63 protein-coding genes and 1 tRNA gene (2 of these 64 running past the window's edge) are annotated in these 56,529 nt (G+C 39.7%); 21 read left to right on the top strand and 43 right to left on the bottom strand.

Annotated elements, in window-relative coordinates; all coding sequences use genetic code 11:
• A protein-coding gene (locus tag ACZ5GY_RS01940) for a DMT family transporter (protein ID WP_213691236.1) crosses the window boundary here: on the top strand, positions 1-46 show its end. 860 nt of this gene lie to the left of the window's left edge; the window shows 46 of its 906 coding nt (coding positions 861-906); its start codon lies beyond the left edge, outside the window; its stop codon occupies positions 44-46.
• A 27-nt stretch (positions 47-73) separates the two neighbouring features.
• On the opposite strand, the gene ACZ5GY_RS01935 is transcribed toward ACZ5GY_RS01940, so the two are convergent.
• Positions 74-733, bottom strand: a complete 660-nt coding sequence (locus ACZ5GY_RS01935) for a helix-turn-helix transcriptional regulator (protein WP_213691235.1) — start codon at positions 731-733, stop codon at positions 74-76.
• Positions 734-1,089: 356 nt separating this feature from the next.
• Between ACZ5GY_RS01935 and ACZ5GY_RS01930 the strand changes: the two genes are divergently transcribed.
• Positions 1,090-2,391, top strand: coding sequence for a GGDEF domain-containing phosphodiesterase (locus tag ACZ5GY_RS01930; protein ID WP_213695568.1), 1,302 nt, complete (start codon positions 1,090-1,092; stop codon positions 2,389-2,391).
• Here the strand turns inward: ACZ5GY_RS01930 and ACZ5GY_RS01925 are convergent.
• The 3 genes from ACZ5GY_RS01925 to ACZ5GY_RS01915 form a co-directional block, all read right to left on the bottom strand.
• Positions 2,380-2,592 (bottom strand): hypothetical protein, encoded by a 213-nt coding sequence (locus ACZ5GY_RS01925; protein WP_213691233.1) that lies wholly within the window; start codon positions 2,590-2,592, stop codon positions 2,380-2,382. The genes ACZ5GY_RS01930 and ACZ5GY_RS01925 overlap by 12 nt on opposite strands.
• Before the next feature lie 78 nt (positions 2,593-2,670).
• Entirely contained in the window at positions 2,671-3,663 is a 993-nt protein-coding gene (locus ACZ5GY_RS01920; RefSeq protein WP_213691232.1) for an ornithine cyclodeaminase family protein, read from the bottom strand.
• 15 nt (positions 3,664-3,678) lie between these two features.
• On the bottom strand, positions 3,679-4,455 hold the full coding sequence (locus tag ACZ5GY_RS01915; RefSeq protein WP_213691231.1) for a transporter substrate-binding domain-containing protein: 777 nt from the start codon (positions 4,453-4,455) through the stop codon (positions 3,679-3,681).
• Positions 4,456-4,588: 133 nt separating this feature from the next.
• Between ACZ5GY_RS01915 and ACZ5GY_RS01910 the strand changes: the two genes are divergently transcribed.
• Positions 4,589-5,668 carry an NAD/NADP octopine/nopaline dehydrogenase family protein gene (locus ACZ5GY_RS01910; protein WP_213695567.1) on the top strand — a complete coding sequence of 360 codons (1,080 nt, stop codon included), beginning with the start codon at positions 4,589-4,591 and terminating at the stop codon, positions 5,666-5,668.
• Between the two features lie 67 nt (positions 5,669-5,735).
• Here ACZ5GY_RS01910 and ACZ5GY_RS01905 read toward each other — a convergent pair whose 3' ends face one another.
• The 8 genes from ACZ5GY_RS01905 to ACZ5GY_RS01870 all read right to left on the bottom strand — a co-directional run bounded on the left by ACZ5GY_RS01905 (position 5,736) and on the right by ACZ5GY_RS01870 (position 14,113).
• A complete protein-coding gene (locus tag ACZ5GY_RS01905) occupies positions 5,736-7,022 on the bottom strand; it encodes an L-cysteine desulfidase family protein (RefSeq protein ID WP_213691229.1) in 1,287 nt (428 codons plus the stop codon).
• A 106-nt stretch (positions 7,023-7,128) separates the two neighbouring features.
• Complete coding sequence (dctP, locus tag ACZ5GY_RS01900) at positions 7,129-8,151, bottom strand: TRAP transporter substrate-binding protein DctP (RefSeq protein ID WP_213691228.1); 1,023 nt, start codon at positions 8,149-8,151, stop codon at positions 7,129-7,131.
• Positions 8,152-8,204: 53 nt separating this feature from the next.
• Complete coding sequence (locus ACZ5GY_RS01895; protein ID WP_213695566.1) at positions 8,205-9,512, bottom strand: TRAP transporter large permease; 1,308 nt, start codon at positions 9,510-9,512, stop codon at positions 8,205-8,207.
• A complete protein-coding gene (locus ACZ5GY_RS01890) occupies positions 9,506-10,033 on the bottom strand; it encodes a TRAP transporter small permease (protein WP_307879524.1) in 528 nt (175 codons plus the stop codon). The genes ACZ5GY_RS01895 and ACZ5GY_RS01890 overlap by 7 nt, the downstream gene beginning before the upstream one ends.
• A gap of 185 nt (positions 10,034-10,218) precedes the next feature.
• Positions 10,219-10,983, bottom strand: coding sequence for a FadR/GntR family transcriptional regulator (locus ACZ5GY_RS01885; protein ID WP_213691226.1), 765 nt, complete (start codon positions 10,981-10,983; stop codon positions 10,219-10,221).
• A 172-nt stretch (positions 10,984-11,155) separates the two neighbouring features.
• Complete coding sequence (locus ACZ5GY_RS01880; RefSeq protein ID WP_213691225.1) at positions 11,156-12,634, bottom strand: tripartite tricarboxylate transporter permease; 1,479 nt, start codon at positions 12,632-12,634, stop codon at positions 11,156-11,158.
• A 12-nt stretch (positions 12,635-12,646) separates the two neighbouring features.
• A complete protein-coding gene (locus ACZ5GY_RS01875; protein ID WP_213691224.1) occupies positions 12,647-13,114 on the bottom strand; it encodes a tripartite tricarboxylate transporter TctB family protein in 468 nt (155 codons plus the stop codon).
• A gap of 33 nt (positions 13,115-13,147) precedes the next feature.
• Positions 13,148-14,113 (bottom strand): tripartite tricarboxylate transporter substrate binding protein, encoded by a 966-nt coding sequence (locus ACZ5GY_RS01870; protein WP_213695565.1) that lies wholly within the window; start codon positions 14,111-14,113, stop codon positions 13,148-13,150.
• Between the two features lie 356 nt (positions 14,114-14,469).
• On the opposite strand from ACZ5GY_RS01870, the gene ACZ5GY_RS01865 reads away from it, so the two are divergent.
• A complete protein-coding gene (locus ACZ5GY_RS01865) occupies positions 14,470-15,864 on the top strand; it encodes an amino acid carrier protein (RefSeq protein ID WP_213691253.1) in 1,395 nt (464 codons plus the stop codon).
• Positions 15,865-15,931: 67 nt separating this feature from the next.
• Positions 15,932-16,849: a glutaminase A gene (gene glsA, locus ACZ5GY_RS01860; protein WP_213691222.1), complete on the top strand. Its 918-nt coding sequence runs from the start codon at positions 15,932-15,934 to the stop codon at positions 16,847-16,849.
• Positions 16,850-16,891: 42 nt separating this feature from the next.
• Here glsA and ACZ5GY_RS01855 read toward each other — a convergent pair whose 3' ends face one another.
• Complete coding sequence (locus tag ACZ5GY_RS01855) at positions 16,892-17,533, bottom strand: L-fuculose-phosphate aldolase (protein ID WP_213691221.1); 642 nt, start codon at positions 17,531-17,533, stop codon at positions 16,892-16,894.
• Between the two features lie 109 nt (positions 17,534-17,642).
• Here ACZ5GY_RS01855 and wrbA point away from each other — a divergent pair, with 109 nt between their 5' ends.
• The gene (wrbA, locus tag ACZ5GY_RS01850; protein WP_213699834.1) at positions 17,643-18,257 is read left to right on the top strand and encodes an NAD(P)H:quinone oxidoreductase; all 615 of its coding nucleotides are present in this window, start codon (positions 17,643-17,645) and stop codon (positions 18,255-18,257) included.
• Positions 18,254-18,724: a methylated-DNA--[protein]-cysteine S-methyltransferase gene (locus ACZ5GY_RS01845; RefSeq protein WP_464111941.1), complete on the top strand. Its 471-nt coding sequence runs from the start codon at positions 18,254-18,256 to the stop codon at positions 18,722-18,724. Before wrbA ends, ACZ5GY_RS01845 begins: the two co-directional genes overlap by 4 nt.
• A gap of 3 nt (positions 18,725-18,727) precedes the next feature.
• Here the strand turns inward: ACZ5GY_RS01845 and ACZ5GY_RS01840 are convergent, their stop codons facing one another.
• Positions 18,728-19,468 (bottom strand): 4Fe-4S binding protein, encoded by a 741-nt coding sequence (locus tag ACZ5GY_RS01840; RefSeq protein ID WP_213691218.1) that lies wholly within the window; start codon positions 19,466-19,468, stop codon positions 18,728-18,730.
• A 132-nt stretch (positions 19,469-19,600) separates the two neighbouring features.
• On the opposite strand from ACZ5GY_RS01840, the gene ACZ5GY_RS01835 reads away from it, so the two are divergent.
• From ACZ5GY_RS01835 to ACZ5GY_RS01800, 8 genes are all read left to right on the top strand, one after another.
• Positions 19,601-20,284, top strand: a complete 684-nt coding sequence (locus tag ACZ5GY_RS01835; protein ID WP_213699833.1) for a class I SAM-dependent methyltransferase — start codon at positions 19,601-19,603, stop codon at positions 20,282-20,284.
• 14 nt (positions 20,285-20,298) lie between these two features.
• Positions 20,299-21,837, top strand: a complete 1,539-nt coding sequence (locus ACZ5GY_RS01830) for an ABC transporter substrate-binding protein (protein ID WP_464111940.1) — start codon at positions 20,299-20,301, stop codon at positions 21,835-21,837.
• Between the two features lie 29 nt (positions 21,838-21,866).
• Positions 21,867-22,754 carry an ABC transporter permease gene (locus tag ACZ5GY_RS01825; protein ID WP_464111939.1) on the top strand — a complete coding sequence of 296 codons (888 nt, stop codon included), beginning with the start codon at positions 21,867-21,869 and terminating at the stop codon, positions 22,752-22,754.
• A complete protein-coding gene (locus ACZ5GY_RS01820) occupies positions 22,751-23,551 on the top strand; it encodes an ABC transporter permease (protein WP_213695562.1) in 801 nt (266 codons plus the stop codon). The genes ACZ5GY_RS01825 and ACZ5GY_RS01820 overlap by 4 nt, the downstream gene beginning before the upstream one ends.
• Positions 23,548-24,366 carry an ATP-binding cassette domain-containing protein gene (locus tag ACZ5GY_RS01815; protein ID WP_213691213.1) on the top strand — a complete coding sequence of 273 codons (819 nt, stop codon included), beginning with the start codon at positions 23,548-23,550 and terminating at the stop codon, positions 24,364-24,366. Before ACZ5GY_RS01820 ends, ACZ5GY_RS01815 begins: the two co-directional genes overlap by 4 nt.
• A gap of 1 nt (position 24,367) precedes the next feature.
• Positions 24,368-25,054 carry an ATP-binding cassette domain-containing protein gene (locus ACZ5GY_RS01810; protein ID WP_213691212.1) on the top strand — a complete coding sequence of 229 codons (687 nt, stop codon included), beginning with the start codon at positions 24,368-24,370 and terminating at the stop codon, positions 25,052-25,054.
• A 94-nt stretch (positions 25,055-25,148) separates the two neighbouring features.
• Complete coding sequence (gene dps, locus ACZ5GY_RS01805) at positions 25,149-25,706, top strand: DNA protection during starvation protein (protein WP_213699831.1); 558 nt, start codon at positions 25,149-25,151, stop codon at positions 25,704-25,706.
• A 196-nt stretch (positions 25,707-25,902) separates the two neighbouring features.
• Entirely contained in the window at positions 25,903-26,424 is a 522-nt protein-coding gene (locus ACZ5GY_RS01800) for a GNAT family N-acetyltransferase (RefSeq protein ID WP_213695559.1), read from the top strand.
• Positions 26,425-26,428: 4 nt separating this feature from the next.
• On the opposite strand, the gene ACZ5GY_RS01795 is transcribed toward ACZ5GY_RS01800, so the two are convergent.
• Positions 26,429-26,851 (bottom strand): GNAT family N-acetyltransferase, encoded by a 423-nt coding sequence (locus ACZ5GY_RS01795; RefSeq protein ID WP_213695558.1) that lies wholly within the window; start codon positions 26,849-26,851, stop codon positions 26,429-26,431.
• A gap of 2 nt (positions 26,852-26,853) precedes the next feature.
• Positions 26,854-27,456, bottom strand: coding sequence for a GrpB family protein (locus tag ACZ5GY_RS01790; RefSeq protein WP_213695557.1), 603 nt, complete (start codon positions 27,454-27,456; stop codon positions 26,854-26,856).
• A 170-nt stretch (positions 27,457-27,626) separates the two neighbouring features.
• Here ACZ5GY_RS01790 and ACZ5GY_RS01785 point away from each other — a divergent pair, with 170 nt between their 5' ends.
• Entirely contained in the window at positions 27,627-28,832 is a 1,206-nt protein-coding gene (locus ACZ5GY_RS01785) for a hypothetical protein (RefSeq protein WP_464111938.1), read from the top strand.
• A gap of 15 nt (positions 28,833-28,847) precedes the next feature.
• Here the strand turns inward: ACZ5GY_RS01785 and ACZ5GY_RS01780 are convergent, their stop codons facing one another.
• The 9 genes from ACZ5GY_RS01780 to ACZ5GY_RS01740 form a co-directional block, all read right to left on the bottom strand.
• Complete coding sequence (locus tag ACZ5GY_RS01780; protein WP_464111937.1) at positions 28,848-29,654, bottom strand: SDR family NAD(P)-dependent oxidoreductase; 807 nt, start codon at positions 29,652-29,654, stop codon at positions 28,848-28,850.
• Between the two features lie 15 nt (positions 29,655-29,669).
• The gene (locus ACZ5GY_RS01775) at positions 29,670-30,470 is read right to left on the bottom strand and encodes an acetoacetate decarboxylase family protein (RefSeq protein WP_213690379.1); all 801 of its coding nucleotides are present in this window, start codon (positions 30,468-30,470) and stop codon (positions 29,670-29,672) included.
• A gap of 53 nt (positions 30,471-30,523) precedes the next feature.
• Entirely contained in the window at positions 30,524-31,468 is a 945-nt protein-coding gene (locus ACZ5GY_RS01770; RefSeq protein ID WP_213690380.1) for a thiamine pyrophosphate-dependent enzyme, read from the bottom strand.
• 13 nt (positions 31,469-31,481) lie between these two features.
• Entirely contained in the window at positions 31,482-32,648 is a 1,167-nt protein-coding gene (gene porA / locus ACZ5GY_RS01765) for a pyruvate ferredoxin oxidoreductase (RefSeq protein ID WP_213699828.1), read from the bottom strand.
• Positions 32,649-32,664: 16 nt separating this feature from the next.
• A complete protein-coding gene (locus ACZ5GY_RS01760) occupies positions 32,665-32,991 on the bottom strand; it encodes a 4Fe-4S dicluster domain-containing protein (RefSeq protein ID WP_213690382.1) in 327 nt (108 codons plus the stop codon).
• The gene (locus ACZ5GY_RS01755; protein WP_464111936.1) at positions 32,988-33,581 is read right to left on the bottom strand and encodes a 2-oxoacid:acceptor oxidoreductase family protein; all 594 of its coding nucleotides are present in this window, start codon (positions 33,579-33,581) and stop codon (positions 32,988-32,990) included. The genes ACZ5GY_RS01760 and ACZ5GY_RS01755 overlap by 4 nt, the downstream gene beginning before the upstream one ends.
• A gap of 241 nt (positions 33,582-33,822) precedes the next feature.
• Positions 33,823-34,311, bottom strand: a complete 489-nt coding sequence (locus ACZ5GY_RS01750) for a DUF1848 family protein (RefSeq protein WP_213690384.1) — start codon at positions 34,309-34,311, stop codon at positions 33,823-33,825.
• A complete protein-coding gene (locus ACZ5GY_RS01745; protein ID WP_213690385.1) occupies positions 34,217-34,447 on the bottom strand; it encodes a DUF1848 family protein in 231 nt (76 codons plus the stop codon). Before ACZ5GY_RS01745 ends, ACZ5GY_RS01750 begins: the two co-directional genes overlap by 95 nt.
• 12 nt (positions 34,448-34,459) lie before the next feature.
• Entirely contained in the window at positions 34,460-35,686 is a 1,227-nt protein-coding gene (locus ACZ5GY_RS01740; RefSeq protein WP_213690386.1) for an aminotransferase class III-fold pyridoxal phosphate-dependent enzyme, read from the bottom strand.
• Positions 35,687-35,841: 155 nt separating this feature from the next.
• Here ACZ5GY_RS01740 and mprF point away from each other — a divergent pair, with 155 nt between their 5' ends.
• A complete protein-coding gene (gene mprF, locus ACZ5GY_RS01735; RefSeq protein ID WP_213690387.1) occupies positions 35,842-38,391 on the top strand; it encodes a bifunctional lysylphosphatidylglycerol flippase/synthetase MprF in 2,550 nt (849 codons plus the stop codon).
• A gap of 31 nt (positions 38,392-38,422) precedes the next feature.
• Here mprF and ACZ5GY_RS01730 read toward each other — a convergent pair whose 3' ends face one another.
• The 8 genes from ACZ5GY_RS01730 to ACZ5GY_RS01695 form a co-directional block, all read right to left on the bottom strand.
• The gene (locus tag ACZ5GY_RS01730; RefSeq protein WP_464111935.1) at positions 38,423-39,634 is read right to left on the bottom strand and encodes an aminotransferase-like domain-containing protein; all 1,212 of its coding nucleotides are present in this window, start codon (positions 39,632-39,634) and stop codon (positions 38,423-38,425) included.
• Positions 39,635-39,671: 37 nt separating this feature from the next.
• Positions 39,672-40,574, bottom strand: coding sequence for a PhzF family isomerase (locus ACZ5GY_RS01725; protein ID WP_213690389.1), 903 nt, complete (start codon positions 40,572-40,574; stop codon positions 39,672-39,674).
• Between the two features lie 31 nt (positions 40,575-40,605).
• The gene (locus ACZ5GY_RS01720; protein WP_213690390.1) at positions 40,606-41,055 is read right to left on the bottom strand and encodes a hypothetical protein; all 450 of its coding nucleotides are present in this window, start codon (positions 41,053-41,055) and stop codon (positions 40,606-40,608) included.
• Positions 41,056-41,074: 19 nt separating this feature from the next.
• Positions 41,075-41,866 (bottom strand): nitrilase-related carbon-nitrogen hydrolase, encoded by a 792-nt coding sequence (locus ACZ5GY_RS01715; protein ID WP_213690391.1) that lies wholly within the window; start codon positions 41,864-41,866, stop codon positions 41,075-41,077.
• Positions 41,867-42,160: 294 nt separating this feature from the next.
• The gene (locus tag ACZ5GY_RS01710) at positions 42,161-42,955 is read right to left on the bottom strand and encodes a mechanosensitive ion channel family protein (RefSeq protein ID WP_213690392.1); all 795 of its coding nucleotides are present in this window, start codon (positions 42,953-42,955) and stop codon (positions 42,161-42,163) included.
• A 74-nt stretch (positions 42,956-43,029) separates the two neighbouring features.
• Positions 43,030-43,833, bottom strand: a complete 804-nt coding sequence (locus ACZ5GY_RS01705) for a glycyl-radical enzyme activating protein (protein ID WP_213699827.1) — start codon at positions 43,831-43,833, stop codon at positions 43,030-43,032.
• Positions 43,820-46,192 carry a glycyl radical protein gene (locus ACZ5GY_RS01700; protein ID WP_464111934.1) on the bottom strand — a complete coding sequence of 791 codons (2,373 nt, stop codon included), beginning with the start codon at positions 46,190-46,192 and terminating at the stop codon, positions 43,820-43,822. Before ACZ5GY_RS01700 ends, ACZ5GY_RS01705 begins: the two co-directional genes overlap by 14 nt.
• A 23-nt stretch (positions 46,193-46,215) precedes the next feature.
• The gene (locus ACZ5GY_RS01695; RefSeq protein ID WP_213699825.1) at positions 46,216-46,770 is read right to left on the bottom strand and encodes a helix-turn-helix domain-containing protein; all 555 of its coding nucleotides are present in this window, start codon (positions 46,768-46,770) and stop codon (positions 46,216-46,218) included.
• Positions 46,771-46,910: 140 nt separating this feature from the next.
• Here ACZ5GY_RS01695 and ACZ5GY_RS01690 point away from each other — a divergent pair, with 140 nt between their 5' ends.
• Positions 46,911-47,120: a hypothetical protein gene (locus tag ACZ5GY_RS01690; protein ID WP_464111933.1), complete on the top strand. Its 210-nt coding sequence runs from the start codon at positions 46,911-46,913 to the stop codon at positions 47,118-47,120.
• Positions 47,071-47,214: a peptide-methionine (R)-S-oxide reductase gene (locus ACZ5GY_RS01685; protein ID WP_464112102.1), complete on the top strand. Its 144-nt coding sequence runs from the start codon at positions 47,071-47,073 to the stop codon at positions 47,212-47,214. The genes ACZ5GY_RS01690 and ACZ5GY_RS01685 overlap by 50 nt, the downstream gene beginning before the upstream one ends.
• Before the next feature lie 4 nt (positions 47,215-47,218).
• On the opposite strand, the gene ACZ5GY_RS01680 is transcribed toward ACZ5GY_RS01685, so the two are convergent.
• The 5 genes from ACZ5GY_RS01680 to ACZ5GY_RS01660 all read right to left on the bottom strand — a co-directional run bounded on the left by ACZ5GY_RS01680 (position 47,219) and on the right by ACZ5GY_RS01660 (position 49,771).
• The gene (locus ACZ5GY_RS01680; RefSeq protein ID WP_213690255.1) at positions 47,219-47,440 is read right to left on the bottom strand and encodes a YdbC family protein; all 222 of its coding nucleotides are present in this window, start codon (positions 47,438-47,440) and stop codon (positions 47,219-47,221) included.
• A 53-nt stretch (positions 47,441-47,493) separates the two neighbouring features.
• Positions 47,494-47,847, bottom strand: coding sequence for a type II toxin-antitoxin system PemK/MazF family toxin (locus tag ACZ5GY_RS01675; protein WP_213690254.1), 354 nt, complete (start codon positions 47,845-47,847; stop codon positions 47,494-47,496).
• A complete protein-coding gene (locus ACZ5GY_RS01670) occupies positions 47,841-48,116 on the bottom strand; it encodes an AbrB/MazE/SpoVT family DNA-binding domain-containing protein (RefSeq protein ID WP_213690253.1) in 276 nt (91 codons plus the stop codon). The genes ACZ5GY_RS01675 and ACZ5GY_RS01670 overlap by 7 nt, the downstream gene beginning before the upstream one ends.
• Before the next feature lie 218 nt (positions 48,117-48,334).
• A tRNA-Leu gene (locus tag ACZ5GY_RS01665) sits at positions 48,335-48,420 on the bottom strand.
• Positions 48,421-48,481: 61 nt separating this feature from the next.
• Complete coding sequence (locus ACZ5GY_RS01660) at positions 48,482-49,771, bottom strand: lipopolysaccharide biosynthesis protein (RefSeq protein WP_464111932.1); 1,290 nt, start codon at positions 49,769-49,771, stop codon at positions 48,482-48,484.
• Between the two features lie 163 nt (positions 49,772-49,934).
• Between ACZ5GY_RS01660 and ACZ5GY_RS01655 the strand changes: the two genes are divergently transcribed.
• Positions 49,935-50,468, top strand: a complete 534-nt coding sequence (locus ACZ5GY_RS01655; protein WP_464111931.1) for a cob(I)yrinic acid a,c-diamide adenosyltransferase — start codon at positions 49,935-49,937, stop codon at positions 50,466-50,468.
• A gap of 85 nt (positions 50,469-50,553) precedes the next feature.
• A complete protein-coding gene (locus ACZ5GY_RS01650; protein ID WP_213690250.1) occupies positions 50,554-51,240 on the top strand; it encodes a GntR family transcriptional regulator in 687 nt (228 codons plus the stop codon).
• Between the two features lie 47 nt (positions 51,241-51,287).
• On the opposite strand, the gene ACZ5GY_RS01645 is transcribed toward ACZ5GY_RS01650, so the two are convergent.
• From ACZ5GY_RS01645 to ACZ5GY_RS01625, 5 genes are all read right to left on the bottom strand, one after another.
• Positions 51,288-52,568 (bottom strand): replication-associated recombination protein A, encoded by a 1,281-nt coding sequence (locus ACZ5GY_RS01645; protein ID WP_213690249.1) that lies wholly within the window; start codon positions 52,566-52,568, stop codon positions 51,288-51,290.
• Complete coding sequence (locus ACZ5GY_RS01640; RefSeq protein ID WP_213690248.1) at positions 52,565-53,542, bottom strand: HAD family hydrolase; 978 nt, start codon at positions 53,540-53,542, stop codon at positions 52,565-52,567. Before ACZ5GY_RS01640 ends, ACZ5GY_RS01645 begins: the two co-directional genes overlap by 4 nt.
• A 300-nt stretch (positions 53,543-53,842) precedes the next feature.
• Positions 53,843-55,006, bottom strand: a complete 1,164-nt coding sequence (locus ACZ5GY_RS01635) for a M20 metallopeptidase family protein (protein ID WP_464111930.1) — start codon at positions 55,004-55,006, stop codon at positions 53,843-53,845.
• Positions 55,007-55,035: 29 nt separating this feature from the next.
• The gene (locus ACZ5GY_RS01630) at positions 55,036-55,857 is read right to left on the bottom strand and encodes a carbon-nitrogen family hydrolase (protein WP_213690246.1); all 822 of its coding nucleotides are present in this window, start codon (positions 55,855-55,857) and stop codon (positions 55,036-55,038) included.
• 24 nt (positions 55,858-55,881) lie between these two features.
• Positions 55,882-56,529 carry the 3' portion of a citrate transporter gene (locus ACZ5GY_RS01625; RefSeq protein ID WP_213690245.1) on the bottom strand. 657 nt of this gene lie beyond the right edge of the window, so the window shows 648 of its 1,305 coding nt (coding positions 658-1,305); its start codon lies beyond the right edge, outside the window; the stop codon is at positions 55,882-55,884.

The raw sequence follows: 56,529 nt of genomic DNA, 5'->3' as shown, positions 1-56,529 counted from the left end.
TATTCTCTTTGGATCTTTATTAGCATTATTAAGTAGAAAGCAATAATTTACATCTTCTACTAGATGGCTACTTCTAATTTATACGATTTAGAATGGATTGTAATGATATCTTCAATAATTGCGCTAAAAACTCCTTATCTGCATCAAGGATTTTATCCGAATTTTCCAAAAACTCCCTGAGGACTAAAACTACATCTGGATCTTGTGCTGCAAGCATTTTTATAAGATTCTCTAAATCAATGGCACTCTGTTTTTGCCTTTTTAAAAAATCAATATCTCCTTCTATGTGGGCCATATAGAGACCGTAATATTTATATAACGATATTTTTTCACTTAAAGAAACCTGTGCTTCGTTATGCTCTATATATTCCATTTTTTCTTTAGAAAGACCTAAATAATGCGCTACTTCGTCTAATCTAAGCCCTAAATGCTGTCTGAGAGAACGTAAAACTTCGCAAGATCTTGGTGAAAAATTCGAACTTTCTTCGCTTCCTAAAAGGTAGGATGCTGTCGTTCCTAAAGCTCTTGCCAAGGCAAGAAGCATTTCAGCATTTGGACAACGCTCTTCTCTCTCCCAACGTGAAATGGTCAGTTTTGTAACACCTATTTGTTCTGCTAATTCTTGTTGTGTCATTCTTTCTCTTTGACGAAGCTCTTTTAGTCTAAAACCAATCATTTCATTCTCCTCTTCGACCAAAGCTTTCATACTCTGTTCATAATCTACTGTATCCATCGAGATAGATAACTCAATACTCTCTTTTGTTACTATGAGTTATCTCTTATGATATTTTTTTAAGCATATAAATTTAACCTCTTGTATTTATCCGTATTGTTGTTTAATATTAATAAAATCGGATAATTAAATAAAAACACACATATAAAGGGGCATTTTACTCTAAAAGATACAAGTTGATCTCTATAAATAATCAATAATGATTAGGGGAAAAGTCAAAAACCTGCTTATTATCAAGGTCTTTAAGATAGGATATTAGGTCTTAAGACACATAAAAGCACATCACTTTTACATTTTTATTCAGGGAATTCAATACTAAAAGTAAAAAATGTAAAATTAGCAAAGAGGGAAGATACATGCCGAATGAATCAATCCTCCAAGAAACACTGGAAAGAATAATGTCGCAAAATGAATCTGTCGTCTTCACCCTATTAAGTCTTGACATGTTTCGAACCTTAAACGAAGGATGGGGATACTTTACTGGTGGTAAAGTTTATAAAGAAGCTTCTTGGGCAATACAAAGCTTTCTTACGGAAAAAGACACTTTTTTTACGATTGACCATAATAAATTTGCAATTATTACTCCAACGTCTTTAAAAACAAGACAATATCATAAACTTCTTAAGGATATGAAAAACTTCTTTACCCATCCCATTACTATTGATCACGAAATATTTGAAGTAACCGCTAGCATTGGCATTAGCTCGTATCCTAAAGATGGGATTAAAGCGTCAGATATAATTGAAAGTGCAAATATAGCTCTACAGTGGGCCCGAATTTCTGAGAGTCACGTTAATGCTGCTTTTTACACGGGCACTGTAAGAGATCACCAGAAAAATTACACTAAACTAAAACGAGACCTTCATTATGCAGCAGATAGAGGAGAACTTTTTTTGGAATATCAGCCACAAGTTGATATGAAAAACAACAATATTGTGGGAGTTGAAGCTCTTCTCAGGTGGAAAAGAGAAGATGGGAAAATTATTGCTCCTATGTTGTTTATTCCCTTAGCTGAAAGCTCTGGCAATATTACAAATTTAGGAGACTGGGTTATAAAAGAAGTTTGTCTACAAGCTACAAAGTGGAGAAACAAAGGAATAAATCTTCGACTCTCTATAAATATTTCTCCTGTTCAAATATACAGCGATTACTACTTTTTTACTAAGTTGCAACGTGAACTTTCAAACGCATCAATACCAACATCCATAGTAGACCTTGAAGTTACTGAAAAAATCTTACAAGATCATTGTGGCTTTTTAGAGAAATTTATAAAGCAAGCTCAATTTATGGGAATGAGGGTCTATTTGGATGATTTTGGTAAAGGCAGATCTTCTATTGATTTTTTAAGAAAATTTCATTTTGACGGAATCAAAATTGATCGCTCAATTATTACGGATATCGCTGACTCTTCAAGAAACAAAAAATTCGCAAATTCCCTTATCCAACTTGCCGGAAGTATAGCAAACTATATTGTAATAGAGGGGGTCGAATCCAACGCCCAACTAGAAGCTCTTCATATAGACGAAGGGAAAACCATTATTCAAGGTTTCTTGTTTAGTAAGCCTTTAAGACCAGAATATATTCCAAGTTTCATTTCTCAGTATAAAAAGCAGCCCTCTTTCGAGGGCTGTCAAAAGCTATCAAATTTAACGATATGACCCAAAAGAAGAAGGGCCCGTATAACAAAAACGTTCATTAAGCAAAAATCGGACTCTATCAGTACAAAGATCCCATGCTTCCGGCTCTTTGTTCAAAAGAGTAACCATTTCATTAAGGAGTCCATCAATCACAGCGTTTGAAACGTTGGGATCTTTTCCTGTCTCTTCAATTTTATCTACAATCTCTTGTGCTTTGCTCATCGTGACTAACCTCCTTTCAAGAAAACATAGAGAGGATTATATCACCTGAGCAAAATAATAAAAACCTAATCGAATAAATTATATAGCGAAATCAAATGTCTCTCCTACTCCTTCTTTTTCCGCCTTCTGCAAGACAACAGAAGCTACAGCAACATCCATAGCCCCCGTTCCTATAGGAACACAAAGAATACGCGAAGATGATGAGGTAGAAATATGTCTCGCTCCTACCGCCAATTCACCTAACGTTGCAGTAATATTTTCTTGAGAGACTTTACCTGCTTCAGCTAAATCTTTTAATGCGCCACGGTGAAAACATTGCGCCACATGATCTACAACGATAAAATCAGCAGCCAGAAGAGCTTCATCATCACACTCTTTATAGGATCCCATGGGGAAAAGCACCGTTCCGGGTTCAAACCATGATTTTTTAAAGAAACCATCTTTTGCATGAGTCACCGTTATGACAGCATTACCCTGCGCAGCTTCTTGGGGCTGAGTACAAATTGTAATTTTCCCAGCCACCTTATTAGCCATCTCTTTTGCAAATAATTTAGCCGCTTCAGGCATAACATCATATATCTTCAATTCGTCTATATTAAAAACTTCTGAAATAGCAGCTATTTGAGTACGCCCTTGGACACCTGCTCCAAAAAGCCCTACTGTCAAAGAGCGTTGTCCAGGATAAAGATATTTCAAAGCAACAGCTGTCTGGGCTCCAGTTCTCATGTTCGTAATTAATGTACCATCAAGAACTCCAGTAAAGACACCATTTCTGGGGTTAACTAAAACTATAATGGCACTTACATAAGGTAACCCCTGCTTGGGGTTATCCATCCAACCACCTGCCCATTTAATGCCAGCCGTATCCACCCATCCCACATATGCAGGCATAGAGTTAATATCTGCATGATAAGGGGGATATGGGGAACTTTCTCCTAAATCCAATGTTCCTTTTGTTGGATTGATAACTGTTCCCTCTCCCATTCCTTTGTATGTTTTGTCAATTATTTCTACCACATCGTGCATTGTAATCATTTTTTCAATCTGGGACTGACACAACAACCGAGCCATTTTATCCACTTCTCCTTAGTCCATTTGGTATTTTTTCTTAAGCTCCAAAAGCTTTCCACTTTTTTTCATTTCATCCATAGCTTCATTAATAGCTTCCTTAAGATGTACATCTCCTTTGGGAATAGCCAAAGCTATGCCTTCTCCCTGTTTATGGATAAAGTTACGGAAGGCAATTTTCAACTTTCCACCAAACACTTCATTATTTCGAAGATATGCATTGGCAACGGTAAGATTTACAACGCAAAAATCAGCACGCTCTAATAAGACTTCTCTCAAGGCATCATCATTTTTTTGAAAACGTTTTATTTCTTTGGGAAGTTTCGTATTTGTAATAAATGTATCTTGGGCAGTTCCTATCTGAACTGTAGCTACTTTACCGGTAAAGTCCTCTATCTTTGATATGGATGCATCATCGGCCTTTGTAACGAAAGCATTTTCTATTTCATAATAAACATCTGAAAAATCAACTTTTTTTCTGCGTTCTTCCGTGTTTGTCATTCCAGCAGCTATCATATCTATTTTACCTGTAAGTAAGGCAGGAATAAGACCGTCAAAAGCCATATCTACAAGTTCAACTTTTTTCCCTAAATGAGCTCCAAGAGCCTTAACAACGTCAATGTCATAGCCTGTAATTTCATTTTTTTCATTTCTGTACTCAAAGGGAGGATATGTTGCTTCTGTTCCCACACGAATTACATCGCTATCCATAACAGATTGCGCTGCTATGGAAGGAGCCGCAACCATCAAAGATATGGCGACACTTAAAATAAAAATTTTAGATATTTTCAACATTTGTAGCACCTCCATATATGGTAGTATATTTTTTGTAAAAAACTAAAGAGGAGTTTATTATAACTTGGTTTTATTTTATAGTCTATAATTGTAATTTAGTTTATTCTACAGTTTTAGAATGGAGGTCGTAACCGTGACTAAAATAACTGTACTTGGAGCCGGAAATGGAGGACAAGCTCTCGCAGGAGATCTCGCCTCTCAAAATTTTGAAGTAACGCTTTTTGAACATCCTCAACTAGAAGATAAAATAACCGATTTAAAAAAAGGAAAAACAATTACGTTAACAGGAATAATGGATAAAAAAGGCCATCTGGCGAAAGTAACCACATGTGCTGAAGAAGCAATACGAGGAGCTCAGATTATATATTTTTTAGCTCCGAGTTTCGCTCAAAAACCTATTTTGGAGTCAATAGCCCCTTATATAGAAGACAACCAAAAACTCGTGCTCATGCCAGGAAATTTCGGTTCACTTGTTTTTAAAAATTACCTTAAAAAAATCGGAAACATCGCTACCATAGAGATGGCAGAAGCTGATACTATGCCTTACGCATGTCGATTAGAGGCAGCTGGAAGAGTCAATATATGGGGAATTAAACAACATCTTTCTTTAGCTGCGTTACCTGGTCACTACACTGAAACTTTTATATCCCAAATACAACATGCTTTCCCTATTCGATTAAAAGCTGCTCCTAACGTTATAGCTATCGGCTTGTATAACACAAACATGATTCTCCACTGCCCTACTATGATTATGAATGCAGGAAGAATAGAATCTGAAAATGGAAATTTCAGATTCTATGGTGATGGAATGACAGAAGCTGTATGCAGCGTCATGGAAGCTATGGATAAAGAGCGGATACTTATTGGGAACGTACTGGGAATCAAACTTCTATCCACTATGGATGATATGAAAAAGTTATATAATCTAGAAGGAAAGACATTAAGAGAGACTATTTTGAATAATGTAGTTTACTGCGGACATGGAACAGATGCCCCTACGTCTATGACATATCGGTATCTCTCTGAAGACGTGCCATATCTTCTCGTTCCTGTTGCATCTCTGGCTCAAAAGTTGGGAATCTCTACACCTACAATTAATAGTATTATTCATTTGGCAAGCATTGTTAATGGGCAAAATTATTTTGAAACAGGAATAGGTTTAAAAGAACTTGGCCTTGAAAAGGCATCTGTAGAAGAAATACGAGCATTATAAAAAGACTCCGGTGCTGAACAGAACAGCACCGGAGTCTTTTTATGTTTTGTTGATATATGTAAAAAACTTAAGAGTATCGAGATCTTTCTTTTTCTCTTTCAATTATGATACGGGCCATTACCTCATCTGTATCAATCATTCCCTCTTGAGCTATTCTCCCAACTGCTTGTATGGTTTCATCTGCAGAATCACCAACAAGGCCATCACCTGGGCGAATTGAAACGCCTTCTTTTGCCATAAACGCTGATTCGATAGCAACTCCTGCAGCATGAGCCAATTTCAAAGCACATCCATATTTTGCACCATCACAAAGGATGCCACCGATACTTCCTACAACACTATTAATCGCCCTTTCTGCCTCTTCATAGTCCCCGTCAAGGAGAAGAGTCATCCCTGATGTCGTTCCTAAACTTGATGCTATGGAACAAGCACATATAGCAGATAAACGACCGATATGACTTTTAACATAAATAACCATTAAGAAACTCAATGCCAGAGCTCGCAGCAATTTTTCCTCTGGAATATTCTTTCTCCTTGCAAAAACAATAAGAGGAAGCGAAGAAGAAATTCCTACATTTCCACTGGTAGCACAACTCATAGCAGGAAGATTCAATCCTGCCATTCGCGCATCTGAAGCAGCAGCTGTTACAGCTTTGATTTCAAAAAGGATATTATCTTCTCCAAATGACTTGAAAGTCTGCCCAAAATTTGAGCCAATATTTCCATCAAATCCCGCTTTAGCTAAAGCACTATTAAGCGAAATAGCTTCTTTAAGAAAAACAAGCTCGTCTGCGGAAACATCTTTAGCAAAATTGAAAAAATCTTTAACCGTATACTGTCTTATCGTATCTTTCTTGTAATCTATCTGGTTAGAAATATCTTTTTCGGAATCAAGTAATACTTTGTTATTAACTTCTTTAAAGACAATATTTGTGTGCGTTTTTCGAACTATAACATGACCTACGCCATTCTCTGTTTCAACAAAAGCTTCATTATAAAGACCAACGCCTTTAAGATCCCACTTTATATCAACTTGAACAAAGGGAAGAAAATCTCGCGCTTTTTTCTCATCACTTGGTGTAATATCTTTCAAAACTTCAAGTCCATACGAAGATTTTCCTGCCAAAGCCCCTAAAGCAGCAGCTATTTCAAGACCAAAAAGAGACGTCCCTGGAATGCCAACTGCGATAGAATTTTTATAACCGTCCTTATCCATAATGATTCGAACACGACGCGGTGTTCCTCCAACAACATCTTTTGCTGCTGCAGCCGCGAAGGAAACCGAAGTGGGTCCAGTGCATCCCAAAGCTGGTGATATTTCTTGATGTAAGATAGATAGAAGTTCTTTATCCATGTGCTTTGCCCTCTCATTTCTACTAGGATCTTAATTCTTATAACTCGTTTCATCGGAACGTGGAGAGAAAAACATATCTCCCCACGCCTTCTTACTTAAACTGATGCTATTTCTCCTCTATGTACTTTAAACACCCATCTATAAGCTCTGCTCCAATATCTTCTTTGAGTTGTGGCCAAATTTTACTTCTGCTATTTTCAGCAAAAGCCCCCAGTTCTTCGGAAGAAAACTTTACTATTTCTACACCCCTTTCAGCAAGCATGTTCATATAGTTTCCCTCTTCTTTTTCCGCTTCCATAAATCTCTTATTGTGCAGTTCTTTTGCATACTTCATAATCAAGTTTTTGTCATCTTCTGAAAGCGATTCCCACAGATCTTTGTTCATAATGAGGAACCAGTTTTCAAAGTGATCATTAACAGCATAATAGTATTTAATAATATCTCTAAAATTAGAATAATAGCCTTCTGCACCAGCGCCTATAGCCCCATCTACAATCCCAGTCTGCATGGAAGTGAATAAATCAGCCCAGGGAATAGGAGTTCCTTGGTATCCCCATTCGCGCGTCAGGAGTGTAAATACACGAATAGAAGGAACTCTGATCTTTGTCATTTTATTTGCCCCAATTGTTGCAGGATCTTGAGCAGCTTTTACAGTAGCTATACCCCCAAAATAGACAGGCCAATTAACAAGACCGACAACATCCTCTTTGAGGAGCATATCCTGAATAGATTTAATGACAGGGCTATCTGCTCCAAAAACGACCTTCGCCTCTTCCCAGTCTTTCGCCAAATACGGCATGTATTGAATCTGGAGCTTAGGATTTCTTGATGTGCTTAGACTTTGACACGCCATCTCTATAGCACCAACACTGACTCTTTCCTGAACTACTGTATAATCTCCAAGTTGGTTTGCAGGGTAAACATCAATTGTTATTCTGCCATCAGAAGCTTCGTAAATCTGATCTGCAAACCAATGAAGATCCTTGTCAATAGTTGCACCTTCTGGGCGCATATGAGAAATTTTCCAATGGTATTTTTTTTCTCTTGCTAACGCTGGATTAGAAAAAGCAACTACTGTCAAAGCAATTACGACTAAAATTCCTAAAGTAGTACAAAATCCTTTTTTCATAAAAAAACCTCCTCTTCATTTTTTGTATATCTCTATGTATGTAGCCAGGGGAATTAATGTATATACCCAGCTAACTTAGGCAAGAAAAGAGAAAGATCTGGCCAAAATGTCGTAAGAAAGACAACAGGAAGATATCCCAAGCAAAGGAAAGTCATTGCAGGTTTCAGGATGTCAAGAAACTCAACTTTACCAATGCGCATTCCCAGATATAAAAGACTTGCATACGGAGGAGTTACACCCCCCATAGCCAAATTAACTCCCATAATGGCAGCAAACTGTATCGGGGAAATTCCTAACTCTATAACGAGAGGTAAAAGCATAGGAGCAGCAAGCACCATTCCTGTTACGTCGTTTACAATCATGCCAATGAGAAAAAGTAACAAATTAATGAGAATAAGAAGCACAACTCTATTTTCAGTTAAACCAAACATTATTTTTATAATCGCTTGTGGAACCCGCAAGAAGATGAACGTTTGACTTAACATCAGACAAAAAACAATCATAGACATAATGGCCCCTACGGAAGTAGCAGAATCAACAATAGACTCTTTCAATTTGTTTTTAGTCAATCCCTTATAGACACCAAACCCCACGGGAAGAGAGTAGATTACTGAGACAGCAGCAGCTTCTGTTGGAGTAAAGACACCACCATAAATTCCACCGAGTATAATGACAGGCATCATTAATGCAGGAAGAGCTTTCCAAGTCTTTCTAAGTGCAACTTTTCGTCTCTGACCTTTAGGGAGCTTCTTAACTAATGTTAGGTTGGGCAAGCGATGTGCATAAACCAAGTTAAGAATAGAAAACAGACACATTATCAATAGTCCTGGACCTATCGTAGCTAAAAAACAGGCTAAAATGGACGTTTCTGTAACCCAGCCATAAATTATCATTATGACACTGGGAGGAATAAGAAGCCCCAGAATAGATGAAACTGTAATTAATGCAGTTGCATATCCTCTAGGATATCCTTCTTCGACCATCCGAGGGATAAGAATGGGACCAGTTGCGGCTACACCAGTAAAACCACTTCCAGATATGGCGCCTATAATCGCACATGTTATGACAGCAACTACTCCCAAAGCACCTTTAACTCTTCCTACAAAAACATTCACAAAGTCTAAAAGGCTTCTTGCTATTCCACTTTCACTCATTAAGTTACCTGCAAGAATAAACAGAGGAATACAAAGTAAAACGGGGTTTGCCAACTGATTGAACCCCCACATCATCATACCTTTCATGGTAACTCCGCCTAAAGCAGTCATGGTCAGCAGGCTTCCACCAAAACAGTAAGGAAGAGGAACACCTAAAACAAGCAAAACAACGAGAACAATCATTGCTAAAAGAACAACGTCTAGCATGATGAAACAGCCTCCTCTTCTCTATTGAAACGAAATTGCTTTATGTTTTTAAGTAATTCGACAAACGTATAAACAGACATGAGAACAAGTCCTACCAAAAAGGCACTTTCAGCAAAAAACATGGGGATATATAAAGAGGCACTTAACTTCCATGCTTTGAAAGAATACAGAAAATAATCCCACGCCCAATATGTCAGCCATAAAACAACGGCTAAAGACAAAATCGACATTATTGTTCTTTCCAGATACAACGAACTCTTTTTCTTAATAAAGACTTCTAACACTTTGGCCGTAATGTGACTTTCGTCTCTTGAAGCGTTAACAGCCCCCAAAAAGTAAAGCCAAATGGTTGGAAAAACGAGAATTTCTTCAGTTCCCATTAAAGGGGCACAAAAAACATAACGAAGTAAAACTTGGACAACGATGAGAACAGCTGTTGCCAAAAAAAGAAGATACAAAGACATTTTCAATATTTTTTCAATGTAAAAATCCATGAAAGAAAAAATACTATTTATCTTCAAAAGTACCACCTCCACCTAAGTCTATATGTCCTACTTATAGACTTAAAGAGGTTATTTGTCAATAAAAAAAGTTAATTCAATAAACGTATAATGTATAAAATATAAAGAGCTGGGCTCCTGTTCAGAAGTCCAGCTCTTTATATTTATATTAAATTCTTCTACTCAAACTATACTTTAATAGCTTTCTAGGCATCCTCCATACTAGATAGTAGTTGTTCGTAACTTTCACGCAATCCCAGTTTATTTTCTTCGTCCATTCCTAAGATAACAATTCCATTTAAAACATCTCTGAACATAGCATCACTAGCTTTACGCGGATTTTTCTCGATAATATATTTCAAGATTAGCTCGTGATTTTTCATCATTTGCGCCCATTGTTCAATAGGAATTCTTAAATACTTTTGCCGTTGAGTATCAATTTCTCCACTAATGGAATTTAACAAGCGAACTAAAAGTTCATTACGAGCTATCCTCAATACTGTCGAGTGAAATTTTGTTGGGGTATCGAGATCTCGCACCAACAAATCTTTTTCATCTTTCAAGAGAGCATTTTCCTTGTCTACAATCTGTTTAAGCTCTTCAATATCGTCAGGCGTTGCCTTTTGTGCTGCCAAGAAAGCCGTCTGGGCTTCTAATAACAATCGTACTTCTAACAAGTCCATCAAAGAAGAATCATCATTAAACTGGCGTAAAAGTTCCGTATTTTCTATACGACGAATTGCATTAGCACACACAAACGTTCCTTGTCCTGACACTGCTTCAATAACCCCAAACCACGTTAAAGTTTTAAGGGCTTCACGAACACAATTTCGGCTGACGTTTAACTGTTTTGCCAAATCAACTTCACGCGGCAACTTTTCTCCAGGTAAATAGTCCCCCCGCTTAATTGTTTCTATAAGTTGTTTCAAAACACTCTCGAATAACTTCAGTTTCTGAACAGGCTCAACCATTTTTACCTCCCGATCTAAAGACATAAAACATGTTCACTTTATTTCTAATTATTTAAACAAGTAACTTCACAATAATAAATTAATCACATTCATTTACAAAATGCAATTTTAAACAGGATACTTATTGTAAAAATTTGTCGTTTTTACGTTGCTGAAGTCTCCTCTGGAGCTATTAACTTTTTTTAAAGGATTTAAGAAGTGCTATAAAACGATGTCCAAAAAAGACGAAAAGAATTAATATTATAAGGGAAAAACAGATGGGATCAGCTATAAATGGAAGTAAGCTTCCATGGCTTTTAAGCAAACCGACACGAAGATTGTCTTCAATCATTGGTCCTAAAATTATACCTAAAATCATAGGTGCAAGAGGAATATCCATGTATTCAAAGAAAAAGCCAGTAACACCAAAAATAACCATAATGTAAATATCAAAAAAACTATTTCGTATAGCATAAGATCCTATGACAGAGAAAATTAAAACTATGACCATAACAATATTTCTTGGGAGCCTCAATATAGCACCATACACCTTTATTCCAATAAGACCTACAGGAATGAGCAATAATTGCGAAATAAAAGCGATAGAAAAAATTCCATGCACAAGGTCTAAATTCTCCTGAAAAATAAGAGGACCAGGCCTCAGTCCATACATCAACATAGCTCCTAGAACAATCGCAGTAATAGAATCTCCTGGAACACCAAAGACTAACGCGGGAATCCACGTTCCACCAAGAGCCGCATTATTAGCACTCGTAGGAGCAATAATTCCACCAATCGCCCCTTTTCCAAACTTTTCCGGTTCCTTTGATGTTTTTTTCTCCATTCCATATGCAACCCACGCTGCTATATCAGCACCAGCACCAGGAAGAGCTCCTACAAATGTCCCAATTAAAGCCGATTTAAAAAGAACCATTTTATATTTCATCACTGTTTTCATCGTCTGTAAAAGTGATATTTTTTCTGGACGACCTATGCTGCTTTTTTTGAGAAGTTCAATATTAGTAACATTTTTCAGCACTTCCGAAAGTCCAAAAAGGCCAACCATAGCCGGAATAAAACTAATACCTCCCATGAGTTCCATACTGCCAAACGTAAAGCGGGGAAACCCTGTTGTAATATCGATACCTACGGTAGAAACAAGCAATCCCAATGCTGCAGAAATAACACCATTTACAGAATTACCAGTACTTAAAGCAGCACTCATGCTAAGGCCGAAAACTCCAAGCCAGAAATATTGAAAATGAGTAAATTTAAGAGCAAAACGAGCCAATGGAGGTGCCACTAGAATAAGAACCAAAACACCAATAGTGCCCCCCAAAGAAGAACAGACAAGATCTAAAGAAAGAGCTTCCATTCCCCTTCCCTGCTTGGAAAGTTCATATCCATCCAAAACAGCGGCACCTGATGCAGGAGTCCCTGGTATTCTCAAAAGAGTCGCAGGAATATCGCCGGTAAAAATAGCTGTGAAGGAAACTCCAATAATCATAGCTAATCCAGCCAAGGGAGGAAGGTAGTAACTTACAGGAACAATAAGAGCCACAGCCATGGTTGCAGTAAGACCCGGAGTTCCTCCAACCAAAACGCCAAAAGCCATAGAAAGAAGCCACGGAACCAAAATGCTAGGTTTAAAAACTGATAGTAACGTACTCATTATTCCCGCCTCCTACCAAGGCAACCCTAAAACTCCCATGGGCAATTGAATTCTAAAAACCTGACCGAAAATCAAAACTATAAAAATAGTCACAACTACAGAAACCGTAATTCCTGAAATCCAGCTCGCCTTCATTCTCACCATGAGCAAAATAGAAAAAAGCAATGTAGAAATAACGTATCCCAGCACTCCCATTAACAAGCCATAAACGATCAAGGCTGCAACTATAATAACAATGTTAAGACTGCCCCAGCTCCATTTGAAGGGAGTCTTGTTTGAATCTGTTATTCTCTTGGCTTCCCCAAATTGATACAAACCTCCCAAGAAGAGAATAACACCTAAAAGAGTAGGGAAAAATCCTGGTCCAGGAATCCTTTTTCCGCCTGAAACAGAAGAGGGGAAGGTGTAACTTATAGAAATAACTAAAATAGCCACTATAATTAACAAAATGCCAAAGCATATTTTTACTTTTCGCTGCATAAAAAAACCTCCCCCTCCTCAAATATTTAGGTGCTACTTGAGATAGCCTCCGAGTTCCATTACTCGTTTGAGGTCTGCGTCTTGCTGTTTAACAAATTCTGCAAAAGCCGCAGAATCTCTTACTTTTACTCCAAAGCCATTTTTCTCCATAAAGCTCTTATATTCTTCTGATTCAACAATTTTCTTAAGCGCCATATATAGATCATCAATAATTTCCTTGGGAGTTCCCTTCGGAACGGCAAATCCCCTCCACGTGCCTAAAGACCAATCCACACCCTGCTCTTTTAGTGTAGGAACATCAGGATAATTAGCTGCTCTTTCATCATCCATAATAGCCAGAGGACGTACTTCCTTGGCTGCTATTTGAGAAGCTGCCTCTGGAAGGCTGCACGTCACCACATCAACATGGCCCCCTAAGAGTTCGATAATGGAAGGCGCCGCTCCTTTTGTAGGAATCCAATCTACGGATTTAACATCAAGACCTGCCTTATCAAGCATGCCTATACGAGCAAGATCCCAAACTCCGCCAGCTGCAGTTCCTGAGAATTTAAAGGTACCGGGCTTACTCTTTATATCGTTAAGAAGATCGTGTAGATTAGCCCAAGGGGCATCTGCCTTTACAGTAACACCCGCTGGATCTTGATTAAGCTGAATAACGTAGTCAAAATCTGCATAGTTCAACTCTGTTAGCCCCATCCAATGCATCGTCGCCAATTCAAGGGTCACCATAGTAATAGTGTACCCATCGGGCTTAGCATAGGCTCCAGCAGAGTGTCCTACAGCGCCATTCCCCCCTGTTTTGTTAACAACAGTAAAAGGTTTACCATATGCCAACTCCAGTTGAGAAGCCATAAATCGCGTTAATCGATCAGTACCGCCACCTGCTCCCCAAGGGCATACAACAGTGACACTACGTGTCGGATATGCTGCAAAAGCAACAGATGCTGTTAAAACAAGAACGATCGCCACTGAAAGAATGACACATAACTTTCTTCTCATAAGTAAACACATCCTTTCTATGTTTTACAAACCGTCCCTTCCTATTCAACTTCAACCATATTGTCTCAATATTCTGTTATGCGTAGCAAGAGTATTTCATTCTTATCTTACTGTCAATGAAAACTCTTTTGCATTATCTAAAAAGGCGCCATTATTTTTATCATTCTTTTTTCTTAAAATTTATTTATTAAATAGTATTTTTATTGTATTACAACTTTTAAAATGATACTATGCAGAAATAAAAGCAATTTAAACATTATTTTTTATTTTATTTATATTAAGCAGCTTTATTTCAAACAAAGGAGGGTAATTTAAATCTAATCAACAAATATATTTGGAGGTGTTTAGTATTGCTCATGGATATTGTGAAGTTTGCTAATGGAATCCTATGGGGGAAACTCATGACATGGCTCCTCTTGGGTACAGGTATTTTTTACAGCATCAGACTTGGCTTACCTCAATTTCGCCGCTTTGGACATACATTCAAAGTCCTTTTTGGAAGTCGTAAGTCTGAAACAGGGGGCATTACTTCCTTTCAGGCTTTATGTACGGGTTTAGCCGCACAAGTAGGAACAGGAAATATCGCTGGAGTAGCAACAGCTCTCGCATCTGGTGGACCTGGTGCCGTATTCTGGATGTGGGTTACTGCTCTTTTAGGAATGGCAACAATATTCGGAGAAGCCGTTCTTGCCCAGCTTTTCAGGGTAAAAAACGACGATGGAACATATCGTGGCGGCCCTGCTTACTATCTCGAAAAAGGCCTTGGACAACGATGGATGGGAATATTGTTTGCCATAAGTATTATTGTCGCCATGCCCTTTATCTTTAATGCTGTACAATGCAACTCTATTGTCGCAGGAATACGAGGTGCATTTTTCCCAAACACCAACGGAGGCAATACAGAACTTTACCTTGGGATTATTGTTGCAGCTGTTACTGCTGCCGTTATTTTCGGTGGCCTAAAAAGGATAGCCCACGTAGCGGAAATTACTGTTCCCTTCATGGCCGCTATTTACATTATTATTGCCATTATCGTTGTTGTATTAAATATACATGAACTCCCCACGATCATAGCAGATATTTTCAAGAGTGCTTTTGGTGCCAAACAAGTAGCAGGAGGTGTTTTAGGACATACCGTTGCGAAAGCATTCCGATATGGAATGGCTCGAGGGCTATTTTCTAACGAAGCTGGTATGGGATCCACTCCTAACGCTCATGCAACAGCAGACGTCAAACATCCAGCCCGACAGGGATTTATAGCCATGTTCGGCGTCTTCACTGATACTATTATCATTTGTACGGTTACAGCCTCTTTAATTCTCATTTCTGGACAACTTGGCAGTGGGAAAACAGGAGTTGAATTAACTCAACTCTCTTTAAAAACAACATTGGGTACGTGGGGACCGACATTTATAGCTATAGCGTTAACTTTTTTCGCATGGACAACCATCCTCGGAAACTACTACTATGGAGAAAGCAACCTCATGTATCTTTTCCCTAATGCGCAAAAAAGCTCCATACTTTTAGTGTATAGAATCGCTGTATTAGGTATGATTATATTTGGAGCTGTTAGTTCCGTTCCTTTCGTATGGGAGCTTGCCGACTTCTTTAATGGGTTGATGGCCTTGTTAAACCTCATCGGTATACTTCTTTTGTCCGGTATTGTTGTTAAAGTTCTCAAAGATTACGAAAATCAGTTAAAGCTGCACCCTAATGTAGAACCAGTATATAGGAACCCCGAATCGAAGTAATCTTCCTCTGCTTTTTGCCCGCTACCCTTAGCGATAGCGTTTGGTTTGATAGGAGGGGAAATAAGAAATGAGAGAAAGATTAACCGAAATTATAGACAAATGCAGACCATTATACACACAAGGAAAAGTCGCTCGATATATTCCAGATCTGGCAAAGGCAGATCCAAAGATACTCGGCGTATCTGTTTCAAATCTCGAAGGGGATATATTTAGTGCAGGAGATAGAGACTTTCGTTTTTCCATGCAATCTGTCTCTAAACTTCTTTCTTTAGCCCTAGCATTAGAGCTTCTTGGAGAAGAAACTGTTTTTTCTCATGTAGGGATGAATCCCATCGCCGATTCTTTTAACTCTATAGTACGTCTTGAAATAGACTATCCACATATTCCTCATAACCCTTTAATCAATGCTGGAGCAATAGTAATCGTATCAATATTGCCCTATGAAAGTGCTAAGGAGTGTTTTGAAGCTATCCTTAATCTCTCTCGGGAAATGACAGGAAACTACAATTTAAAAATTAATGAGAAGACATTTCTGTCTGAAAAAGCGACAGGGGATCGTAACAGATCACTTGCCTTCTTTATGAAAAGTGTAGGAACATTAAAAGGCAATATAGAAGACATTCTAGATGTGTATTTTAGAGAATGCAGCATAGAAGCTACCACTGAAGATCTCGCGATAATGGGAGCTACAATTGCCTCTGGAGGAATTAACCCCAAAACTAAGAAACACGTTCTTTCTGATAAAACGTGTAAAATTTTGAGATCTCTTATGGCTACATGCGGTATGTACAATGCTTCTGGAGAGTTTGCCGTTCGCGTAGGAGTACCTGCTAAAAGCGGTGTAAGCGGAGTCATTCTTGCTACTGTACCTCATCGCGGAGGAATCGCAGTAGTAGGTCCCCCCCTTGACTCAAAAGGGAACTCTGTCACTGGCATACGTGTCTTAGAAGATATCGTAAACGAATTTAATTTACGCATTCTCTAAGACGACAAGAGAGGGCCCTTTTCATCGGGCCCTCTCTTTATCCTATTGTCGACCATAGCCTTTGAATTTAAGAACAATCTTCTCCATTTCTTCATCTGATAGAATCACAGGATTACCAATACATTTAGTTCTGTAATAGATTTCAGCTACCAACTCTATTTCTTCTGCCGTTCCAAAAGCCTGTGGTATGGAAGAACCAACAGCTAATAATCCATGATTTTCCATAAGAACGGCATTATAATGACCAATACTTTCAGCTACATTACGAGCCAATTCTGAAGTTCCATAGGTAGCATACGGTGCCAAGGGAACTTTGTTCCCTGAAAATCCTACTAGATAATGTACTGCTGGCAACTCCCAACGTAGACACGCTATAGTTGTCGCAAAAACAGAATGAGTATGGACTATAGCATTAATATCCTTTCTTTTTTTGTAAAGAGTCATATGCATTGCCGTCTCACTAGATGGTTTTCGAGTTCCTTCTATAATATTTTCGTCTATATCCATAATGAGGACGTCTTCTGCTTTCATTTCAAAATAATCAACACCAGTAGGTGTAATTGCAACCTCTCCCGTTTCTCTATTATAAAAACTCATATTCCCGCCAGTTCCTGTAGTTAACCTAGCCGTAACCATTTTTTGACAATATTCCACGATCATTTCTCGTTCTTTCTGAAGCCGCATTCTTTCGCCTCCCAATACTGTTTCACATTGAGCTTTTTATCATAGTACACTATAGAAAGTATTAGGGTAAAATAAAGAAAATTGTTTTATAAAAAAGGAGGTATAACGTATGGAGAAGGTAAAATGTGCCATCATTTATTACAGTATGACGGGAACAAACTATCAAATGGCTACCTGGGCAGCCGAAGCTGCAGAAATGGCAGGCGCCGATGTTCGCATACGCAAGGTACAAGAGCTTGCTCCTGAATCGGTAATCTCCGAAAATCACGCATGGAAAGCACATGTAGAGGTAACAAAAAACGTTAAAGTAGCCTCTTCAGAAGATGTAGACTGGGCTGATGTAATAATTTTCAGCACTCCTACTCGCTTTGGTAACGTTGCTGCACAGATGAAACAATTTATAGATCTCCAGGGAGAATTATGGGCTCAGGGAAAACTTGCAAACAAAGTTGTGAGTGCCATGTCTTCTGCTCAAAACCCACACGGAGGACAAGAAGCAACCATAAAAAATCTGTATATATCAATGATGCACTGGGGAGCTATAATCGTTCCACCTGGCTATACAGACAGCTCTATTTTCAAGGCTGGAGGAAACCCATATGGAACATCCGTTACTCAAAGCTCAAAATTAGGAATGGTTGAAGATGTTAAAGATGCCATCTTTCATCAGGCAAAAAGAACAGTAGAAGTTGCTATGTGGCTAAAGAAAGGACGTGAAATATGAAAAATATATTCTTTTATCATACCCCACTTGGAAAAATCGCAATCGCTGAAAACGAAGGCGCAATTACAAACCTCTATTTCGAAAAAGAAATTCCTGAAGGGGCACCTTTTCACGAAACAAAGTTACTTAAAAAAGCAGGAGAACAATTACACAACTATTTCTTAGGAGAACTCAAAGAATTTGATATTCCTCTTGCTCCGACTGGTACAGACTTTATGAAAAATGTATGGGAGAGCCTTTGCCACATACCTTATGGAGAAACACGTAGTTATCAACAAATTGCCGAAAGCATCGGAAATAAAAAAGCTTCACGAGCTGTAGGACTCGCTAATAATCGGAATCCTATTCCCATCTTTATTCCTTGCCATCGAGTTATCGGTGCAAACGGCAAGTTAGTTGGATACGGAGGCGGTCTGGAAATAAAATCGTTTCTTTTAGATCTAGAAAAAAAACATAAAAGCAATTAGCATTTATGCTTGTTTTCCTGCCTTAGAAAAAGAATATGAAATAACTTTTCTAGGGCAAATGTCTACGCATGCGCCGCAAGAAATACACTCATGGGAATACATGTTTTCTGAGCGAACCATGGCATTGACATCCAAGCTCATGGGACAACTTTTTGTGCATAATTTGCAATCAATACATTTAGACGAATCTGCCTCAAGATGTAAGTGAGGCATTTTTGTTTTTGTGGCTGCCCACTTTCCAGCAATCATAAAAGGGGCAAGTAAACAGCCATAATGACAAAAAGGTCTTCTCCCTATAAGAAGAGACAATATAACGATAGCCCCCATGGCAATATAAAACATTAGATATGATGTAGATGTTCTGAGAGAAAACCCTCCTTCTATACCATATAATGGTTTAATAGCCATTATTCCCCCGGCTTTTACAAATAAGAACATAAGAATAGCAAGCCAGATCATAGCTATGCCATATTTAATGAAATCATATTTGCCACCAACTACTCTACGATCGTTTGCAGGAAAAAGAACTTCTTGTACTGCCCCACCGGGACAAATCCATCCACAAAAAATCCGCCCTGCAAAAAAAGCAATAATAGCTGAAATAACCACAAAAAGAAGACTTGAGGTCACAATACCCCTCAATGCCCCCTGCAAAGTGAGTAGAGGTGAAAGGTAGAACATTGTTATAGGAAGAGAGAGAATAAAAATAACTAGCAAAGTCTTACGTATATTTTGACGTTTCATATAATCCCTCCTTACTTTAAACGACTATACCACAAATACCCGCTTGGGTATATACAAGAACAATGGTAACACAAAAAACAAAAAATGTGCTACCATTACAAGACAATAACTACCTCATCTTTGGAGGACCTCATGAATATATTTAAATCTCAAGAAAAAACTTCTGAAAAAATAGCATCATACTGGAGTTGGCGATCTAAGGTATACGACAACGCATGCTCAAAACATCATCAATGGCATGATATTTTTCTTACTCCTTTCAAAGGGAAGCAACCTCTTGATCTTCTTGATATGGGTTCTGGAACAGGATTTCTTGCTATCGGATTTGCCCAAAAAGGTCATAAAGTTATAGGCATGGATCTCTCTCCAGAGATGGTAAGCTTCGCAAAAAATGAAGCTAAAAAACAGAATCTCTCCGTTGAATTCTTTCTTGGGAATGCAGAGGAACCGCCTTATTTTCCCAATCTATTCGATGGAATAACTTGTCGAAATCTCTTATGGACCCTTCCAAATCCGTTGCAAGCTCTTACCTCCTGGAAAAAGCTCTTGAAGCCACATGGACAACTTGTTATAGCAGATGGTTTGTGGGAGCCCCGACTTTATCTTGCAAAGGAAGAGCCCGTCACTATGAAATTCAAAGAAGCTTATTCTGAAATAAGAGAGCAGCTTCCATTTTTTCTTGGTCTCTCTGTAGAAAATGGCATTTCCCTATTAAAGCAAGCTGGTTTTTCCCAAATCAAAAGATATGATCATCTTTTCTCTGAAAATCCTTATGAGTATAAAAACAAATTTTTTGTTTTATCAGCCAAAATATAGGGAGGGTAATATATATGAGAAGAAATATTTGCTTAATTTTTTGTTTTATCTTTATGTTGTTATTTTTTTCTGGATCTCCGGCTTCAAGCGCTCAAGGGCAACCACTTACTATTGTTTCTGCATGGGAAGCTTCTACAATAGATCCTGTTGTTTCAGGATTTGTTTTTACCCGTATGGGATGTCTTGAAACTCTTGTAACATCTGATAAAAAAGGTGGGATTGAACCTCGTCTTGCTACAACATGGAAAGTTTCTGAAGATGGGCTTATATGGGTTTTCGAACTTCGTAAAGGAGTTATTTTTCATGATGGAACTCCGCTTACAGGAGAAGTTGCTGCCGCTTCATTAAATCGGACTCTCGCCAAAGGCAGCCTCTTTAAAGGAACGCCTATTCAAAGTTTTTCAGGAGAAGGAATGAACGTTATAGTAACAACAGAACGTCCTTTTTCTGCTCTACCTGCGTACCTTGTTCATTATGCTTCAGCTATTTGCGCTCCTTCCTCTTTCGACAAAGAAGGTAAAGTTGTAAAAGTGGTAGGAACAGGATTTTATCGCTTGACATCTTTTCAGGAAGGGAAAGTTATTGACTTCGAAAGCTTTAATGATTATTGGGGAGACAACGCATCAATCTCTCATGCCCGATATTTCGCCGTTCCTAATCCTGAAACTCGAGTTCTCCTTGCGGAATCAGGAGAAGGAGATATTGTTGTAGACATTCCTGCTGATGCAGCTTTGCGGCTTCGAGAAAATAAAAATCTTACAGTTATAAGTGACCCCTTACCTCGCGTTCGTCTTCTCACAGTGAATGCTAAACTCCCCTTTTTCTCAAGTAGCCGTTTGCGCCATGCCCTTTCGTATCTCATCGATAGGGAAGGCATCGCAAAAGCACTATTAAAAAACAACAAATCAGGTGCAACTCAACTTTTTCCAACTGTTTCTGCTTGGCATAATCCCAAACTGACGCCCTTAAATTACGATCCTGAAAAAGGACGTAAGATACTTAAAGAAGAAGGCTGGCTTCCTGAAGGAAAACAAAAAATTCTAACTAAAAATGGACAACCGTTTGTTTTTGAAATATTAACGTATTCAAGCCGTCCAGACCTTCCTGTTATTGTAGAGGTCATTCAGCAAGCACTTCGGAATGAGGGAATTATTGTAAAAATCAGAGTTGAAAAATCGGGAATGGTTCCCGAAGGAAACAAAAACGGAACACTTGAATCTGCTTTCATTGCTAGAAATTTTGGTTTTGTTGCCGATCCTATAGGTACATTAACCTCAGACTTCGGCCCTGAGAAAGGGCGAGGTGGATGGGGAGCTATCAACTGGAATTCAACAACATTTGATGAAGCAGTTAAAACGTACATAGAAACATTCGAAACTGAAAGACAAGTTTCGTTACGGAAAACTATGACAAGCATTCTACAAGAAGAGCTCCCCGCTATTCCAATAGCGTGGTATGACAACCATGTTACGGTTAATCATAGGATTCAAGGAGTCTCTCTTGATCCTTCAGAAGTAAGGCCTTATCCAGAAGGGGTAGAATGGGCAAAATAATATTTTTCGCTCGGACATACTTTTTTCGTATGGTAATAGTTGCTCTGGGAGTGAGTACTCTGTGCTTTCTTGCAGTGGAATTCGCTCCCGGAGACCGAGCTCTTGATGTCGCTATGGCTCGTTATGGTCTAGACGGTGCAACAGCTTCTGCTGTTGAATATGTTCGTACTAGCGAAGGACTAGAGAAACATCCCTTTATTCGCTACAAGGCCTGGCTTTTTTCAGTCATTCAGGGGAGATGGGGGCATTCTCTTGTAGGAGGCGAAGAAATTTTCCCTATGCTGTTACGCTCTTTCAAACGTACAACCCTTTTAGCAGGATTTTCGTTACTCTTGTCTTTCTTATTTGCCTTTCCTCTCGGAATCTATTGTGGACGTCACCCTGGCCATTACGTTGATATCCTCTCTTCTTTGGCATCGAGTGTTCTTGTTTCCTTCCCTTCTTTTGTCAGAGGAGCCTTTCTTATACTCTTGTTGGCTGTCAATTTTCACTTTTTTCCTGTCGCCGGTTTTTCTTCTTTTTCCCACATGGTATTGCCTGCTATTACACTTGCCATCGGCCTTGCAGCAACTTCATCACGAGTCATAGCGTCATCCATTCAGCAAGCCTGCCAAACTGAGCATTATAAATTCGCACAACACAAAGGACTTTGTGGAAAGAACCTCTTCTTCCCTCATGGTCTTCTCAATGCTTCTGTTCCCATCGTAACTTACGTAGGATTACAAGCGGCAGGTCTTCTTGACGGCGTTGTGGTTATTGAAACGCTTTTTGCCTGGCCTGGTTTAGGAAGTTTACTTTTAGACGCTCTCCGTTCTGGAGATATTCTTGTTATTCAAGGTGCTGGATTATTGTTAGGCTGGATTTATGTTACGGTAAACACATTAACAGATTGGTTATCAGAGGGGTTCATTCTATGACAAGAAAACAAAAAGGAGCGATCCTGATTCTCATTGTCCTAATTTTGGGTTTAGTGTTTCTCTTTTTAAGAAATTCGAATCCTTTTGCTCAAAATCTTTTACATACGTTGGAATCTTCGTCTAAATCTCATATTTTAGGAACGGATCATTTGGGAAGAGACCTTGGTGCTCGCATCGCAAAAGGGGCTTTCAATTCTATTCTTTTGTCTGCTATATGTGTCTTGGGGTCTTTATTTATAGGGCTATCTCTCGGTTCTCTCGCAGCATACAAAAAATCAAATATTGAAAAGGGGCTTTTAATATTTACAGACATTGTTATGGCTTTCCCTGGAATTGTCTTGGCAATTGTATTAAGCGCTCTTACTCAAGGAGGACCTTGCGCAGTTGTCATTGCTCTTATCTTTACAGGATGGCCTCAATATTTTCGAATGGTACGCAACCTACTTAAGGGAATTTTAGGAAGCCCTTACGTTGAAGCCGCTCAAATAGCAGGGTTTCCAACCCCTATTCTTTTAGGGAAATACGTATTTCCAAAACTTGTTCCTACCATTGGTGTAATGGCTGCTCTTGCATGGGGAAAGACTATTCTAGAAATATCTTCTTTAGGTTTTTTAGGAATTGGGATGGCACCACCAGAACCAGAATTAGGAGCCATGATATCTGAAGGAATGTCGTACATGAGAACAGCTCCACAAGTTGTTTTTTTACCAGGAACAGTCATTTTTCTTTTTGTCTTTGCCTTTCTTCTTCTTGGGGACGGGAAAAATCGTAATTGTACAGGAGGATATCACATATGATCTCTTCTCTTTCTGTACAGCATCTTTTTATTCTTGATGAGAAAAAGAAACCTCTCGTACAAAATGTCTCTTTTTCCATTTCCTCAAAAAGTGTCTTTTTTCTGATAGGCGAAACAGGGAGCGGAAAAAGTCTCATCGCCCAAACTATTGCAGGAACACTTCCTAAAAGGCTCACCGCCAAGGGCAAAATTTTTTTTGAAAAGCAGAATCTTCTCCTGCTAAAAGACAGTGAAAGGCAAAAGCTCTGGGGAAAATCTCTCTTTCTTATGCCACAAGAACCTTTTTCTGCTCTTAACCCCTTACTCTCTGTTTTCCACCAAGTACGAGAGATATTTGAATATACGAAAGGAATGAAAAGGAATCAAGCAAATGAATCAACAAAAGACATTCTTTCAATATTAGGCATTCCTTATCAAGTTTTTAAAGAAAAACCTCATAAGCTTTCGGGAGGAATGGCCCAAAGAGTGCTCTTGGCAATGGCACTCGCATCTCCAGCAAAATTTATTCTATTGGATGAACCCACCAAAGGTCTAGATTCGTCACGAAAAAAAGATGCCATCCTTCTCATAAAAGAAATTTTAAATAACGGGAAAACGCTTCTTTGCATTACCCACGACCTTTCTCTCCCTCTTGCGATAGAAGGGAATATAGGCATCCTTTTTAGAGGAATACTTGTGGAAGAGGGAAAATCAAAAGATATCTTGGGGTCTCCTACCCATCCATACACGCAAGGTCTGCTAGATGCCCTTCCCGAACGTGGGCTACATCCTATTCCAGAAGAATTACTGGAAAAGCTTGAAAGGACGTGGCTTTAATATGGGGAATATTCCCGTAGTAGAAGGGCAACATCTCTCTAAGATTTTTACAAGGAAAAACAACACTCGTGTTACTCTTTTTTCTAATTTATCTCTCTCTTTATACAGAGGAGAGATTGTAGGTTTATGGGGGTTATCAGGAAAAGGAAAAACGACTCTCGGGAATTTGTTACTCGACATTATCTCCCCCGATGAAGGAAATGTATTATGGAAAGGTGAAAACATATCTACTCTATCTCATAAAGAGAAAAAAAGACTTCGTCCCCTCTTTCAAAAAATTCACCAAGATCCAGGTTCATCTTTTCCCTCTCATCTAAAGATGCAAACTGTTTTTAGAGACTTTTATAAATGGGGAAAACACGCAGTCTTTTCTTCGGAACAACATTGGTGGGATTCTCTACATGAAGGAATGAAAAAGGCATCACTTTCAGAAAAACTTCTCGATAGATATCCATGTCAGCTTTCTGGTGGAGAACTTCAAAGATTTGCCCTTCTTAGAGCAATGCTTTTCTCCCCCCTTTTTCTTGTAGCTGATGAACCTACATCTCGTCTTGATCCTTCAGTCCAAGCCAAAGTCGCACACATGATTGCAGAAGATGCATACAAAAGAAACGTGACTATTCTTTTCATTTCTCACGACAAAGCTCTTTTAAGGGCTATATGTTCAAGGATCATTCACCTCGAATAGTTGTCAGAATAAAACAAAAAGTTTAAACTTAAACGTGCCGACTTCCAAAGAGTATAAAAGCTCTATCAAGAAATAGTAAAAGGAGGCGAGTCACGTGGCAAAAGTTGCAAGAGAAATGGTAGAAAAAGCAGGGATCAATGTCGACCAACTTCTTCAGCTTTTAATATCAAATGCAGCTGCGGAACTCACTACATTCTACTATTACACAATTTTGAGGGCGAACCTTATTGGTCTGGAAGGCGAAGGGATAAAAGAGATTGCTGAGACTGCTCGTATTGAAGACAGAAATCATTTTGAAGCTCTCGTTCCTCGTATTTATGAACTTGGAGGTAAACTTCCCGACGATATGAAAGCATTCCATGACATTTCGGCATGTCCCCCAGCCAGATTACCGGAAGACTCAACAGATGTAAAAGCAATTTTAAAAGTATTAGTGGAAGCCGAACGTTGCGCCGTTCGGGGATATACTCACATTTGTAATATGACAGCAGGAAAAGACCACCGCACCTATGCTTTAGCTCAAGCCATTTTACAAGAAGAAATTGAGCATGAATCATGGTTCTCTGAATTTCTAGGTGAAGGTCCTTCAGGTCACTTTATGAGAAGAGGAGAAACATCACCTTTCGTACGCCCTTTCATGCCATCTGTATAAACTTTCTTTCACTAAATATCAAAGGGCCTCAAAATTTAAATTGAGGTCCTTTTTTCTATTTTGTTACTCTCCTTCCCTATTGGCATATAAAAGAGAACAAACAGATCTTTAATCATGTGGTAAAATCAACTATCTTTATACGCCGTACTGACCAGAGGAATTAAGGCTTGGTGTATCTATAAGAGAGGAATACTGAATGGGAATGCAGCTACAACTGATTAAACCCTCTTTGCATATAAAAAAAGAATATTTAGATTTCGCAAGGGAATGGCAAAAGAATGATGAAGAGATTATTCCCTGGGCAGCTCGGCTGATGGGAAAAGATTATAAATCATGGGTAGAGGAAACTCAAAAAAATGAAAAAACTCCTCCCCCTCATCTGGTTCCTTCCAGTACCTTTTTTCTTATAAATACTGATGGGGTAATAATCGGTGCAATCAACATTAGACATTATCTGAACGAAGCATTATTACGTACAGGAGGGCATATCGGTTACGGTATACGTCCTTTTTTTCGTGGTAATGGTTTTGCAACTCATATGCTAGCCTTGGCACTTCCTATAACTCGAAATTTGGGGATTACAAAAGCACTACTTACATGTGACAAGCAAAACATCGCTTCAGCTAAAACGATCATAAAAAATGGCGGAATACTTGAAAATGAAATAAATGAAGAGACAAGAATTACACAACGATATTGGATTTCTCTAGACATGTAAATATCTACTTTTTCCATATCATAGAGAACTCAACCATACCTGTATTTTCATCGACAAGTTCCTCTTTCACAATAAAACCTTCGCGTAAGTAGAAACTGATAGCCCTTCTGTTTTTTTCATATACATTCAAGCGTAAAGAATCATATATAGATTTAACTTTATCTATCAACTTTGATCCAATACCTTTCGACTGTTCAGACTCGAAGACAAATATTCCCGCTATATATCCTTGATCAACGCCTATAAACCCCTGCACGCCATTTTCATCTTCATATACATAGACATCGGCCATAGGAAAAATGAGTCTAACCCCATTAAAATTTTGGGCCCAATACTCTTTAGGAATAAAAGGATGAGCTTGGACATTACCACTAAGCCATATTTCCATAACTCTATCTAAATCTTTTATGCTAAATTTTCTTATCATATCTATCTTCCACAACATTTGCCTTCTAAGTCATACCGACCTGCATATAATTTACTAGCAATATTAGTGTAGTGCATAATAAATTCGGTTTTAGCTTCAGTATATTTATCTCTATCGTGTTCGTATTCCTTCTTTAATCTTTCTTTCAATCTCCCATACTTTTCTGCTACATTTGCGTGTGTCAAAAGATAATCACGAAAATATAATTCGTTCCAATCTCCCAAATATCTGACGTGAAGATGAAATACTCTTTCTGCAAATCCTTTTAATGTGTATCCCTTCATAAACATCATATGTGGAGGTGGATTATCTGGCTGAGGAAAAAAGATATACTCATTATTCTCTAATAAATGAATTAAAAAGTTAGAATCGCATCGTTTTCGTATTTCAAGCAATATATCAATCGTAGGTTTTGCCACTAAACCTTGAACTGACGTACTGCCTATATGGTTTATTCTCTCTATGTTCTCTTCTTTAACAATACGCATGATATTCAATTTCTCTTCCAAATACCATCGAGCATACTCGGGGTTGTGTTCTTTTAAAATAATTGGAAACAAAGCCCACAACTCTTCGTTCGACATTGATTTTAAATCTTTCTCCATTGTTATATACCTCTTTACTAAAATAGTTTGACAATTAATCGATAGAGCGTAAATATTATATTAATAATTATCTTATGCAAATAAAAATACTCCCATTTAAAGCTAAAGAACAAGTTATACATAGAATGAGTCGAGTAACGTAACCTTAAATTATAAGGAGAATTTGTAAAATGAAAAAAAATAATCTATTGGCAATGGCAGATATCTCCTTTGATGTCGTCATTCTGATAATTATCGGGATGGTTATGTTGCTTACTGGAATTTTGCTTTTTCCAGTATCAACAGGAAGACTTCCTTATTATGAAAACGGCCTATACGGTTTGCTTTTGTTCATTTTCGCTTTGCAGATGATCACTCTCGGTAAAACTCCATTCGGAGATATGCGCAGAACAAAATCATTACTTGTTGTTGGCTTGATCATTGCAGCTATAGGCATTATGACATGTTTTATACCAGACATGTTCAACAATATTCCCCGAATGCTACTTTTTTTCTGCTTCGGCCTTGGCGGTTTCTTGCTGCTTCTTCAAATGATATTTTCTAAAGACAAACTTCGATCATGGTTAAAATATGGAAAGATATTCCGTTCACTCTCCTTCGCCTGCGCAACTATTTACTTACTATCAATGCTAATCGGGATACTCATCTTAAAAAAGGATTTACTAACAACGTCTAAAACAGCAGTAGTAATACTAATTTACGGAATCGCCATTATCTACCTTGCAAAAATTCTTCGGAAAATATATCTCAACTATCCAGAGGCTGGGAATTTAAATAACGAAACTAGCATTGACCTTTCTACTGATAAGGCAATGATTTTACTGACAGGAATCTTCATGGTTTTACTCGGGTTTTTATTACTCCCTGTCAATTTCGGTCTACTTCCATTTTCTGGAAGCGCGCAACTGGGATTATTGATGATTATCTTTGCGATTCGGATGCTCGCCTTCGGAAACACACCACTAGGGCCATTTCCACGCTCGTGGCTCATGATTTTTCTTGGCCTCCTATTCGCAGCACTTGGAATTACTTCTTGTATCATTCCTGAAATACTTGTTTCTCCTCTTACTATGCTTGTCGGAGTACTCAACATTCTTGGAGGAGCCATTATGCTCTGGAAAATATGCGCTCCTATTTTTAAAAAACTAGGAAAATCACAATCTCCTGTCCCTACAATATTAGTTAGACTTACATTAGCCCAACTCACACTAAATCTGGTCTCCATTCTTTTTGGTACATCAATGCTTATTGCCCATCTGATTTCAGGACGGGTAATTGGTGTAATTCTCGCAGCAAACGGATTCGTTCTTCTGTACCTATTACATATACTGAAACTTATAGACGAAATGCAAAGAGAAATGAATATTACTAACTAACATTGCTCTCTTTGCCTAATAATAGACGCCCTTTGTTTGATAATTTTTACGACGTACATTCGCTATTTCACTAGCAATTTTGTCGAATTCTTCTCTGTTTTCCCTATAAAGAGCATCCATATCTCGCATAACTTGAGGAAAGATAATAACAAGAGACTTTTTTTCAATTTCTTCAAGAATATAATCAACAGCCTCGTCAACACTTATTGCGTCTGGAGGAGGAGCCATACCTCCAAATGCCGATGTAGCGACATTGCCGGGACAAAAAACGCTGAACTGTAGCCCTTCCGCTTCTAGCTCGTATTTCAAACTCTCAGTCATTGAAATAACTGCACTTTTACTTGCTGCATATACAGCTTGATAAGGCACAGGAATACGTCCTGTAATAGAACCCGTGTTTATAATATGTCCAAACCCTTGCTCTCGCATTATAGGAATTGCTGTATATGTTCCATGAACAATCCCCATTAGATTCAACTCAATTATTGATTTCCAAATGTCAAAAGTTATTTTCCCTGTAGGAAGAGTCATCCCCTTCCCCGCGTTATTAAACACAAAATCAAGATGCCCGTCGAAAGCTCTTGCTGCATTGATAAGTTTTTCAACATCCGCTAGCATAGTCACATCTGTCTTCATCGGGAAAACTTGCCCATCATAATTTGTGTTTAGACGTTCAGATTCCCTTTCAAGATTTTCTTCGTTCACATCGCCCATAAATACTGCTGTCGCTCCTCGCATAAGTAGATGCTCCGTTAATCCCAAGCCTATACCCGCGGCAGCTCCAGTTACAACTGCAACCTTACCTTCAAAATATTCACTCATAGCAACCCCCCCTTTTTATGGCAACATTTTAGAGTCGCCTACATTGAGTCTGGATACCCCTTTTATCATCAAGGAATTTGTGTATTTCACTATTGGTAACGCTGAAAGGGTATCAATGATTCTGCTCTGTAGCGGATGTTGCTCTTGGGTAAGCCGAGTCCATTCAATCTTACCCTCACCTTTCCAGACCTGTTTTGCTATCATTTCTTGTGGATAAAGTGTTGCGTGGCTTAACGTAGCACCTCCTTTACCCAAATTGGGCAAATAACGCCATCCAAAGAGGTTAACCTTAGAATGTTCGTTGACCTTACCAACATCCTTTTCGGAAACTTCTTCTCCTCTTACAAAATTAAGTTTTATGAAATTACAACTTTCATAGCTCGCTGCAGTGTACCAATGATCTTTAATATGTCTTTCAAACGCAATGTCTGCAAAAAGTTTGGGCATGCCATCCTCTTCTCGTCCCCCAATAATAGGACACGCCTTGTTCTCCCATATGACAAATACATATTCACCAGCTAATCCATCAGAATTTCCAACATATTCAACTGGAGCGCTAAGCTGTATGAGCCGATACTCGCCACCTGACATCCAATCAACATCTCGACAGTTTGCATATTGAACGTTTACTAAGGGCTGAAGAAGATTAAAATCTTCAGGAATGAGTTCCAACAAGGGCTCTTGTTCTGTTTCAAACTGAATGCTAATACACCTCATATCTCCATACTCTGTCCGTACCGGGTAAAAGGGGTATCCCCAAAAATGTACCGGCATTTTATAAACAAAGTCTTCTCGGAATTTAAATTTTCCTCTCAAAATATCACCTCCAGCCAAAAGGAAAAGCCGACTTTAAAAAGTCGGCCTTTTCGTTACTCCTGCGGTATCCAAGTCTCTTTACAACGATCTAGTATGTAGCTCCAATCTATCTCTATATCTGCCTGAGCTTGCTCTAAAAGAGCCTTGGATTTCTCCCCTTTGAAAAGGTGAGAATAACGTCCCTGGGGTTTCAAAAACTCTTCAATAGGCACACGTTTTTTAGGCTTATACGAAAGTTTCCATTCCCCGTCTATAACTTCATATATAGGCCAAAAACGGGTTTCAGCAGCCTTCTTACAAATATCTCCCTGCAACGCCGGATCAATTCTCCAGAAAAGAACACAGGGAACAAGAATATTAACGAAAGCTGGGCCGGGCGTTTCTATGGCTCTTTTGACCTTAGTGGCAACGTCTATGTGATTAAAGAGAGTTGTCTGAGCCACATAGGGAATATGATGGGCAGCAGCAATACTTGTAAGATCTTTAGGTTTCTGTAGTTTTCCGGGAATAACGCTGCCAGCAGGAGAAGTAGTTGCATTAGCTCCACGAGGAGTAGCACTACTTCGTTGCGCCCCCGTATTCATATATCCCTGGTTGTTATAACAAATATAGGTAAAATCATGTCCTCTTTCCAAAGCCCCGGAAAGAGACTGCAAACCTATATCGTACGTTCCACCATCGCCTCCGAAGGCAACAATTTTAATCTTTTTATCTATCTTCCCTCTTTTTCTTAAAGCCTGATAGGCTGCCTCAACACCGGAAGCTCCCGCTCCAGCATTTTCAAAGGCCGTATGAATCCATGGCACACGCCAAGCACTGAAGGGATATACAGTTGTAGAAACCTCAAGGCAACCTGTTGCATTGATTATGACAAGAGGGGAATCTACGCCCATGAGTCCCTGATGTACGGCCGTCGGGGCGCCACATCCAGGGCACATGCGGTGTCCTTGCGTCATAGGGCTTTTTTTATGAACAACATCGCTGATTTTTATACTCATCTTCGCCATCCCCCTATTCTAGAAGGCCGATATAGTGCTCTTCATGCGAAATCTTGCCATTGATGAGGTCCATGAAGATTCCTTCTGCATACTGCGGGAAGAAATCTCTTCCCCCAAGACCATAAATGCAGCTATTGACAGGAACCAAGTCCCCGGCAGCATAGAGGGCACTTCTTACTTCTGCAACGAGAGGCGCGGTTCCGCCAATGCTTAAACATCTATCTAAAACAGCAATAGCCTTTTTCCCTTTAAGAACAGCAGCTATCGCTTCAGCAGGGAAGGGACGGAACATACGAACGCGAAGACAACCGACCTTATGCCCCTTATTTCTCATCTCATCAACCACATCTTTGACAGCTCCTGACGCTGAAGACATAACAACAATAACAAAATCAGCATCTTCAGTTTTGTAACAATCGATCATGGGATAATATCGACCTGATATAGACTCGAATTCTTTCGCTATCTTGTCATAAAGAACGAGGGCCTTTTTATGTGCTTCGATCTGCTGACGTTTAATTTCAAAGTAATACTCAGACATAGCGAAGGATCCGTATGTTACGGGATTTTCGACATCAAGCAGAGGATTGATAGGATTTCTTTCTCCCACGAAATTTTTCACAACATCATCGTCAAGGAACTCTACAGGTTCAAAACCATGGCTTGTAATAAAGCCGTCCTGACAAACAAATACGGGGGTGAGAATATCCTTGTTCTCGCTGAGCCGTATCGCCATAATGGCAGAATCATAGACTTCCTGGGCATCTTCACAATATAGATGTATCCAACCATAATCTCGCTGAGCCATACTATCACTGTGATCACAGTGAATATTTATGGGTGCCCCTACACTTCTGTTTACTAGACCAAAAACAATGGGTGTTCTGAAACAGCCTGCGATAGGAAAAACCTCATGCATAAGTGCTACTCCATTTGCACTTGAAGCAGTCATAACACGGGCTCCAGCAGCTGAGGCTGTTACGCAGGCTGTTATGGCAGAATGCTCACTTTCCACCGTAACGAAATTTGTATCGACCTCACCGTTTGCAACAAATTCTGCAAACTTCATAATTATGTCTGTCGATGGAGTTATGGGGTAAGCTGCGACTACGTCTGGATTTATCTGACGCATCGCTTCAGCAAAAGCCCAATTTCCTGATGTAATCTCTTTACGTGGCATCTTTTTCCGCCCCCTTCTACGCGAAATCTGATTCAGGCCGCATCTCTATCGCCTTTTTGGGGCATACTTGGGCGCATATTCCACAGCCTTTACAATAGAAGTAGTCGATACCCGTTACCTTTCCGTTCTCATCGGTTGTAATTGAACGATCCGGGCACTGAACCCAACAAAGCATGCAAGAAATACACTCTTCTCCATTCCATACCGGACGAATGCTTCGCCATTGGCCTGTTTCAACATTCTCAGCCGAAGCCCCGTAAGTAATTCCTCCCATAGGAACATCCTGCCATCTTTTAGGCTTGCCCATGTCTTTCATTTCTTTCCAATTTTTGCACGTACTCATCCGATTTGTACCTCCTCATAGCCCCTCTTAATGGCCCTGAGATTGGCGGCCAGCACCTTTTCAGGTAGCTTTGCCATCTTATGAGAGAAGTGGTCAACAAATGCCTGAATGGGAACCTCTGTAAAAATATGAGCAAAAGTTCCGAGCATAGGAGCGTTGGGGCGATTCTGGCCAAATTCCTCCAGTGTGATTTTTGTCGCATCAATTGTTATAACCTTGACTGCATCTGGAAGGCCGAGTTTTTCCTTAATATCGGCAGGTGACATGGGAGTATTGATAAGATAAACCGTATTGTCATCGCATCCCTCGGTTGGACGAGCAGCATCGAGCAAAGTGGGGTCTATGACTGCAACTACATTGGGATTCTGAACTCCACAGCGTTTGCGGATTGGTTGATCAGAAACCCTGTTGTAGGCCTTCATAGGCGCTCCCTGACGTTCTGCACCGTACTCGGGGAAAGACTGGACGAATTTCCCGGCTCCAAACAATACCTCAGAAAGTATTGCTGAACCCGATTTGGCTCCCTGGCCTCCTCGTCCATGCCACCTGATTTCAATGGCGAGAGGCATTACTACATCAACTCCTTTCAAATTTGGTGAAATCGGAGTACATGTAAAAAGCAGTCTTATGAGCAACGCCAGATCATCGAAAAGTAAACTCAGAAGTAGGACAGCGCATCGGGAAAACTAGATCACATTAAAAAGCTAACCAATTTTTATAAAACTTATTGGAGAATTCTTGCAATATCATAGCGTATTTATCCTTTTATATAAAATAGATTCTTTTATGCAGAGTGGCATAAACTATGGGGAATATAATCTCTAATGTGGATTAGCTCAAAATTGCGTCGTTTTTCTCATCATGTTCTTGGAAATTTTTCATTACTAAATTGGGTGAAGAATTCGCATAACAGTAGAGGCAAAGGTGGGGACACGTGTTATATGCACCTATATCTTTACTCCGCACACAACAACATTCAGGTCTCTGCCCTCGATCTTTACGTTGAGGACTTATTTTTAAAAAAAGCTTATCATCAATACATTTGTTGTGCTCTATTCCGTAACAGCTCAGATCTACTTTTTCCCCACACGTAGCAACAGAAATTCCCCAATTTTGACAGTATCTGGAAATTTTTTGAGCAATGAAAATCATGTCGTCTTCACTAAAATTTCGATAATGAATTCCCGTTTTCTTGAGGTTTGATCGAACTTTACGTATATTTTCTCTAAAAGATCTTGCGGCTGAATAGCCCCGAAAACGTATATGTAACAAAAGAGGGGCTGGATTTTTTGACCAAAAAACAACTCCTCGGCGGGGCATATCCTTCCTCTAGCCGCCTCATAAACCACGGCATATAAAAAGCTGGAATATCAGTCGCTCGACTGGCAGAAAGTAAAATAGGGCAAATAGCTTCTTGAGGCCCTTTTTGTGTCTTGATAGTCGTTTTGCTCCACATATTTTACCTTTTCTATTTTTTCTCTTCTAAAATCTGTTTCAATGAGAGAACGAAGCCATCCACTTCTTCCTCTCCCAACGTAAGCGGCGCATAACAATGTATAAAATTAAACAGGGGTGAATACCCTGTAAAATATCCCTTATTCAGAAGCGCCTCAAAAACTTGTTCCGCCATATAATCGGCTTCCAAGTCAATTACATTCATCATGCCTCGGCCGCGAATTTCCTTCACACCAACAACGCATGTCTTCAGTTTTTGAAGCTTTTGACGCAGATATTCCCCAATTCTACTGCCACGCTCAACAAGTTTACCCCGCTTCATGACCTCTATAACTTTTCTCGCTACTGCACATCCAAGTGGGTCATCAATGTGAGATTGAACATAACGCAATTTGAGATCCGTCATCTTTTTACCAAGTTGCGAACGAATCAAGACTCCACTTATGGGATAGCCATTACCAAGTCCCTTCCCCATCGCAATGATTTCTGGAGAGTGACTCTCTCCTTGCAAACAATCGTAGTATTGAAAACCAAACCAGCGACCAGTGCGACCGAATCCAGTAGTGACCTCGTTTGAAACAACAACGCCTCCAGTAGAGCGAATTCGTTTTGTCAAATAAGAGATTAGCTTTTCTGGAGGGCAAAGCACACGTCCGCCAGCATTACCTGCCTCAAATACAAAACAAGCACAAGACATAAAATCTACATTCTTGAATTTGCCGCAACTTTCGCAATCCTGCTTTTTATCACACTCTATACATTCTGTTACATTAAGATCTACCCACGTTTTAGGATCACGCGGCATCCGCAATTCTGAAGAGGTTCCAAGATACGACAACGTTGTGCATAATTTTTTTCTTCGCTGCGTCAATTTTTCAGCCATCCATACAGCCATGGAGACAGCTTCACTACCGGAAGAAAGATAGGTACCATCGTAATCACATGGAAGACCAGCGGCATCTGTAACTTCCTGCGTTAGACAAGCAGAATGTTCCGTTGTAAAAAACTGATGTAAATGCATAGACTTCACAGACTGACTCGACATTGTCGCCAATATCTCTGGATGAGCATGTCCCAAAACAGCAGCCCAACAACCCGATTCCATATCGACTAAAGTTCCGTATTCTGCTGTCTGGATACGGTTTCCCTGGGCACTCAACACAGTTAAGCTAACATGAGGACTTTCGAATAAGCGCAAACGTTTATCACTACTGGAACAACTTTCTTTAACTTCTTCCATTCTCACATTCCTCCTATATCTTCCTCGTTTATGAAACAACGAAAATATACTATGGTTATAGAAAATTCTGGAATTTACTGCATCTATATGCGAGAAGAGTGAGTGTGATAATATTTCAGAAACGAACATAATTCCTCGTTAAGAGGTGAAATATTATGAAACGTTTGTTGAGCAAATTAAACGCATTCGAAACGATAATAAAAAATTTACTACCCGTTATTGGACTTTCTCTTTTTATCACTGCCTTGTGGGTTCTTCACAAAGAACTCAAAGATTACCATATTCACGATATTCTATTTCAGCTAACACAAATTCCCTTTAAATATATTATTTTTGCTTTTTTATTCATGATATGCGACTACTTCGTTCTTACATTATATGATTTCCTTGCCCTTAAAAGTATAGGTCATCCGTTAAATTATGGCAGCGCTTGTTTAGCTTCGTTTATTTCTTTCGCATTCAGCCATAATATCGGATTCAGCTTAGTCTCTGGTGGGTCTATACGTTATAGAATATACACATCGTTAGGGCTTTCTCCTATTGAAATAGCACGCATAATCGGGTTCACTAGTGGCACCTTCTGGTTAGGTTATAGCATTATTGGTGGAGCTGCTTTTTTACTTGATCCTCTTGTTTTACCGGGGCAATTCCACATTCCTTTCGGTTCTCTTCATTTTTTGGGAGTGCTTATTCTCATTCCAGGTATTCTTTATCTCGGATTTTCCCTTTTGCATCGTACTCCCTTTGATATTCGCATAGTTTTGCCTCAAGCCATCATTGCCATTTCTGACTGGCTTCTTGCCTCTTCAGTATTATTTATACTGATACGAAATACTTCGGGCATATCATTCTTTTACTTTCTCGGAATATTTCTCCTCGCACAATTATCGGGAGTGATCAGCCAAGTACCAGGAGGACTTGGAGTTTTTGAAACAGTCATAATTTTACTTATGCCACCAACTATTGATAAACATACTCTTATGGGAAATCTTCTCGTTTATAGAGGTATTTATTACATCGTTCCCTTTTTCACGGCAATCGTATGCCTTGGTTTACGAGAAACCGTATCAAATGGAAAACGTTTAGTCACCAAAGGGAAAAAACTAACGTCAACACTTCTTATATTAATTCCCTACCTTTTTTCGTTAGGAACATTTATTGCCGGTGCCATTCTTCTTGTATCGGGATCTCTTCCCATCCCCATGGGATATTTGCATTTTATGGATAAATACATTCCTCTTGCCCTTATTGAAGCATCTCACTTTTTGAGCGCTATCACTGGTATGGCTCTTATTTTTCTCTCTCAAGGATTGTTGAGAAAGATAGATACAGCATGGTTCCTTACATGTGTATTGCTTGCATCGGGAATTGTCTTCTCTCTGTTTAGAGGTGCTCGGTACATTGAGGTGGGAATACTCGTTACCATGATTATTTCTCTTATTCCTGCAAAAAAACACTTTACCCGAAAAGGGATGTTACTCGGAAATGTCATGAGCACCCAATGGTTGATAAGTGTGCTTCTTGTCTTAATTGCAACAACTTGGGTCGGCTTTTTTTCTTATCGCCATGTAAACTATTCTTCCCAACTATGGTGGCAATTTACCCTTGAAAGTAATGCTCCGAGATTCCTTCGAGCTCAGGTAGGAATACTCATTTTTCTCTGCATCGCCGCCATGAAACAGCTGTTCAAACACGCAAACATAAAAGGACCTAAAGAAGAAACCAATTGGCCCGCTGTAGAAAAGATTGTGTCACTATCCACCAAAAGCGAGTCTTATCTTGCCATGTTAGGCGATAAAAAGTTTTACTTCAGCGCTTCTGAAAACTCTATGATAATGTACGGCATTCACGGAAAAAGTTGGATTTCCATGGGAGACCCTATTGGCACTGAAGAAGAATTTTCAGACTTACTTTGGGGGTTTCGAGAGCTTGCCGATAAATACGAAGGAAACACTGTGTTTTATCAGGTATCACCGTCTCAAATTGCAAACTATGTAGATATGGGCTTAACGCTTGTTAAGCTTGGGGAAGTTGGAAGAGTCTCTCTTGGTGAATTCGATCTAGAAGGAAGCTCAAAGAAAAAATTCAGATGGGTTCTGAGAAAGGCAGAAAAGGAAGGCCTGCGTTTTAGAGTTCTCATGCCATCAGAAAGCGCACTTGTAATGAATCGTATCGAAGAAATTTCAACCCTTTGGCTGGCTGATAAAAACACAAGAGAGAAAGGCTTTTCATTGGGATTTTTTGATAGGGATTACATGAGCAAATTCCCAATTGGTATAGTTGAGATTGATTCTTCAATAGTAGCCTTTTGCAATCTCTGGACCAGTTATGGGAGGGAAGAACTTTCTCCAGACCTTATGCGTTATACATCGGATGTTCCAATGGAAGTTATGGATTACCTCTTTTTAAAGACTATGATATGGGGAAAAGAACAGGGATTTGCATATTTCAACCTTGGGATGGCCCCACTTTCCGGATTAGAAGGGCACAAAATGGCACCTTTATGGCATAAATTCGGTAATTTTCTCTACCGCCATGGAGAATACTTTTATAATTTTCAGGGTTTAAGAATGTATAAAGATAAATTTACACCTCAGTGGGAAGCACGATATCTTGCTTTTCCTGGGAAATTATCTTTACCTAAAGTATTAGCAGATATATCATCCCTCATTGCCGGAGGAATAACTGGCATTTTTAGGAAATAGACTCCTCCGGCAAGAATTCGATAATTCCATGCTATTCTTTCAACTTTGAAGAGATCAAGTCGCCCAAATTCTTAGCCCCTATTTTAATTTTCTCTGGAGCAACTGCGCCAAAACTCAGTCTCATGCAATTATTTCCCTTACCGCCACCTTCGACGAAAAAGCCTTCTCCCGCCACATAAGCCACTTTTACATTGGGATTTGATGTCGCTTCCACTAGAAGATCTGTTGTATTGATTCCTCCCGGCAGCTCCGCCCATGTAAAGAGACCGCCATCAGGGAAGGTTCTCTTGGTTCCTTTCGGGAAAAATGCATCGATACACTCAATCATTGTGTCTCTTCTCTCTCTATACAGGTCACAAATCATTTTATGGTGAGCTGGATAATAGCCTCGTTTAAAAAACTCCGCACAAATAACCTGAGGCAACATAGAGGTATGAGAGTTTGTAGCCGTCTTGGCATCGAATAATTTTGTTGTCACTTCGTCGCTGGCAAACACATATCCAAGTCTGCTGCCTGGTGAAAATATTTTCGAAAAACTATTTGCAAGAACAGTATGCCCCGTCTCGTCGAATGCCTTAATAGGCTTCAAATCAACGCCACTATAACGTATATCTCGATAAGGATCGTCTTCGAGAATAATAACGTCATATTTGCTTCCCAACTCCGCCACTCTCTTTCGTCTCTCAAGGGAAAGGGTTCTTCCTGAAGGATTCTGAAAAGTCGGAATCACGTAAACCATCTTGGGTTTGTATTTCATAATTTTGGCTTCGAGATCTTCAGGGATCATTCCATCATTATCCATATCTACGCCAATACATTTAGCCTGGAACATCTCAAATATTTCCACACAATGCACAAAGGTGGGGGATTCTACCAATATCACGTCTCCCGGATCGATAAAAAGCTGACAGAGAAGGTTCATACCTTCTAAACCACCACTTGTGATTAATATATTGTCAGCCTTCGCTTTTACCCCTTTAGGAGCCAACAGCTCACTCACAATAACTTCCCTAAGGTCGAGCAATCCCATAACATTGCCGTATTGGAGGGCTTCTACCCCTCTTTTATCAGTTCGCATAACTTCGTTGGTAATTTCTCGAACGATATCAATTGGAAGAGCCTCTTTTGCTGGAGCGCCACCTCCGAAGGAGATAAGATCTGGATCGTTCATTGCACCGAAGAGGTTTCGAATAATCTTGGCGGACTTTTCCATAGTCTTCATTCGTTCGGCAAATCGTGACATGGTTATAGCACACCCCCTATTTGTTATACAGATTTCCTCACAATAAAATTTCTGATTGGAACACAATAACTGCATTCCCCGAAATTTTAACTTCGTCAGGTTCTCCATTATTTATATCTACTTGAACGTCTATAACTCCAGGTCGATGAATTGCTTCTCCTTGCATTGCTCTAAAAAAGAATCGTGAGCTTGTGCAGTCAACTTTTTTGTAATGAACCAGATAAGCCCCTAAAGGCCCGTTGGCATTACCAGTAACAGGATCTTCGGAAATACCTATTGCAGGTGCAAACATCCTTCCGTGAACTAAAATATCGCTCTCATGATCTATCGTAAAGACATAAAATCCATTGCATTGAATTTTTCCGCTAATTTCTGCCAAAAAGGAAAGATCAGGCTGAATACAGTCTAGTGTTTCTTTATCTTTTATGCCAATCATAACTTTTGAGTGGCCAGTAGAAACAATTTGGACTGGATAATTTTCAAGCAAATCTCCATAGCTTATATTCAAAGCAGATAGTATTTTGTCCAAAATTTCGCCAGTTAAAGTATCCCCAAACTCAATTTGGCCTTGAGTCATTACTATTCGGTAGTCATCTTTTTCTTTAATAATATCAACAGGCAAAATTCCCGCACCGGTTTTTTGGTAAATCCTCACTGTTCCCATAGAGTTTTCAACAGCACGTGCGTAATGCGCTGCAATTGTTGCGTGGCCACAGATTGGAACTTCTTTTGTTGGTGTAAAAAAACGGACTTCTACGTCATACACATCTTCCAAAGATGGAAAAATAAAAGCTGTCTCCGAATTATTAAGTTCTCTGGCAATTTTCTGCATTTCCATTTCTGTGAGTCTGTCAGCGTTTGTAATCACTCCTGCCGGATTTCCAGAGAATTTCTCTTTCGTAAAGGAATCAATTTGATAACAACGGTATTCTCTTGTCATATGTTTTGTCCCCTATTCATTATAAAAGTGATTACTCTTTGCAGAAAACATTATCGGCTTTTAGAATTACAGACCATGAGGATATTCTTTTCTCGCCATCAAAGCAAATTCCAATAGCTTTATAGGTTTTTTCATTAAGAAGTGTAAGGACTTCGAAGCCTGAATATTTTTCGTCTTCTGATACAAAATCAGAAATTATTGCATCATCAATAAAAGAGAATTTGCCACATAACTTGCCGAGACCGGGGTTAAAAGACGTCCATTTCAAAATACAGTTATCATCGGTTGGTTCCACTTCATAATCGTTATAGAACTTAATGGGGGTATCGAGTAAAACTTCCATAAAACCAGATATTGACCAACGTTCTTTGTCGCGTTTTACTTTGCTCTGGCCATTAACTTTATACTCTTTCCCATGTTCATCAAAATAGATGCCAGATGCAATCCAATTCATTGTTTCCAAGAGCATTAAATGGCGCATCTTCCCCCCTCCTCACCTGTTAGTTCACTCTATATATCATCGGTTGGCGATCACAAAACATGTTAGTTGAGTTATTAATATCGCTAATCATGGCAAGATCTATATCAGTTGTAAGTGTATTCTCTACCAATCCAGTACGCCCGAGAATCTCACCCCGAGGACCTGTTAGTGATGAATTCCCTCCATATTTCACTTTAGCCGCAGTGCCACATGAATTCGTAAAAACGAAGAAAGACTGATTTTCAATAGCCCTTGCCTCTACAAGCACATTTATATGCGTAATATCAGTCATTGGCCATTGAGCAACGGCAAATAATACATCTGCTCCTTGGAGTGCCAAAGTTCTTGTCAGCTCTGGGAAATACACATCATATCCAATAACAACTCCGCACGTCACATCATCAAGTTTAAAAATAGTTGAGTGATTTCCTTGAGAAAAATAGTCATTTTCGCCTATGGAAGAAAACAGATGAGCTTTATCATATTCAGCAATGCATATACCCGCTCTATTAAAGACAAGCGATGTATTGAAAATTTGATTTTCACGTCTGTTGCCAACTGAACCAGCAACAATGTTGATATTTAACTCTCTAGCTAATGAGCCTAATTCACGCTTAGTACGTTCACCTTCATTATCGCAGAGAACGTCTAGATTTTCCTTAGGGAAAAAACCGATGTTCCACATCTCAGGCAAAACTATTACATCTGGCTTTTCATTTTCAACTGTTTTTCTTATCAACTTTTGCACACGAGAAAAGTTATGATCAACATCAGCCAGCTTCGTCTTCATTTGAATACTACTAATACGCACGATAAACCTCCTTTACAAAAAAAGAAAAGCGGCGTCAGAAAACGCCTTAAAAAACATGACAAATAAGAAGTAATTGATTCTGGGGAAAACAAATCTATGGCCATATTCACAAGATTACTGGGTTGGTCGTGATCTAGTTTTCGAGGATTATTTACAACAATGCACTTTATTGTATATACAATTATAACATAAGGATACTATTTTTGCAAATTAAGAAAATTAAAGGGCGGGCCTCCCCTAATAACAAGTAAGAGAGACGACCCGCTCTTATAAATTACATATTTATAGAAAAAGTTACTGTTGCTTCAAATGCACGTCCATCTGAGGATACGGTATCGATATGCCTTCTTCATCAAAACGCTTTTTCACTGTTTCAACTACATCAAAATATACTGTCCAATAATCTTGTGCCTTCACCCAAACTCGAACGGCAAAAACAATGGCACTATCCCCGTGCTCAGACATTCTGACAAAGGGCTCTGGGTCATTTAATACTAATGGGTGGCTTCCTACCACTGCCTTTAAAACTTCTTTAACCATACTGGTATCCGATTCATACCCAACACCAAACTTGAAATCTACACGGCGAGTATCCTTAATGGAATAATTTACAATACTGGAATTTGAAAGACTCCCGTTAGGAATAAATATTACTTTATTATCAACGGAAACAAGTTCTGTATAGAGAATTTGTATAGCCTGAACAGTTCCACTAAATCCGCTTGCTTCTATATAGTCCCCTACCTTAAAGGGCCTCAAAGCTAGGAGTAAAACTCCACCTGCAAAATTAGATAGAGACCCCTTGAAGGCCAATCCAACGGCAAAACCTGCTGCCGCTATGACTGCCACAAAAGATGTTGTATCTATTCCCAGAATACTAATTACCGATATAACCAAAAGAACTTTTAATAAAGCGTTGATGAGAGAAACAACAAATGGCTTCAACGTTTTGTCAAAGGATGACTTTTCAACAAACTTTTCTGCACCTTTGGTAATCCATTGAATAACTTTTAATCCTACTAATACTGTCAAAAGAGCTAATATGATATTTTTAATAATTGGCATAACCAAATAAATGATATTGTTCATGAGACATTCTCCTTTCTCCTTTCTCCTTGGCTATGGCATAACATGCATACCATGAAAAATACTATATTCTTAGCCTATCTATAGTGAACAACAGCCACTCCTTCATCAGTGATAATCTCTTCAAGCTTTTTTACATGTTCTTTCAACGGGGTTTCAAAGTCATGCCGATACTTTTCAAGGCCAAGAAGTCCGTATTTGAATGCGCCGAAATTATGATAGGGCAACAGCTCCATTATCTTCCATCTCATATGGCGCGAAACAAATCGAGCAGTATTTCTAATATTTTCTTCGCTATCATTAAAATGCATTATGAGCGGAACACGAATCACTGTCTTTATTCCAGTTGCACCTATACACTTAAGATTATCAAGAATTATTTTATTCTCCACACCTGTCAGCCTCTTATGATGAATACTCTCCATATGCTTAATATCGGCAAAGACAAAATCGAGTTTTTCAATAATATCTGATACATCCTGCCAATTGAAAAAACACGACGTTTCTACCGCCTGAGAAAATCCGGAGGAAGAACACTCTCTTACAAGTTGCCGTAAATTTTCGGGGTAAAAAAAGGGTTCCCCTCCCGACCATGTGACTCCCCCTTCAGAGTGACGGTAAAAAAGAGAATATCGTTCAAGTTCCCTTACAATTTCATCTACAGACATAAAACGGCCCATAACTTCACATTTACCCGAAGACAAGATAACTTCTTTGGGAAATGGCGTCCATGTTTCAGGATTACAGCACCAATGACAGCGGAGAGGACACCCGCTCAAAAAAACTGTTGAACGGATTCCCTCTCCATCATTGACAGAAAAATGCTGAATTTGAGAGACACAAATTTTTCTATCTGCCATATCTAACTTAGAAAGATCCATGTTCCGTTCGAGCTATAATAGCATCTTGCATCTCCCGAGAAAGATTGACAAACTGGGTGCTATATCCAGCCACTCTTACTAGCAGATCGCGATATTGCTCTGGTTTTGCCTGAGCCTTTCTTAATTCCTCTGTAGAAATTGTGTTAAATTGAACATGAAAAGCCCCTAAGGAAAAATACGCCTGAATCATGGCACCCAAATTACGAAGCCCTCTATCGGAACTAACCAATTCTTTATTCAATCTCAAGTTAAGAAGAGTACCTCCAGCATGAACATCATGATTCACCTTCGCCGCTGAACGCATCACTGCAAGAGGAGCCGTTACATCGCTTCCCGCAAAGGGAGAAACACCTTCTGTAAGAGGTTCTTTCGCTCTTCTGCCACATGGAAGAGCTCCCACAATTTTCCCTGTGGGGACATAGTTGGAAATACCCATAAAAGCCGAATTAAAGGGGGACCCCAATATATCTTTATGTCTACGGGTTTCACGATAATAAAAATCAGAAATCTCTGTCACAAGCGAATCTACATAGTCGTCATCGTTTCCATATTTAGGAACGTGAAGTGCTTTCTCTCGCAAGTTTTCGTACCCTTCCCAATTACTATTTAAAGCAGAAGAGATCTCTTCCATAGTAGTTTTATGGTCATCAAAAACCAGCTTTTTTATTGCAGCAAGAGAGTTCGCAACAACACCTAGGCCAATTCCCGTAAGAACAGGACCTATATTATATTTAGCTCCTCCTTTGCTAAGATCTGTCCCCTTGTCGAGACACCCATCTACACAAATTGAGAGGAAGGGACGAGGAACCATCTCCATATGAATTTTCTGGGCTGTAACTGTTCCAATTACGGAATGGTCGACCAAATAGGAAAGTTGTCGCATAAAAGCCTCTTTAACCTCACAAAAATCTTTAAACTCTCTGACAGGTTTTTCAGAAAGACCTAAAGGTTCTCCTGTGAGGCGACTCTTTCCCTCATTTAGCGCATATTCTAAGGCCGCTCCAAAATTTACATTAACAGCAGAGGTCCATTCTCCAGTTTTTCTAAAATGAGGAACGACACAGCCACAATTGCTCCAATCTCGTGCATCTTCAGGATCGTATCCAGCTTGCAAAAGCATGTCGGCTCCTGCTCTGTCGTTATGAATAGCGGGGAAACCTAATCCTTTACTTACAAGCTTTGCTACTGCCATTACAAACTTATGTGGAGAATCTGGATGTATTCTTACACTCAAACCTGGTTGGTGCGTTTTTACACTGGCTGTAGCTTCTAGACAAATATAAGAGAGATCATTTGTTCCGTCACTTCCGTCTCTTTTACGTCCTCCTACTGTCAAATTTTGAAACTGATTGTACCCTGCAAAATAATTAGCCGTATTAGAAGAAATTGTCCACACCCATTCAGAAAGCTTGAGCCAGAGACATTCAATTAATTCTTGTGCTTTTTCTCTATTCAACTGGCCTTTTTCTACATCAGATTTATAAAAAGGGTACATGTATTGATCAAAACGCCCTAGATTTAGGGCCAGAGGATTTTCAGAAATAATACCGCCGAGTTGCACAAACCATACGAACTGACAAGCCTCGCGAAATGTTCGAGGTGGTTCTGCTGGAACACGCTTGCACACATCAGAAATGGCAAGAAGTTCGACCTTTCTTATTTCATCTTCTTCTGAAAGAGCCATTGTTCTAGCCATCTCACTATATCGTTCAGCCAGGCGCATAATGCCATTACAGGCAATAATCACAGAGTTATAAAAATCAATTTTTTCTATATTTGAAAAAGAATCGGCTTTAAGCAACGACAGCTTTCTTTCTGCATCATCACGTATTTTTCTATATCCCCGAGGGAAAAGTACATCCTGATAATCAGGAGTGACTTCTCCCACAGCTTGACGCCATTTTGAGTCGTTGTCGAGAATACCTGTATCAACAAGAATTTTGGCCGTATCTTTTGGAACCCGCGTAAGAAAAGTTTCTTCCAGAGAGTTTCCCTTCCAATATGGCCATATATTTTTTCGTAAAAAGTTCCTCTGCTCTTCTGTAATGACATAAGGATCCTGAGGCCGCTTATCAAAGGAATCCATCTCCCTATCAACCCACATCCACGAAAACTCTGGAGTCAAAATAGCTGTTCGTCGGAACTCACCTGGGGTTCCTACAAGGAGTTCTTCAGGAAAAATAAGAGCTGGGAGTTTTTCACACGCTTCAGCAAAAGCTTTTGCCCTTCGCACTGCTATTGGTTCTCCCGCTGTTTTCTTATGGGAGTTTGTCCATATCTCAGCTCGTAAACAACTAATAGATGGTTTGCTATTAATATATTCCTTTCGAATTTTCTCAGTCCTTTGGCTAATACTCATTATTATCACTCCTTACAACCACACTATTCTGGGTAAAACATAATAACGCAAAGTCGCGTTATGCCATTTCCGGAATTATGGTAGGAATGGGGGCGATCAGAACGAAATTTAATCGATTCACCTGCTTTCAGCGAGTGCTCTTCCGTCCCAGAAGTTACAGTCAACTCACCTTCAAAAACTAAAACGTATTCAACAGTCCTTGGATTGTGAGGCTCAGAAGAAGAATAAGCTCCCTTATCTAACTCAATAGATAGAATTTCAGATCGGGTTTCTCCATCAAAAGGGAAGACAGGATAGACGCGAAAAAGTCCGTTATCTCCGACAATAGGCGAGATATGTTTTTTTGAAATTATTACCGTATCAGAGCGGGGAGATTCAGTGAGATCGACGAGAGAAACCCTAAGCCCATTCGCTATTTTCCATACAGTCTGGAGGGTAGGGTTTGATTCGCCCCTCTCTATCTGCCCCAACATGCTTTTGCTGACACCTGTCATTTCTGAAACCTTATCGAGACTAAGCTTTCTTTCTTCTCGAATACATCGAAGATTAGCAGCTAAAACTAATTTCATATCTTCCATAGACATCATCCCCTACGCTAAAACGCTTATTTTGTGCGTTATAAAGGTCAAAAAAACCGTAGCACTTAAGCTATTTTGCGTCAATAAGGTATCTATAATTAAGAGGATATAGCATGTTGATGAAGAAGGAGGGTGTTACTATGAAATGCACATTACTTTTGTTGTTCACTGAATCAATTATATTTTTCATGGCAACACGTACGTATGCCGCATCTATAAAAAGGGTATTTATGTTTGCGTTTGCTGTGGTGCCAAGCTTCTGGGCAACCGTAAAAGATGCTCCTATAACAGCAAGGCAAGATCTCTTTTTGGGAATGGAACGAACAGAAGTGCTTTGCGCCCGGTTTTGACGCTCACTTAGAGCATCTCTTTCCAGATGGGCCTGAACCAACTGGAATACGATATTGCATAAACTCAGCTGCTTTGAAATTTATTCCCCGCTAAACAGCTAAAGTTCAAGAGTATTCAATATATCACGTAGTTTCTTTATTTCTTCGCATGTCAGTGTTATGCCTTTGCTCATTTTTGTATGCGTTGGATCCCAATCTCTAAGGTCGTATTTAGGTTCTCTATCATTCCAACTAACAAGATTTAATTCTTTTTGCCATCCTTTCGACGACTCAGCAAGGACACCGTAACTCTCTTTGATTTCATACTTAATATCTGTCATTTTAACTCTCCTTAGTTTTTTCATATGGATGATATAAAAAAAGGAAAGATAATCTACATATCAAGCAACGTAACAATTTTCGCCAAAACCTCATCAACGAAAATCGAATCTGCACACTCACAGTATGAGGCATTGCGAGCTCTCCAGTCAATACTACGTAATGCGTCTGCAAGTACCACGCCATCTGTTTTCATTTTGAGCTCGTCTATCTTTACTTCAAAAGGATACCCCTTTTCTTGCTTTGTAAAAGGAACAATAAGACATAAGCCTGAACGGATGTTGTATTCAAATGGCGATAAGACAAGAACTGGCCGTTTTTGTCCCCCTTGTTCATGCCCTTTAACCGGTTTGAGATCGACAAGTATAACATGCCCACGATCAGGAAAACGCCGCTTCTCTTCTACCATCGTTCTGCTCCTTCGTCACTTCCCCAATCTATTTCTTCATGCTTATTCTCGTCTGTTATCTTTGACACAAGTTCTTCTAAAGAATATTTACGAATTGGGCAAAAAACAATACAATTACCTTCTATCCTAATTTTTAGAGAATGACCTGCCGCAAGTCCTAGTGCCTTCACGACATGTTTAGGAATCCTTACGCCGATACTATTGCCCCATTTCGCCAATCGTACAACTGGATCTGATAATTTTGTCTTATAAGTAGAAGCTGACAACATGTTCTTGCCTCCTTTGCTCGCAAATGATATACATAGTATATCATTTATCCCTTTAAAAAACTTCTACTGTTTTAGCCACAATTCGTATGCAACTTCTAATCCATCTGTCCAAGCTTTTTATCAGTGTCTTTGCGTCTGCCATTTTTCTGTAGCCAGCTATAATTAAAAAAGGACTTCAAACACATAAAAGCGTTGAAGTCCTTTACTCTTTCTTATTATGGTGCCGGAGGGGAGACTCGAACTCCCACAGGGTCGCCCCCGGCGGATTTTGAATCCGCTGCGTCTACCATTCCGCCACTCCGGCAACGCCAATATTTCTACCACATATAAAGCATGATGTCTAGTGCGAAGTTGAAGTTTCAAGCTTAAAACATCGATTTAACGGTGTTTCCGCTTAAATGTATTATCCAACATAGAAGAAAGAGCCATAATACAAGCCCTACCACTCCAAAGATAGCAATTGACCACACGGCACCTCCGCAAAAAACTCCTAAGTAAAGCGCCCCAATACGAGAGACCAAAATCACAGCCTGAAAAATTGTATTTTGACGCTGTCTTTCAAGAATATAAAGAATGCTATAAAGAGGAGCTGTACAAAAAACGATAAAGAACCATGGTGCTATCCATTGCGTGTAAACTCCCGCCATATACCAACGTTCCCCGAAGAGAAAAGAAAAAATCTGTGGCCCTAAAAGCGTAAGAAGAAAGAAGGGCACAAAACCTATACAAAAAAGCCTTCTAAAGGTAGATCGAGTGAGTTCGGCGAGTGTTCCATTATGTACCGCCCGGCTTGCCTGTTGAAAAAACACTTGTCTTACGGCCATTCCAATAAAAAACATGGGAAGGTTGATCATTTGAAACGAGAGAGCAAAATAGCCTGTAACCTGTGCATCATAGACAGAAGTCAAAATAAGCGGAGTAAGCTGGCTGCTAAGGGTATTCATAAGATCTGACCACGTATTATAAAGAGGAAACCGCCGATAGGTTGCAGCAACGTAACGTAAACGTTCTGGTGAAGCAGCTTTAAGTTGACGCCACGAAAAGGTCTTAATTAAAAGATAGATTACGCCCATTCCTTGACTGATCATATATCCAGCTATAAGACCCAAGGGGCGCAAAAAAGCCAATCCCATACCTAAAGTCACAAAACTACTCATAATCCCTTGAATAACCTTCGAAAGAGCTAGTTCGCTAAATCTCTTTTCCCGAGTGCACCAGCTCGTAATAATTTTATACATACCTGCCCATAAAATGCCTATAGGGAAAAGCCAAAAACTTATACCTCCCGTTGGCTGGATACCTTTAAAAAATGGGCGTGACACAACAAAAAGGAAACTGAAAAGGGCTACTAAGACTACCTCTATAATAATACTGAGGATAAAAAGGGCCGTTCCATCTCCTTCTCTGGAAGGGATTGGTATTGCCTGATGGTAGGCCAAACCTGAAAGACTTACTCCTGTTAAGAGTATGGACGAATAAAGGGCTAACATCCCATAGTCTGCTGGAGAATACAATCGAGAGGCGAAGGGCATAGTCGCAAGTAACGCTATTTGCCCTATTGAATTACCAAGGGTAAGAATCCACATATCCCTGGTAGAAGAAGACTGAGAAACAGTTTCAAGAAAAGGAAGCAATCTACGGCGCAACCCAGACATATATGTTATCTCCTACAGTTATTTTTTAAGACTACCGCGCTATAGATTAACAGAAATTATGGGTTACGTCTCCAATTTTATGGAGATTTAATAGTTACATCTTTCCCGATGTTGTGTATAATGTGCCCAAGGAGCGAATTCTTTACAGAGGGGGGGAACAAGGTTGGCCAAAACGTGGATTACAACTAAAGGGGGCGATTTTGGCGAAACTAGCCTTGGTAATGGAGAACGTGTTCCTAAAGATCATTTACGCGTAGAAGTTTACGGAACTATTGATGAATGTCAGGCCCATGTTGGGATGGCCCGGGCATTCTGTGAGAATGAAGAAATTTGCGAAACTCTTTGCTGGCTTGAGCAACAAATGGGAATTTTAATGGGGCATTTAGCACTTTTCCCCGGGTTACCATGCCCGAACATTTCAGATCTCGAAGCTATTGTTGATAAAGTTGGAAAGATAACAGGTGAAACTTTCCGTTTTATTAGACCCGGCGACTCAAAGGCAGGGGCCGCATTGCACGTCGCACGAACCGTAGCTCGAAGGGCTGAACGTTTAGCCGTAAAACTTTTCCGCACTAAAGAATTACAAGAAGATAGTTATTCATACATTAATAGGCTTTCAGATGTTATTTACGCCCTATCACTGTGGTACGACTATGTAACTCGTCAAGAAGAACAAGAGGCTAATAGTTGCCAATAAACAGAATAGAACGAATAGACTAATAAGAATGCTTCCATGGTGTATAATGGGTGCAAAGTGCTAGGTTTTGAGGAGGACTGTGACTATGGACCACAAACCACTGACCCCTGCAACTAACCAAGGGTTAAGACAGATTGTTTATGAAAGATTAAAAGATGCAATAGTAAGCGGAATTTTTAAACCTGGCTCAAAACTCTCCGAAATTGAGTTAGCTGAGCAATTAGCTGTTTCAAGAACTCCCGTACGAGAGGCTATACGGCAGTTGAGTCAAACTGGACTTATCACTTTAACTCCTCGGAGAGGTGCTTTCGTAACCCTTCCTTCTTTAAAAGATGCAGCAGACCTTTATGAATTACGTCAAGCATTAGAAGTAATAGCGATAGAAAATGTTTGCGAAAATCCGCCGATAAAGGAGTTACAACTTTTTCGCGAGGTTTTCTCAGAGATGTCAAGCAAGACACCACATGAGGAATATTTGTCAGAAGACCGCCGCTTTCATTGTTTTCTTTATGAGTGTAGCGGGAACAAATATTTACATCGAACTCTTAATAATATCGTCGATCTTATTAACCTCTGCCGTCCTTATTCAATGCAGTCAGAACCAACTGCATTGAGTGTGTTTTTGAAAGGGCACCTTTCAATTATCGATGCAGTTCTTGCTGGAGATTGCGACAAAGCAAAGGCTGAGATGAGTGAGCATATAGAAGATACGAAGAAGAGTCTCTTAACCTTCCTAAAATTACATCCCGAAGATTATACTAACGAAGATTAACCGTTAAAAAGGGGTCGCGGCATACTCCATCGCCCTCCGACCTCTTCTTATTTTTCATCATCACTAGAGAAACGTCGCCAGAATTTTTTTAACCGCTCGTGAAAAGCCCGCTCTTTTCCCAAATTGCCTGGGAAATAATAACGTTGAGGCGAAAGAACGTACTGTTGAGGAACCCAATGTCGTGGATCATCGTGAGGATAGATATAGCCCTTTCCACCTGGCTTTAAGCATTCTGGAACCTCTTGCAGGTTCCCTTTCTGTATAGATTGGATAGCATTATTAATTGCCATATATGCACTGTTACTTTTAGGAGATGCCGCCAAATAAATAACAGCTTCTGAGAGAATAATTCGTGCTTCTGGAAGCCCCGTCATATCGGCAGCGTAAGAAGCAGCTGCTGATATTTGCAGTGCATGGGGATCAGCAAGCCCAATATCTTCTGCAGCAAAAATCATGAGGCGGCGACAAATAAAGCGTATATCTTCTCCGCCCTCTAAAAGTCGCGCTAGCCAATAGACTGCTGCATCAGGATCTGAGCCACGTAAACTTTTTATGAGAGCTGAAATAATGGCATAATGATCATCAGCTTTAGGATCAAAACGAATTGACGCCGACGGAACAAGTCTCTCTATGTGTTCCATAGTAATTTCAGAAGCACCAGACGTAGCAGCAGATGAAGCGATAAACTCTAGACGAGTCAAAGCCTGGCGAGCATCACCACCTGCCATTTTAGCCAAAACACGCATCACGTCATCTGATGCGGCAAGTTTAAGAACGCCTAAGCCCCTTTCTTCATCTATAAGTGCACGCTGCAATATAGCAACAAGATTATCTTCCGTTAGAGGCTTAAGCTGAAAAACAATAAGTCGGGATAGAAGGGTTTTATTAATTTCAAACCATGGATTTTCTGTTGTGGTTCCAACAAGAATAATGTCCCCCTTCTCTACTGACGGAAGGAGGGCATTTTGTTGACTTTTATTAAAATGATAAATCTCATCAACAAATGCAATAGCAGCATAACCACTTAGAATTTTGAGATTTTTCGCTTCCTCTACAAGATCACGAAGTTCTGATACTTTCGCTGACACAGCATTGATTTCTAGCAAGCTACGCTCTGTTTCTGTCGCCATGAGACGCACAAGGGTAGTCTTTCCTACTCCAGGAGGCCCGTAAAGCACACAGCTTGGTACCTTGCCACTTTGCAAAATCTGGCGTAACGGTGCCCCTGAAGCAAGAAGGTGTTCCTGCCCTACAAAATCGTCAAGATGTGCAGGACGCATTCTATCTGCTAAGGGACGCTCCCATAAAGAATGAGAGTTTGAACTCATAAGACAATATCCTCCAATTCGCTTTCCATTGAAGCGACATTTCCTGAAAGCTGAATACCGTCGCTTCCTTCATAAACGGTAATAAAAGGGTACCGTCGTCGTACTGTTTCGTGTATTACCGTTACCTGATCAACATCAAGATAGGCAGAAGACAACCCTGGCCAATTCTTCCACTGTTCCACAGAAAGAGCAACATCGGGAGTAACAACAAGCTTTCCAATGCCAAGACGAGCTGCCTCTTCACAAAAACTGCAAATATTAGGAATATCATCTGGAACCTGCAATGAGAGCTGCCACGTCTGGAAAAGCCACTTTTCCCCTTTTTCTTCTACCAATGAGGTATATTCCCATGGAACAAGCGGAGAAGGAGAGCAAAGATCCTTTAAAAAATCGCCCATAGTAGGAAAGACAACATCAGCCCAATGCTGCCATTCAACTCGTGGACGTTCTACCAGAATAGCCCTCATTCCAGCTCTTCTTGCTCCTATGAGGTCATAAACAAAATCTCCCACCATTACGCACTTCTCAGCAGGAACTTTTAGCATATCTGCAGCAAGCCAAAGGGCTTTCGGATCGGGCTTAACAGGTCCATCATCACGACTAAACACTTTGGAGGGAAGTGGAAACTTAATTTTTTCAGCAGCTAAACGTATGGAATCCATACAATTTCGAGAGACAACAACCCATGGGATATCATGATTATTAAGCCAATTCACAAATTCGACAGATTGTTCAACAGGAGTAGCTTGTTCTGCTCCTTCCATCTCAAGAGTATAAATATCATGCCATAACTCTTGTCTTCTATCTTCTGCAAGAGTTTTCATTCCCTCAATTATAGGAACTGACTGTCCATTGAAATATTTCATCCGAATTTGTGAGAAATCAAGGCGAGTATCGGCGAGAACGCCATCCCAATCAAGAATAAAGCCCTCGCTAATTATAGGGTGCCAAAAGGGGGGACAAATAGTCTTCATATAATGAAGCCTCCTGTCAAACACAACAATTTTAAATTAAAAAGGGACGCAAGCTAACCTGCGCCCCTTTACGCCTCCCCGCAATGCCGTGTCATGGTCGTCTTGACCCGGCCCTAGTATGATTAGGTCTGTCGCGCCTTAGCATTGGTGATGGTCACCCATCTCTTCCGCCGGCCCGAACGTCCGACCCTACTGAGATCGAGTGTTGGCTCAAGACTAAGTGCATGATCACGTACATCGCAGGGTCATTTTCATCTTTATTCAACTAAATTATAGCATAAACTTACACCTTATGTACGTCTATTGCCGCTGTAGAAGGTACCCTGCAACAAGCTCTACCCCTTGTTGAATGACTTCTTCCTTTGGCAAAAAATGATCACTGTGCAAAGGATAGTCATTTTCACACCCCATAAAGAAGTATAGAGATGGAACTTCTTGACTATAACGTGAAAAATCTTCTCCTATTAAAGAAGGTTCGTCGAGTTGATGTACTTTCTCATTCCCCAATGACATACGTGCAAAATTTACGAATGATTCTGTTAACTTGAAATCATTTTGAACAACGTCATAGCCTCGATGAATTTCTACATCAGCTCTTCCACAATATGATGCGGCGATACTCTCTGAGAGGGCACAAATTCTCTTGTGAACAAAGTCTCGTACTGGCTCTGAAACGGTGCGAATTGTTCCTTCTAATTTAACGTTATCGCAAATTATATTGTATCTTCCATTAGACGATATTGATCCAATAGAGATAAGAAATACGTCAAATGGGTTGAGTTCCCTTCTAATTTTATGCACAAGGGCGTTAATTATCTCAGAAGCAATTGATATGGAATCTACACCGTTATGTGGTTCTGCAGCATGAGATTTTTTGCCGTGTATCTCCACTACGAACCGATCTGAAGACCCCATAAGAGCTCCTGTTTTGAGTGCTATTTCTCCTACTGGATATGAGGGCCATACGTGGAGTCCGTACATCTCGCAAATGTTATTCCCACGTAAAAAGCCTGTCTCTATTATGGGCAAAGCTCCCCCAATGGGGTTGCACTCCTCTGCAGGTTGAAAAAGCACAATAACGTTGCATTTCAAAGATTCTTTTAACTTTTTAAGAGTTAATGCAACACCTGCTGCTACAGCAGTATGTACATCATGACCACAAGCATGCATCGTGCCCTTGCTTTCGGAAGTAAACAACGCCCCAGTGGCTTCAACAATTGGAAGAGCATCTATATCGGCACGGAAACAGATGGTTTTATTACTTTTTGCGTCTATAAATAGATACCCTCCTGTTAAATCTGCAATAGGATGAAGAGTTAAACCTCGCGACTTAAAGAAAGCTTGAAGCCGTTTGGTCGTCTCTATCTCTTTGCCTCCAAGCTCTGGATAGCGATGAATAAGTCGTCGTAACTCAACAATGTCATTAATGTTCTCTTGTACGATTCGTTTAATACACTCTGTCATTATTAGTACTACATACCTTTCAATGTGGCTTAACGATTAGTTTTCCACATATCGTCAGGGTAACTTTGAGGCCGTCTGTCACGGAACATGTGAATTGTATCGCGAATTTTCTGTGTCTCTGAAAAATCAACACTTCCCGTAACAATCTCTTCCTGATCCCCACCCTCTGCAATAACTTCACCCCACGGATCGATAATCATGGAATGTCCGCAATAGGTCCCCATAGGACTAGCTCCCACACGATTACATGCAATAATAAACATCTGATTTTCAATAGCACGAGCTAAAAGGAGAGTTCTCCAATGGTTTACTCTTGGATTAGGAAAATCGGAAGTCTCAATCACTACATCTGCCCCACGTAAGGCATATGTTCTGAAAAGTTCACAGAAGCGAAGATCATAGCAAATAGCGATCCCCACTTTTCCAAGCTCGGTATCATATACATTCATATCAGTTCCATGCTTATAGGCAACGTCTTCGTCCATATCGCTATATAAATGCATCTTGCTATAATCCCCTACAATCTCACCGTTACGATTGATAAGAAAAGCAGTATTGCGCATTCCATCTTCAAATTGTGTTCCAATAGATCCACCAAGAATCCATACGTTATGCTTTTTAGCGCACTCCTTAAGAAGAGTTACTGAAGGACCATCAATCGGCTCTATGAAATCTTCCATATGGTGAAACATCTCATCAGAAAAACCTGTGCTCCAATCCTCGGGTAAAACGATCATATCCGGACGTTTTTGAGCAGACATGGCCTTATCAATCATTTCTTTTACGTGTGAATGGTTATACTCTGGATCACAAAATTTAATATCCGTCTGCAACAATGCAAAATTAACCATTATTCTGCCTCCTTGTTTTATCTTTTACTTCATAACGTAAAGCACTGCACGAACAAAAACAAAAGCAAATGTAATGATCGTTAACAGCCAGCCATTTTTAAGCATGGCTTTTAGATCTTTAGATCGAGCTAGCCCCATTTGGCCAACCATATCAACAGTAGGCGTAACAAAAAAAGTAACCTGGCAAGCAACCAATACTACTAAAGCCCACATATCCATGCTGATATGCAAACTCTTTACCAAGGGCAAAAAGAGTTCATGAGTAATTTGAGCTTGAGCAACACCAGCGCCAGAAATCCCGAAAACTCCAATAAGAGAGCTAAGCATAATGAATGCAACCTCTCCGCCTGCGGCAATCAAAGGCTGGATATAGCTTGCTATCGCATCAAAAGCACCAGATTTGGCAACGTAATTCAGGAAGGGATCAAACAAAACAAACATAAAGAACATCCAATACATTTTAGAACTCCCTTTAACCAGAGTTTTAAGTGCCATATCCAGGCTCATACCAGCAGCTACTCCAGTGACTAAAGCAGCTGTTAGCATAACGACAATGGCATAGGAAGCTCCTGCCTTCGCAAAAATACCATAGATAAGCATTACAGCCATGGTGATAGCAAAAGCAATTGTGGCGCGTTTGATTTGAGGAGTTACCACAAAATCTGTCTTGGC

Source organism: Aminobacterium thunnarium (genome assembly GCF_055390565.1).
The sequence above is the reverse complement of the archived record's forward strand: the minus strand, read 5'-3'. Positions and strand labels throughout refer to the sequence as shown.

Coding starts and splice junctions, on each gene's coding strand:
- ACZ5GY_RS01935 (WP_213691235.1), bottom strand. CDS start 733: ATGGATACAGTAGATTATGAACAGAGTATGAAAGCTTTGGTCGAAGAG.
- ACZ5GY_RS01930 (WP_213695568.1), top strand. CDS start 1,090: ATGCCGAATGAATCAATCCTCCAAGAAACACTGGAAAGAATAATGTCG.
- ACZ5GY_RS01925 (WP_213691233.1), bottom strand. CDS start 2,592: ATGAGCAAAGCACAAGAGATTGTAGATAAAATTGAAGAGACAGGAAAA.
- ACZ5GY_RS01920 (WP_213691232.1), bottom strand. CDS start 3,663: ATGGCTCGGTTGTTGTGTCAGTCCCAGATTGAAAAAATGATTACAATG.
- ACZ5GY_RS01915 (WP_213691231.1), bottom strand. CDS start 4,455: ATGTTGAAAATATCTAAAATTTTTATTTTAAGTGTCGCCATATCTTTG.
- ACZ5GY_RS01905 (WP_213691229.1), bottom strand. CDS start 7,022: ATGGATAAAGAACTTCTATCTATCTTACATCAAGAAATATCACCAGCT.
- dctP (WP_213691228.1), bottom strand. CDS start 8,151: ATGAAAAAAGGATTTTGTACTACTTTAGGAATTTTAGTCGTAATTGCT.
- ACZ5GY_RS01895 (WP_213695566.1), bottom strand. CDS start 9,512: ATGCTAGACGTTGTTCTTTTAGCAATGATTGTTCTCGTTGTTTTGCTT.
- ACZ5GY_RS01885 (WP_213691226.1), bottom strand. CDS start 10,983: ATGGTTGAGCCTGTTCAGAAACTGAAGTTATTCGAGAGTGTTTTGAAA.
- ACZ5GY_RS01880 (WP_213691225.1), bottom strand. CDS start 12,634: ATGAGTACGTTACTATCAGTTTTTAAACCTAGCATTTTGGTTCCGTGG.
- ACZ5GY_RS01875 (WP_213691224.1), bottom strand. CDS start 13,114: ATGCAGCGAAAAGTAAAAATATGCTTTGGCATTTTGTTAATTATAGTG.
- ACZ5GY_RS01870 (WP_213695565.1), bottom strand. CDS start 14,113: ATGAGAAGAAAGTTATGTGTCATTCTTTCAGTGGCGATCGTTCTTGTT.
- ACZ5GY_RS01865 (WP_213691253.1), top strand. CDS start 14,470: ATGGATATTGTGAAGTTTGCTAATGGAATCCTATGGGGGAAACTCATG.
- glsA (WP_213691222.1), top strand. CDS start 15,932: ATGAGAGAAAGATTAACCGAAATTATAGACAAATGCAGACCATTATAC.
- ACZ5GY_RS01855 (WP_213691221.1), bottom strand. CDS start 17,533: ATGCGGCTTCAGAAAGAACGAGAAATGATCGTGGAATATTGTCAAAAA.
- wrbA (WP_213699834.1), top strand. CDS start 17,643: ATGGAGAAGGTAAAATGTGCCATCATTTATTACAGTATGACGGGAACA.
- ACZ5GY_RS01845 (WP_464111941.1), top strand. CDS start 18,254: ATGAAAAATATATTCTTTTATCATACCCCACTTGGAAAAATCGCAATC.
- ACZ5GY_RS01840 (WP_213691218.1), bottom strand. CDS start 19,468: ATGAAACGTCAAAATATACGTAAGACTTTGCTAGTTATTTTTATTCTC.
- ACZ5GY_RS01835 (WP_213699833.1), top strand. CDS start 19,601: ATGAATATATTTAAATCTCAAGAAAAAACTTCTGAAAAAATAGCATCA.
- ACZ5GY_RS01830 (WP_464111940.1), top strand. CDS start 20,299: ATGAGAAGAAATATTTGCTTAATTTTTTGTTTTATCTTTATGTTGTTA.
- ACZ5GY_RS01825 (WP_464111939.1), top strand. CDS start 21,867: ATGGTAATAGTTGCTCTGGGAGTGAGTACTCTGTGCTTTCTTGCAGTG.
- ACZ5GY_RS01820 (WP_213695562.1), top strand. CDS start 22,751: ATGACAAGAAAACAAAAAGGAGCGATCCTGATTCTCATTGTCCTAATT.
- ACZ5GY_RS01815 (WP_213691213.1), top strand. CDS start 23,548: ATGATCTCTTCTCTTTCTGTACAGCATCTTTTTATTCTTGATGAGAAA.
- ACZ5GY_RS01810 (WP_213691212.1), top strand. CDS start 24,368: ATGGGGAATATTCCCGTAGTAGAAGGGCAACATCTCTCTAAGATTTTT.
- ACZ5GY_RS01800 (WP_213695559.1), top strand. CDS start 25,903: ATGGGAATGCAGCTACAACTGATTAAACCCTCTTTGCATATAAAAAAA.
- ACZ5GY_RS01795 (WP_213695558.1), bottom strand. CDS start 26,851: ATGATAAGAAAATTTAGCATAAAAGATTTAGATAGAGTTATGGAAATA.
- ACZ5GY_RS01790 (WP_213695557.1), bottom strand. CDS start 27,456: ATGGAGAAAGATTTAAAATCAATGTCGAACGAAGAGTTGTGGGCTTTG.
- ACZ5GY_RS01785 (WP_464111938.1), top strand. CDS start 27,627: ATGAAAAAAAATAATCTATTGGCAATGGCAGATATCTCCTTTGATGTC.
- ACZ5GY_RS01780 (WP_464111937.1), bottom strand. CDS start 29,654: ATGAGTGAATATTTTGAAGGTAAGGTTGCAGTTGTAACTGGAGCTGCC.
- ACZ5GY_RS01770 (WP_213690380.1), bottom strand. CDS start 31,468: ATGAGTATAAAAATCAGCGATGTTGTTCATAAAAAAAGCCCTATGACG.
- porA (WP_213699828.1), bottom strand. CDS start 32,648: ATGCCACGTAAAGAGATTACATCAGGAAATTGGGCTTTTGCTGAAGCG.
- ACZ5GY_RS01760 (WP_213690382.1), bottom strand. CDS start 32,991: ATGAGTACGTGCAAAAATTGGAAAGAAATGAAAGACATGGGCAAGCCT.
- ACZ5GY_RS01750 (WP_213690384.1), bottom strand. CDS start 34,311: ATGCCCCGCCGAGGAGTTGTTTTTTGGTCAAAAAATCCAGCCCCTCTT.
- ACZ5GY_RS01745 (WP_213690385.1), bottom strand. CDS start 34,447: ATGTGGAGCAAAACGACTATCAAGACACAAAAAGGGCCTCAAGAAGCT.
- ACZ5GY_RS01740 (WP_213690386.1), bottom strand. CDS start 35,686: ATGGAAGAAGTTAAAGAAAGTTGTTCCAGTAGTGATAAACGTTTGCGC.
- mprF (WP_213690387.1), top strand. CDS start 35,842: ATGAAACGTTTGTTGAGCAAATTAAACGCATTCGAAACGATAATAAAA.
- ACZ5GY_RS01730 (WP_464111935.1), bottom strand. CDS start 39,634: ATGTCACGATTTGCCGAACGAATGAAGACTATGGAAAAGTCCGCCAAG.
- ACZ5GY_RS01725 (WP_213690389.1), bottom strand. CDS start 40,574: ATGACAAGAGAATACCGTTGTTATCAAATTGATTCCTTTACGAAAGAG.
- ACZ5GY_RS01720 (WP_213690390.1), bottom strand. CDS start 41,055: ATGCGCCATTTAATGCTCTTGGAAACAATGAATTGGATTGCATCTGGC.
- ACZ5GY_RS01710 (WP_213690392.1), bottom strand. CDS start 42,955: ATGAACAATATCATTTATTTGGTTATGCCAATTATTAAAAATATCATA.
- ACZ5GY_RS01705 (WP_213699827.1), bottom strand. CDS start 43,833: ATGGATCTTTCTAAGTTAGATATGGCAGATAGAAAAATTTGTGTCTCT.
- ACZ5GY_RS01700 (WP_464111934.1), bottom strand. CDS start 46,192: ATGAGTATTAGCCAAAGGACTGAGAAAATTCGAAAGGAATATATTAAT.
- ACZ5GY_RS01695 (WP_213699825.1), bottom strand. CDS start 46,770: ATGGAAGATATGAAATTAGTTTTAGCTGCTAATCTTCGATGTATTCGA.
- ACZ5GY_RS01690 (WP_464111933.1), top strand. CDS start 46,911: ATGAAATGCACATTACTTTTGTTGTTCACTGAATCAATTATATTTTTC.
- ACZ5GY_RS01680 (WP_213690255.1), bottom strand. CDS start 47,440: ATGACAGATATTAAGTATGAAATCAAAGAGAGTTACGGTGTCCTTGCT.
- ACZ5GY_RS01675 (WP_213690254.1), bottom strand. CDS start 47,847: ATGGTAGAAGAGAAGCGGCGTTTTCCTGATCGTGGGCATGTTATACTT.
- ACZ5GY_RS01670 (WP_213690253.1), bottom strand. CDS start 48,116: ATGTTGTCAGCTTCTACTTATAAGACAAAATTATCAGATCCAGTTGTA.
- ACZ5GY_RS01660 (WP_464111932.1), bottom strand. CDS start 49,771: ATGTCTGGGTTGCGCCGTAGATTGCTTCCTTTTCTTGAAACTGTTTCT.
- ACZ5GY_RS01650 (WP_213690250.1), top strand. CDS start 50,554: ATGGACCACAAACCACTGACCCCTGCAACTAACCAAGGGTTAAGACAG.
- ACZ5GY_RS01645 (WP_213690249.1), bottom strand. CDS start 52,568: ATGAGTTCAAACTCTCATTCTTTATGGGAGCGTCCCTTAGCAGATAGA.
- ACZ5GY_RS01640 (WP_213690248.1), bottom strand. CDS start 53,542: ATGAAGACTATTTGTCCCCCCTTTTGGCACCCTATAATTAGCGAGGGC.
- ACZ5GY_RS01635 (WP_464111930.1), bottom strand. CDS start 55,006: ATGACAGAGTGTATTAAACGAATCGTACAAGAGAACATTAATGACATT.
- ACZ5GY_RS01630 (WP_213690246.1), bottom strand. CDS start 55,857: ATGGTTAATTTTGCATTGTTGCAGACGGATATTAAATTTTGTGATCCA.